Source organism: Paenibacillus sp. JJ-223, from assembly GCF_927798175.1.
Lineage (GTDB): Bacteria > Bacillota > Bacilli > Paenibacillales > Paenibacillaceae > Paenibacillus > Paenibacillus hubeiensis.
In genome coordinates this window covers 1-57,671 of the sequence record NZ_CAKMMP010000020.1, presented here as the reverse complement: position 1 = coordinate 57,671, position 57,671 = coordinate 1, and the positions used below count along the sequence as shown (strand labels likewise).

General features: G+C 49.5%; 40 protein-coding genes (1 of these 40 running past the window's edge). 34 read left to right on the top strand and 6 right to left on the bottom strand.

Translation table 11 applies throughout. From position 1 onward, the window contains the following. The 3 genes from L6H98_RS27475 to L6H98_RS27465 form a co-directional block, all read left to right on the top strand. A protein-coding gene (locus L6H98_RS27475; protein WP_236420889.1) for a M23 family metallopeptidase crosses the window boundary here: on the top strand, positions 1 to 389 show its 3' portion. Its footprint begins 895 nt before the window's first position; the window shows 389 of its 1,284 coding nt (coding positions 896-1,284); its start codon lies off the left edge, out of view; the stop codon is at positions 387 to 389. A 141-nt stretch (positions 390 to 530) separates the two neighbouring features. Then, positions 531 to 2,009, top strand: coding sequence for a S41 family peptidase (locus L6H98_RS27470; protein ID WP_236420888.1), 1,479 nt, complete (start codon positions 531 to 533; stop codon positions 2,007 to 2,009). A 180-nt stretch (positions 2,010 to 2,189) separates the two neighbouring features. Next, positions 2,190 to 3,524, top strand: coding sequence for a PDZ domain-containing protein (locus L6H98_RS27465; RefSeq protein WP_236420887.1), 1,335 nt, complete (start codon positions 2,190 to 2,192; stop codon positions 3,522 to 3,524). Positions 3,525 to 3,656: 132 nt separating this feature from the next. Here L6H98_RS27465 and L6H98_RS27460 read toward each other — a convergent pair whose 3' ends face one another. Continuing rightward, complete coding sequence (locus L6H98_RS27460; protein ID WP_236420886.1) at positions 3,657 to 4,319, bottom strand: response regulator transcription factor; 663 nt, start codon at positions 4,317 to 4,319, stop codon at positions 3,657 to 3,659. A gap of 16 nt (positions 4,320 to 4,335) precedes the next feature. Continuing rightward, positions 4,336 to 5,625 (bottom strand): sensor histidine kinase, encoded by a 1,290-nt coding sequence (locus L6H98_RS27455; protein WP_236420885.1) that lies wholly within the window; start codon positions 5,623 to 5,625, stop codon positions 4,336 to 4,338. 222 nt (positions 5,626 to 5,847) lie between these two features. Between L6H98_RS27455 and L6H98_RS27450 the strand changes: the two genes are divergently transcribed. Genes L6H98_RS27450 through L6H98_RS27440 form a run of 3 tightly spaced genes read left to right on the top strand, consistent with a single transcriptional unit; the run spans position 5,848 to position 9,174 of the window. Then, complete coding sequence (locus L6H98_RS27450) at positions 5,848 to 6,783, top strand: ABC transporter ATP-binding protein (protein WP_290371498.1); 936 nt, start codon at positions 5,848 to 5,850, stop codon at positions 6,781 to 6,783. An 11-nt stretch (positions 6,784 to 6,794) separates the two neighbouring features. Next, positions 6,795 to 7,985, top strand: a complete 1,191-nt coding sequence (locus tag L6H98_RS27445) for an ABC transporter permease (protein WP_236420884.1) — start codon at positions 6,795 to 6,797, stop codon at positions 7,983 to 7,985. Continuing rightward, entirely contained in the window at positions 7,978 to 9,174 is a 1,197-nt protein-coding gene (locus L6H98_RS27440; RefSeq protein ID WP_236420883.1) for an ABC transporter permease, read from the top strand. Before L6H98_RS27445 ends, L6H98_RS27440 begins: the two co-directional genes overlap by 8 nt. Before the next feature lie 149 nt (positions 9,175 to 9,323). Here L6H98_RS27440 and L6H98_RS27435 read toward each other — a convergent pair whose 3' ends face one another. Together L6H98_RS27435 and L6H98_RS27430 are read right to left on the bottom strand one after the other, a co-directional pair. Then, positions 9,324 to 10,145 carry a flagellar motor protein MotB gene (locus tag L6H98_RS27435; protein ID WP_236420882.1) on the bottom strand — a complete coding sequence of 274 codons (822 nt, stop codon included), beginning with the start codon at positions 10,143 to 10,145 and terminating at the stop codon, positions 9,324 to 9,326. Beyond that, the gene (locus L6H98_RS27430) at positions 10,129 to 10,926 is read right to left on the bottom strand and encodes a flagellar motor protein (protein WP_236420881.1); all 798 of its coding nucleotides are present in this window, start codon (positions 10,924 to 10,926) and stop codon (positions 10,129 to 10,131) included. Before L6H98_RS27430 ends, L6H98_RS27435 begins: the two co-directional genes overlap by 17 nt. Positions 10,927 to 11,095: 169 nt before the next feature. Between L6H98_RS27430 and uvrB the strand changes: the two genes are divergently transcribed. From uvrB to galU, 8 genes are all read left to right on the top strand, one after another. Further along, positions 11,096 to 13,087, top strand: a complete 1,992-nt coding sequence (gene uvrB / locus L6H98_RS27425; protein ID WP_236420880.1) for an excinuclease ABC subunit UvrB — start codon at positions 11,096 to 11,098, stop codon at positions 13,085 to 13,087. 253 nt (positions 13,088 to 13,340) lie between these two features. After that, positions 13,341 to 16,199 carry an excinuclease ABC subunit UvrA gene (gene uvrA, locus L6H98_RS27420; RefSeq protein WP_236420879.1) on the top strand — a complete coding sequence of 953 codons (2,859 nt, stop codon included), beginning with the start codon at positions 13,341 to 13,343 and terminating at the stop codon, positions 16,197 to 16,199. Positions 16,200 to 16,532: 333 nt separating this feature from the next. Beyond that, entirely contained in the window at positions 16,533 to 16,745 is a 213-nt protein-coding gene (locus L6H98_RS27415; protein ID WP_236420878.1) for a hypothetical protein, read from the top strand. A gap of 273 nt (positions 16,746 to 17,018) precedes the next feature. Then, positions 17,019 to 18,188 (top strand): trypsin-like peptidase domain-containing protein, encoded by a 1,170-nt coding sequence (locus tag L6H98_RS27410; RefSeq protein WP_236420877.1) that lies wholly within the window; start codon positions 17,019 to 17,021, stop codon positions 18,186 to 18,188. Positions 18,189 to 18,242: 54 nt separating this feature from the next. Next, complete coding sequence (locus L6H98_RS27405) at positions 18,243 to 20,150, top strand: stalk domain-containing protein (RefSeq protein WP_236420876.1); 1,908 nt, start codon at positions 18,243 to 18,245, stop codon at positions 20,148 to 20,150. Between the two features lie 353 nt (positions 20,151 to 20,503). After that, on the top strand, positions 20,504 to 23,017 hold the full coding sequence (locus tag L6H98_RS27400; RefSeq protein WP_236420875.1) for a U32 family peptidase: 2,514 nt from the start codon (positions 20,504 to 20,506) through the stop codon (positions 23,015 to 23,017). A gap of 238 nt (positions 23,018 to 23,255) precedes the next feature. Next, positions 23,256 to 26,726, top strand: coding sequence for a DEAD/DEAH box helicase (locus tag L6H98_RS27395; RefSeq protein ID WP_236420874.1), 3,471 nt, complete (start codon positions 23,256 to 23,258; stop codon positions 26,724 to 26,726). Between the two features lie 227 nt (positions 26,727 to 26,953). Beyond that, the gene (gene galU / locus L6H98_RS27390; protein ID WP_236420873.1) at positions 26,954 to 27,835 is read left to right on the top strand and encodes a UTP--glucose-1-phosphate uridylyltransferase GalU; all 882 of its coding nucleotides are present in this window, start codon (positions 26,954 to 26,956) and stop codon (positions 27,833 to 27,835) included. Between the two features lie 52 nt (positions 27,836 to 27,887). Here the strand turns inward: galU and L6H98_RS27385 are convergent, their stop codons facing one another. Further along, positions 27,888 to 30,353 (bottom strand): O-antigen ligase family protein, encoded by a 2,466-nt coding sequence (locus L6H98_RS27385; RefSeq protein WP_236420872.1) that lies wholly within the window; start codon positions 30,351 to 30,353, stop codon positions 27,888 to 27,890. A gap of 97 nt (positions 30,354 to 30,450) precedes the next feature. On the opposite strand from L6H98_RS27385, the gene L6H98_RS27380 reads away from it, so the two are divergent. The 20 genes from L6H98_RS27380 (at position 30,451) to ligA (ending at position 55,758) form a co-directional block, all read left to right on the top strand. After that, positions 30,451 to 31,233, top strand: coding sequence for an ABC transporter permease (locus L6H98_RS27380; RefSeq protein WP_236420871.1), 783 nt, complete (start codon positions 30,451 to 30,453; stop codon positions 31,231 to 31,233). 13 nt (positions 31,234 to 31,246) lie between these two features. Then, positions 31,247 to 32,530 (top strand): ABC transporter ATP-binding protein, encoded by a 1,284-nt coding sequence (locus tag L6H98_RS27375; protein WP_236420870.1) that lies wholly within the window; start codon positions 31,247 to 31,249, stop codon positions 32,528 to 32,530. Between the two features lie 15 nt (positions 32,531 to 32,545). Further along, on the top strand, positions 32,546 to 35,857 hold the full coding sequence (locus L6H98_RS27370) for a glycosyltransferase (RefSeq protein WP_236420869.1): 3,312 nt from the start codon (positions 32,546 to 32,548) through the stop codon (positions 35,855 to 35,857). Positions 35,858 to 35,871: 14 nt separating this feature from the next. Continuing rightward, entirely contained in the window at positions 35,872 to 37,230 is a 1,359-nt protein-coding gene (locus L6H98_RS27365; RefSeq protein WP_236420868.1) for a mannose-1-phosphate guanylyltransferase/mannose-6-phosphate isomerase, read from the top strand. Continuing rightward, entirely contained in the window at positions 37,231 to 39,459 is a 2,229-nt protein-coding gene (locus L6H98_RS27360) for an OB-fold nucleic acid binding domain-containing protein (RefSeq protein ID WP_236420867.1), read from the top strand. A gap of 388 nt (positions 39,460 to 39,847) precedes the next feature. After that, entirely contained in the window at positions 39,848 to 40,267 is a 420-nt protein-coding gene (locus L6H98_RS27355) for an FdtA/QdtA family cupin domain-containing protein (protein WP_236420866.1), read from the top strand. Beyond that, positions 40,264 to 40,818 (top strand): acyltransferase, encoded by a 555-nt coding sequence (locus tag L6H98_RS27350; RefSeq protein WP_236420865.1) that lies wholly within the window; start codon positions 40,264 to 40,266, stop codon positions 40,816 to 40,818. Before L6H98_RS27355 ends, L6H98_RS27350 begins: the two co-directional genes overlap by 4 nt. 21 nt (positions 40,819 to 40,839) lie before the next feature. Further along, the gene (locus tag L6H98_RS27345; protein WP_356724566.1) at positions 40,840 to 41,940 is read left to right on the top strand and encodes a DegT/DnrJ/EryC1/StrS family aminotransferase; all 1,101 of its coding nucleotides are present in this window, start codon (positions 40,840 to 40,842) and stop codon (positions 41,938 to 41,940) included. Then, positions 41,921 to 42,856: a glycosyltransferase family 2 protein gene (locus L6H98_RS27340; RefSeq protein WP_236420863.1), complete on the top strand. Its 936-nt coding sequence runs from the start codon at positions 41,921 to 41,923 to the stop codon at positions 42,854 to 42,856. Before L6H98_RS27345 ends, L6H98_RS27340 begins: the two co-directional genes overlap by 20 nt. Next, the gene (locus L6H98_RS27335) at positions 42,807 to 43,211 is read left to right on the top strand and encodes a GtrA family protein (RefSeq protein WP_290371497.1); all 405 of its coding nucleotides are present in this window, start codon (positions 42,807 to 42,809) and stop codon (positions 43,209 to 43,211) included. The genes L6H98_RS27340 and L6H98_RS27335 overlap by 50 nt, the downstream gene beginning before the upstream one ends. Before the next feature lie 17 nt (positions 43,212 to 43,228). Beyond that, positions 43,229 to 43,972 (top strand): sugar phosphate nucleotidyltransferase, encoded by a 744-nt coding sequence (locus L6H98_RS27330; protein ID WP_236420862.1) that lies wholly within the window; start codon positions 43,229 to 43,231, stop codon positions 43,970 to 43,972. Positions 43,973 to 43,989: 17 nt separating this feature from the next. Beyond that, complete coding sequence (rfbC, locus tag L6H98_RS27325) at positions 43,990 to 44,541, top strand: dTDP-4-dehydrorhamnose 3,5-epimerase (RefSeq protein ID WP_236420861.1); 552 nt, start codon at positions 43,990 to 43,992, stop codon at positions 44,539 to 44,541. 34 nt (positions 44,542 to 44,575) lie between these two features. Next, positions 44,576 to 45,601 (top strand): dTDP-glucose 4,6-dehydratase, encoded by a 1,026-nt coding sequence (rfbB, locus tag L6H98_RS27320; protein ID WP_236420860.1) that lies wholly within the window; start codon positions 44,576 to 44,578, stop codon positions 45,599 to 45,601. Next, positions 45,598 to 46,461, top strand: coding sequence for a dTDP-4-dehydrorhamnose reductase (rfbD, locus tag L6H98_RS27315; RefSeq protein WP_236420859.1), 864 nt, complete (start codon positions 45,598 to 45,600; stop codon positions 46,459 to 46,461). Before rfbB ends, rfbD begins: the two co-directional genes overlap by 4 nt. Before the next feature lie 388 nt (positions 46,462 to 46,849). After that, the gene (locus L6H98_RS27310) at positions 46,850 to 47,839 is read left to right on the top strand and encodes a glycosyltransferase family 2 protein (RefSeq protein WP_236420858.1); all 990 of its coding nucleotides are present in this window, start codon (positions 46,850 to 46,852) and stop codon (positions 47,837 to 47,839) included. Next, positions 47,836 to 49,236, top strand: coding sequence for an undecaprenyl-phosphate glucose phosphotransferase (locus tag L6H98_RS27305; protein WP_236420857.1), 1,401 nt, complete (start codon positions 47,836 to 47,838; stop codon positions 49,234 to 49,236). Before L6H98_RS27310 ends, L6H98_RS27305 begins: the two co-directional genes overlap by 4 nt. Positions 49,237 to 49,421: 185 nt before the next feature. Continuing rightward, a complete protein-coding gene (locus tag L6H98_RS27300; RefSeq protein WP_236420856.1) occupies positions 49,422 to 50,297 on the top strand; it encodes a phosphatidylinositol-specific phospholipase C/glycerophosphodiester phosphodiesterase family protein in 876 nt (291 codons plus the stop codon). 116 nt (positions 50,298 to 50,413) lie between these two features. Continuing rightward, a complete protein-coding gene (locus tag L6H98_RS27295; RefSeq protein ID WP_236420855.1) occupies positions 50,414 to 51,109 on the top strand; it encodes a heptaprenylglyceryl phosphate synthase in 696 nt (231 codons plus the stop codon). 174 nt (positions 51,110 to 51,283) lie between these two features. After that, complete coding sequence (gene pcrA, locus L6H98_RS27290; protein ID WP_236420854.1) at positions 51,284 to 53,632, top strand: DNA helicase PcrA; 2,349 nt, start codon at positions 51,284 to 51,286, stop codon at positions 53,630 to 53,632. A gap of 110 nt (positions 53,633 to 53,742) precedes the next feature. Further along, on the top strand, positions 53,743 to 55,758 hold the full coding sequence (ligA, locus tag L6H98_RS27285) for an NAD-dependent DNA ligase LigA (protein ID WP_236420853.1): 2,016 nt from the start codon (positions 53,743 to 53,745) through the stop codon (positions 55,756 to 55,758). Positions 55,759 to 55,862: 104 nt separating this feature from the next. Here ligA and L6H98_RS27280 read toward each other — a convergent pair whose 3' ends face one another. Then, positions 55,863 to 57,185, bottom strand: a complete 1,323-nt coding sequence (locus L6H98_RS27280; RefSeq protein WP_236420852.1) for a molybdopterin-dependent oxidoreductase — start codon at positions 57,183 to 57,185, stop codon at positions 55,863 to 55,865. Positions 57,186 to 57,671 lie beyond the last annotated feature (486 nt).

The following is a 57,671-nucleotide window of genomic DNA, read 5'->3' as shown; positions in this document are numbered from 1 at the left end:
GCGGCATCTTCTCCAAACCCGTCTCCGGAGGATATGTCTCCTCGCCGTTTGGACGCCGCACGCATCCGATTACGGGCGAAGTGGGCAAGATGCACAACGGCGTTGACTTCGCCGTGCCGATCGGTACGAGCGTACATGCCGCATCCGACGGCATCGTCATCGTGGCCGAATGGATGAACGGATACGGAAACACGGTCATCGTGGACCATGGCGGCGGCTTGTGGACGCTGTACGGCCACTTGAACAGCATCAGCGTGAGCAAAGGTGACAACGTATCCCGCGGAGACAAAATCGCGGAATCGGGCAATACCGGCAACTCGACCGGTCCTCACCTTCATTTTGAGGTACGGGACAACGATAACCCTGTCAATCCGATGAACTACTTGTAGAGACGGCATCTGCCCGGGAATGGAAAGATCATAATCCGTACAAGCTAGACATATACTAAGCTGGCATGTTCAGGGAAGCAATATGCCGAAGGAGCCGGCTGTGAGAGAGACTCCTTCGAAAACAAAGGCGGTGGCAAACGGATGATGAAGAAAAGATCGGCGCTGCTGCTGGTTATTCTGGGCCTCCTCGGGGGAAGCCTGTTAACCATGGTGTTGATGACGTATCCCGGCATTGCGGCCAGAACCACCCCAGGTGAAGGCTTGCTGGCGAGCGTAACGGGCAGCACGCAGCAGAAGAACGATTTGAAGAAGATTCAAACCGCGATGGATTTGATCTCGAACAACTATTATAAAGACGTGGATCGAACCAAACTGATCGACGGGGCGATCAACGGCATGATGGAATCCCTCGGCGACCCGTACTCCAACTACATGGCCCAGGAAACGGCGGCCCAGTTCGAAGAGTCCATCGAAGGCTCGTTCACGGGCATCGGGGCCGAAGTATCTTCGCAAGACGGCAACGTTGTCGTCGTGTCCCCGATCAAAGGTTCGCCGGCCGAAAAAGCGGGCATTCGCGCCAAAGACATTATCCTCTCCGTTAACGGTGAATCCCTGCAAGGGTTGGAACTGAACAAAGCCGTTAACAAAATCAGGGGGCCAAAAGGCAGCGAAGCCAAGATCCAGGTGAAACGCGCCGGTTCGACGGAGGCCATCGAATTCACGATCGTGCGCGATGACATCGACATGGAGACCGTTTATGCCCACATGGAGGACAACGGCGTCGGGGTTATCTCGATTACGCAATTCTCGATGAATACGGGCGAACGCTTCAAGGAAGAGCTCGCGAAGCTGGAGAAGCAGAACATGAAAGGCTTGATCATCGACGTGCGCAATGACCCGGGCGGCGTCCTGCAAGTCGTGATCGACATTGCCGAGCAGTTTGTGCCAAAAGGCAAGGTCATCGTGCAGGTCGAGGACAAAAACGGCAAGCGCGAACAAAGCAAGTCTAACGGTCCATCCAAAGTAAAGCCGTATCCGATTACGGTTCTCATGAACAAAGGAAGCGCGAGCGCGTCGGAAATTTTGGCCGGTGCATTGAAACAATCCGCAGGCGCAACGCTCGTCGGCGAAAATTCCTTCGGTAAAGGTACGGTTCAGACGAGTTATGACAAACAGATGGGCGATGGAAGCCTGCTGAAAATCACCATTGCGAAATGGCTGACGCCGAACGGCGACTGGATTCACGAGAAAGGCATCGAGCCGGATATTGCGGTTAACCAGCCGGACTACTTCTCGGTGGCGCCGATCAACAAAGAAAAATTGCCTTTGAAATTCGACAGCAACAGCACGGATGTGAAGAGTGCACAGACGATGTTGAGAGGACTTGACTTCAAACCGGATCGCGTGGACGGTTACTACGACCAGAAGACCGAGGAAGCGGTCAAGGCGTTCCAGAAGCAGAAAGGCATTCAGGCAACCGGACAGATTGATCAGGCGACTGCTGAATCGCTCGAGGCAGCTTTGATTGAGCGCATTGCGAATCCTCAATATGATGCACAGCTGAAACGCGCGCTTGAAAATATCTCGAAGGAGATTTCGACTGCCGTGTCGAAGCCATAAAGAAGGCTGATTTCAGCCTTCTTTTTTTCTGGGATGTCTCCGCCTCCATTATACGGCCCTTGCGAAAACGAAGGTTTCGATGAACGCCGCTAAACATCTGCCAGAGCGTGTTGCCTGTCTTTCTTTGAATGCGCAGGGCTGTTTTTCCAACGGGATGCAAGAGAGGAGTGATCATTCATCATGGAATGGGCTTGGCCATGGCTGGCTGCGATCGGAGAAGCAATGCTAAAAATGATCGTTCAGCCGTTTTATTACATAGGAATCATTTTGGTTGCGCTCATGTATCAACGCCAATTGCTGCAGGAACGCAAATTGTTTCACGTCCGCTTGCAAAGTTCAATGATCCAGACGATCCGATCCGTATTGGGTGGATTCATGATTGGTATCATCGTGTCCTTATTGTCTTTGTTCATCGGTTCGCATTTCACATGGGGCAGTCTCGTTTGGCTCTGGGGGGCAGCGTTATTTCTGGCGTTGTTCCGGGTACGGTATTTATGCATCGCGTACGCGGCAGGTTTGCTGGGCGTGCTGCAATTCGGGTTGAATCTGGCGCCGGGCTGGCAGCCTTCAGGCTGGCTGGGCAGTGCCATGGATACGCTGCGGGCATTGGACATGCCTGCCCTGCTGGTGCTTGCCGCCCTGCTGCATTTGGGCGAGGCGATGCTCGTGCGCATGCAAGGCGTGGCGTTGTCTTCCCCGCTGCTGTTCGAAGGAAAACGAGGGAAATTGGTGGGAGGTTATCAGCTTCACCATCTGTGGCCGATCCCCCTTCTTATTTTGGTTCCGGTTGGGGGAAGCGGCGCTGAGCTTGCATGGTCGCCATTGCTGCACGGGGGAGGCGCTTATGCGCTGATGGCGCTGCCGGTGCTGATCGGCTTTAGCGAAGTCACGCAGAGCATGCTCCCTGAACAGAAGGCCCGGCTTTCTTCCAAACGTTTGATGTATTACGGGGCAGGATTGCTGGTTCTGGCTGTCCTGGCGGCATGGTGGTCGCCGCTTGTCTTGGTAGCCGCCCTTGCGGCCTTTGCTGGACATGAATTTCTGGTCTGGTACAGCGGGTATGAGGAAAACATGAGCAGTCCTGCATTCGTTCATCCCGAACACGGTTTGAAGGTGCTGGGCGTCATTCCGGACAGCCCTGCAGAAGAGCTGGGTATTGAAGTCGGCGAGACGGTTTACAAGGCCAATGGCGTTTTGGTGCATTCCCCGGAGGAGCTGCATCGCTCGCTGCGCATGAACCCGGCTTTTTGCAAACTGGAGGTACGCAATCGGCAGGGAGAGAGCAAGTTTCTGCAGCGGGCCATTTATGAAGGGGAGCATCATCAGCTCGGCGTGATCTTCGCACCCAACAATGAAGAGACGTGGGCCATTCGAATGCGTCCGGCCAATCTCGTTCATTTGGCGAGCCTTAAGCTGTTTGCCCGGCGGAAGGACCTGCGCGAGGCCCGTGCGCCGCTGGCGCTTGAGGCACCGCCTGCAGTCCCTGCAGGGGAGCAAAAGTCGGCCGAAATGTGATGCGTGCGCTGCGATTCAAGAAGCGCTGCGTTGGTGTTTGAACGGGATAGGCGTTGAAAGAAAAAAGGGTATTCCGCTCCTGAGGGTCAGGTGTGGAATACCTTTTTTAATTGGAGCCGGAACGATACCTTCTCATGTTTTGAGCATAAAGATGGCGATTTGCGTACGGTCTCGCAAGTTCAACTTGCCGAGAATGTCGGTAACGTAATTTTTGACCGTACCCTCGCTCAGGAACAGCTTGGCCGCGATCTCCTTGTTGGAAAGTCCCTCGGAAATGGCTTCCGCCACGGCCTGTTCCATGCGCGTGAGGCCGAAGGATTCGACCTTCTCATGCGCCGGAGGGGAAGCCGCTGGACGCAGGAGTCCCGCCAGTTTGCGGGCGATATCCGGGTGAATGAGCATGTCGCCGCGATGCACGGTTTTGATGCCTTCGATAATACGGTCAGGCGGCACGTTTTTGAGCAAATATCCGCTGGCCCCATGCTGCAATGCTTTGATGATGTATTCGTCATCGTCGAATGTGGTTAGCATCAATACTTTCACTGAGGGGGAGGCCTGTTTGATTAGCCGCGTACCTTCAACGCCGTCACATTCCGGCATTCGAATGTCCATCAGCACGACGTCAGCCTCGTTTCCCGCTTGAAGCAGCGCCATGGCTTCCTTACCATTGGAGGCGGTTCCGATCACGTTAATGGCAGGGTCCAGGCCGATCAATACGTTGAGGCTTTCGCGAATGAATGCATCGTCATCAACGAGGATAAGGCGGATGGGCGGGTTCTGGGTGTTTTCTTGCACGGGGTCACTTCCTTCTTCAGATCATGTCAGCTTTGCGGGCGATAGGCAGGCGGGTGATTACGGTATACGGATATGCCGGCTGGATTTCCAGTTCGCCGCCTACAAGCTCTGTGCGAACGCGCATCCCTTCTACGCCAAGTCCGGTGCTGGCAAGCGTTGTTTTGCCATTCGGGCCGGAGGGGGATGGCGGCGCCTTTTCGAGCGATGAATCCTCGCGCTGCAGGTTGTCGGATTGCGGACATATGCCTGCGTGGCCGTCATTGCTGACAACCATGCATATCTCATGCGCCGAATAGTGCAGTTCAATATCGATACTGCCGGCCTTCCCATGCCTCAGCGCATTGGTCAGGGCCTCTTTGGCGTTTTTGTACAATACGATCTGCAAGCTTGGATAGAGCGGCACCACTTCACCCGTGACGCGGTAAACGGTTTTTACGCCGGTTTCACGCCCAACATCTTCAAGCAGCCGATCCAGTGCATAAGCCTCGGTCAAATGGGTGGCAGGACGAAGTTTATGAAGCGTGGAACGCATATCGTCCATCGTGGCAGACAACTGGTCGCGGATCTGTTTCACCATCTCCAAACCTTGCTCGGGCTTGGCCGGCAACGTGACGATGGCTGCTTCGGACATCATTTTGGCTCGAATCAGACGATGGCCGATATCGTCGTGCAGTTGTCTGGAAATGCGGGTCCGTTCCTCTGCCTGGGCGGCATCCTCCAATTGTTTTGCGAACGCAAGCAGTTGTGCCCGCGCATCCTGCAGTTCGTAATGCTTTTTGCGGAGGGCGTCATATACCTGTTCCAGCTGTTCGCGGCTGCTCGCGGTTTTTGAACCTTGCCAGGAAAGGGTTGCCGTAATAAGCAGCATCAAGTTGCAGATGATTCGTCCCGCCGCTTCGTCCAGAAAGGCATCGCTCGTCCCGGTGTGGATGGCATGCAGCCAGGGCGACAACGCACCGGGAGCGTAGTGAAAGTACAGGGCAGCATTGGTGGCCAGAAGTTGCAGTCCCAGCATCAACCAGCGTTGGTTTTTCTCCAGAGTATACATATATACGTACAGCACCGATAGTGAAATAAGGATCATCCAGGGGCCGTATAGGGCGATGAGCCAGCAGGTCCAGAGCATTTCCGCGAAAAGAAGCAGAGGTCTCCAGGTACGCATGCCCGTGAAATCTCTCCATACTGCAATGCCAAGCCCGATAAGAATATTCAGCGTATAGGCTCCTTCATCGTGGAGGGGGAGCTTCAGCATGTACAGCAGCGCGGGGATCATGATCAAACCGTATTGCAGGGCACGTATCGGCATAAGGCAGCGTCATCCTTTTATACAAAAATGGGTTAAACCACAGGCAGGCTTTGCCGAATTCGTTTCTCTGCCATTATACCATAGGACGTTTTGGGTTCAGGAGATGACTTAAGTCACCTTCGTTTCATGACCTTTCGTACCTCCAATCCAGCCTATTGTTCGTTATGATACTACTATAAGGACCGGACGCGACAAGCCGGAGACAAGAGGAGCGTGTGATGCATGGGCATACTCGAAATCGAAAACGTAGTTAAACGGTATGGCAGCAAGCTGTCCGTAGACCATCTGAATCTGAGCATCGGAAAGGGCGAAATCTTCGGATTGCTCGGTCCGAACGGGGCAGGGAAAAGCACAACCATCAGCATGATTGCCGGGCTGCTCAAAATAGACCAGGGGGATATCCGGCTGGACGGCATATCTGTCAAAGAAAAGCCGCTAGAAGTCAAACGCAGACTTGGGCTCGTGCCGCAGGACCTGGCGTTGTACGAATCGATGAGCGCGGCTGAAAACGTCACTTTTTTTGCTCGCCTGTACGGCTTGCGGGGCCATCTGCTCAAGGAACGGGTGCAGGAGTCGCTGGAATTCGTCGGCCTGCAGGACAAAGCAAAAGATGCTCCGTCCACGTTTTCCGGTGGAATGAAGCGCAGGCTTAACATTGCTTGTGCCATTATGCACCGACCGGATGTCATTATTATGGACGAACCTACGGTAGGAATCGATCCGCAATCGCGGAACCACATACTGGAGTCGGTACGAACGTTGAACGATATGGGATCGACCGTTATATATACCAGTCACTACATGGAGGAAGTGGCGGCGATCAGCGACAGGGTGGCCATTATGGACCAGGGGCATGTCATTGCGTGCGGGACCGAGGCTGAGCTGAGGGAACGGGTGGCTTCCGAGGAAAAAATCGTGCTGGCCACGTCCGGCATCACGGACGCTGCCGTGGAAGAGATCAGGCTTCATCCCCGCGTGCACGCGGTGGAATGCGCAGGCCATGAACTCGTCATCACGCTGCCTTCGGCACAGCAGGATTTGCAGGATATGCTGTTCATTTGCAGCAAACACGATATTTCCATTCAGTCGCTGAAGGTGGAAGAGCCGAGCTTAGAAACGCTGTTCCTCCATCTCACCGGACGCACGCTGCGGGACTAGGAGGGGAACAGATGGTAAAAGTATGGCATATTTGCATCTTTGAACTGCAGCGCATTTTACGCATGCGCTCGGTGCTCATCAATCTGTTCATCTTGCCGTTGCTGCTGATTTTCATTTTGGGCGCGGCTCTCTCGGGTACGATGGGCTCGGAAGAAGTCGATCATATCGATCCGGTGCGCGTAGGCTTGGTCCTGCACGAACCGGACGGCACGATCAGCCAGGCGCTGAATGCTTTTGTGGCCACTCCGGCAGTGGCTGGCATGGTCAAACCACAGTCCATGGCCACCCAAGAGGCAGCCGTTCGTGCACTTCGGGACGGGGAACTCGATTTTGCGATAGTCGTTCCTGCCGGTTTGGAAAAGCTCGCCACGCAGGGGGAACAGGCCACAATGACTTGGATTCCGGGAAAAGATAGCGTGAAGAACGCCCTGGGGGAAACCGTATTTTCCCGATTTGCGGACGAATTGAACCGGCAGGCGGCCGTCGCCAAAGTGCTTGGACCGGATGCGGCGGCTGCATCAGTCAACCGGCAGCAAGCCGGGGATCATTCGGGACAGACCCCCTCTGTAGAGGTCAGCCATCCGGGAAATGGCGGCGGCACATACAGCGCCTCCCAATATTATGCGGCATCCATGCTGGCGATGTTTATGCTGTATTCGGGCATGACGGCCATTAACAGCATTTCCGGAGAGAAGAGCCGGAACACCTTGCTTCGTTTGCAGGCAGCTCCCCTCCGCAGCTCTGAAATCTTTGCGGGCAAAATCGCCGGAAGCAGCCTGCTTGCGTTCATGCAGGGCATGGTCATCGTGCTGATGACGTATTGGCTGTATGACGTGAATTGGGGAATGCACCCTATGCTGGTCGTCCTCGTGTGTTTGCTGATTACGGTGGCATCGATGGTGCTCGGCGTCATTTTATCCGCATTGTTCAAAAGCGCCCCCGCAGCCAATGCCGCCCTGCAGACCGTCATTATTGCGATGACGTTTGTGAGCGGAGGATTTACCCCGATTCCCGTGGAGTTCGTACAGCGAATAAGCGAATTTACCGTCAATCATTGGGCCCTTCAAAGCTTTCTGGCCATGATGCTGAACGCTCCCATACAGGAAATCCTGCACAATATCACGATGCTTGGCACGGTGTGCGCGGTGCTGTTGGCAGCCGCAGTATTGATCTATGGAAAGGCGGGTGGCCGTCATGAATAGTCTGAATATCGCCTGGTTAATGATTCGGCGCACGTTGGGACGCAAGAGAGGCATACTCTCGTATCTTCTGCTTCCTTGTGTCGTGGTAACGGCAGCCGTTGCCCTTTTGGGGAACGACGACAACATGCGGGAAGTGATTCCTTATGTCAACGAGGATCAAGGTGCTGCAGGCGCTGCGATGATTCAAGAGCTTTCGCTGAAGTCGGAGTATGTGCTCCAGCCGATGGACAGCGAGGCAGAGGTACAGGAAAAGATCCAGTCGCAGAAAGGAAGCATAGGGCTGGTTATTCCGTCCCGATACACCGAGCGTTTGCTGGCCGGGGAACCGACTTCGGTTCGGTTGACCGAACTGAAAGTAACGGAAGGTTCATACGCGTTCAAAGCCGCCGTCGAAGGATTGGATGAGGGATTTCGCCAGTCCGCTGCTGCGGTAAGGCAGGCTGCGTTAAACGATGCGAACGGAGCTGCCGGTTCGAGCGTAACTCTTTCTTCTTCCGAGATGGATGGGAAATTCGAACAACTGCTTGCGGAAACGGGGAAACACCGCATTTCCGGGGAGACGACAGAACTTCGCATTTATCCAAAGCCGGGATTGAACAACGTCACGGGATTTACGATCATGTTCATGATGGGATTGGTCAGCAGTGCGGTGACCGTCATTATGGAGGACCGGAGACAGCGGACGATGGCGCGTGTATACACGGCTCCCGTGCGCGCACACGAGATTGCCGTCGGTAATTTTTTGGGCAGCATGGCGATCGGATTGGTACAGATCGTGCTCGTTCTTGCGATCAGCCGCTGGGTATTACATTATGATGCGGGAATTCCGTTCGGCACCCATGTGCTTATTCTTGGGGCATTTATGCTGGTAGCCATGGGGATCGCCAGTACGGTTGCCGGATTGGTTCGCAAATCGCAAAACGTGGGCATGCTGAATTCCTTGATTATTACGCCGACATGCATGCTTGGCGGATGTTTCTGGCCGTTGTCCATCATGCCGGACTATATGCAGAAGATCGCGAATGTTGTGCCCCAGAAATGGACGATCCAGGCCGTGGAAACGATCTCGGCAGGGGGAACGTTGTCCGACATCCGAATGCCGCTTCTGATTTTGGGAATCATGGCTCTCATTTTGCTGACCGTCGGTTCTGCCATTCTTCGTCCTACCCAAACGGGGGAAGATGCGTAAAGAGGTTTGGAGCCAAGGGCGCACTATGTGGGTCATGTGTGGTGTATTTTCTAAAAAAAGCACGGTCCGCTCGTCTGTCGAACGGATCGTGCTTAATATTTTTTTGGCAGATATGCGGGGGATTGGGTTGGATGAGAGGCATGGCTGGATCAAGGCTGAAGCTGGCGCAATACGGTAATTTCCACGCGCCGGTTTTTTTGCCGTCCCGCGGCGGTGGCGTTGTCGGCGGCAGGACGCGTATCCGCGTAACCCGCATATTGGAAGTGATCGGGATCCAGTTTTTTTTCATCCAGGAAAAACCTCAGTACCGACAAAGCGCGTTCCCCCGAAAGCTGCCAATTGTCTTTATACGGCGATTTGACTCCGATCGGCACATTGTCCGTGTGCCCTTCGATGCTGATCGTCATGCTCAGGTCTTGGAACAGGCTGGCAAGCTTGCCCAGCGTTGGCGCGGCTCCGCTTTTGAGCGCGGCCTGGCCTTGATCGAAGAGAAAGCGGTCGCTTAACGTGATGGAAATGCCTTGTGGCTTATCCGCGACGAAAATTTGTTCGCCAAGATTGTTTTCGTTGATGTATTGGGTAATGACGTCGTACAGGTTCTGCAATTCCTGCTCCTGAGCCCTGAATTGTTCTTCCCGCTCGGTAAGCGGTGTTTCCTCGGAATCGGCTGGCGACTGCTGCCCTTCCCCGTTTCCTTCGCCCTCCGTCGACGGCGGTGGATTCTTCGTAATGGCTTGTCCCGCGGTTCCGCCCAGGCCTTCTCCTTGTTCAAGCAGGGAATGGGATTCACTGAACGTGCTCTGCAGCGATTGGGTTACGACCGTATACTTGCTCGTGTCCAGATTGCTCATGGCGTACATGATGACGAAGAATATCAGCAAAAGGGTAATCAGGTCGGCATAGGTAATCATCCACCGATCCCGATGATCGGCAGACATGCGTTTTCCCCGCCGCCTACTGCGCCGGCTCATCCAACCCCTCCTTCAATGTAGTGCGGGTGACCTGGCGATGGGCAAGGGTGAAAGATTCCAGCCGTTTGCGTACCAGCATCGGGTTCTCTCCGGCCTGAATGGCAAGCACGCCTTCAAGCAGGACCTCCATGGTCTGGATCTCTTCCGCGCTGCGGGACCTGATTTTGGAGGCGATAGGCAAAAAGATCAAGTTTGCGCTGGCTACACCATACAAGGTTGCGGTGAAAGCAACGGCAATGGCCGGACCCAGTCCGGTTGGATCCGTAAGGCTGCCCAGGACCTGGATCAGACCCATAACGGTGCCGATGATACCCATGGTAGGGGCATATCCTCCGGCAGATTCGAATATTTTGGCATAGCCTTCATGCTTCTGCTCGACGGCATCGATCTCCAGTTCCATGATCTGGCGAACGACGTCCCGGTCGGTGCCGTCCACAACCATCTGAATGCCGTCTTTCAGAAATTGGTTCGGATGTTCCATGACTTTGCGCTCCAGTGCGAGCACCCCTGATCGACGGGCGAGCGTAGACATGTCCACGAGTTCGTCGACCCATTGCTTCGATTCGTCGCCGCCTCGCCCGAAAGCCATGCGCAGCGCGGCAGGAATCGTTCGCAGCCGATGTACAGGGAAGCTGGCGGCCACGGCGGCGATCGTACCGCCGAAAACGATCAATGCAGCCGTTTTTTGCAAAAGTCCGGATAGCTGGCCCCCTTCCCACAGAAATCCGCTGATAACTGCGGCAATCCCGGCAATGATACCGATAAGTGTCGCAATATCCATAAAATAACCCACTCCTGTCTTCACTTCGTGTTTGCATCGCTTGCATCAACAGGGTATAATTGAACGGGAACAAATATTCCTATTGATATAAGTTTTCCCATATCAAAATTCGGGGAACTTCGACAATATATAGTGACTATTATTTTAGACGATAGGGTGAGATACGGCAATGAGCGATATTATCATGAGCGACAAAACGTTCGAAATCGAGTCAGAGTTTTCTCCCCAAGGTGATCAGCCTGCAGCCATCGAACAGTTGGTGAAGGGCGTTCAGGAAGGGAAGAGGTATCAGACGCTCCTGGGGGCGACCGGAACGGGCAAGACGTTCACCATTGCACAAACCATTGCCAAACTGCAGCGCCCGACGCTGGTCATTGCCCACAACAAAACGCTGGCTGCCCAGCTTGCGAGCGAATTCAAGGAATTTTTTCCGAACAACATGGTGGAGTATTTCGTAAGTTATTACGACTATTACCAGCCGGAAGCCTACATTCCTTCCTCCGATACCTACATCGAGAAAGATTCGAGCATCAACGAGGAAATCGACAAGCTCCGGCATGCGGCGACCAGTTCGCTGTTCGAACGCCGGGATGTCATTATCGTAGCGAGCGTGTCCTGCATCTACGGTCTTGGATCGCCGCACGAATATTCCAACATGCTGCTGTCCCTCAGGGTGGGCATGGAGAAACCGCGAAACCAGATTCTGTCCCGTCTGGTGGAAATACAGTACCAGCGGAACGACATCAACTTCGTGCGCGGCACCTTTCGAGTGCGCGGCGACGTCATCGAGATTTTCCCGGCATCGAAAGGCGAGCATGCTGTCCGGGTCGAGCTGTTCGGCGACGAGATCGAACGCATTACCGAAATCGACGTGCTGACGGGGGAACTGATCGGCGAGCGCGAGCATATCGCGATCTTCCCGGCGTCTCACTTCGTTACCCAGGAAGAGACGATGCGCGCCGCATTGGTCAATATCGAACGGGAGCTTGAGGAGCAGCTTGAGAAGTTCCGGGAGCAAGGCAAGCTGCTTGAGGCCCAACGCTTGGAGCAACGCACGCGGTACGATATCGAAATGATGAAGGAAGTCGGTTTCTGTTCGGGTATCGAGAACTACTCGGGGCCGCTGACGTTCCGCGAACGTGGCGACACGCCTTATACGCTGCTGGATTATTTTCCGGACGACATGCTGATTGTGGTTGATGAGTCGCACGTGACGCTGCCGCAGATCCGGGCCATGTACAACGGTGACCAGGCACGCAAAACCGTGCTGGTCGAACACGGCTTCCGTCTGCCGTCGGCACTGGATAACCGTCCGCTCAAGTTCGAGGAATTCGAGGAAAAGATGAACCAGATCATCTACGTATCGGCAACGCCGGGACCATATGAAATCGAACATACCGATAAAATGGTGGAACAAATCATTCGACCTACCGGCCTGCTTGACCCTGTCATTGACCTGCGTCCTACAAAAGGCCAGATCGATGATCTCATCGGGGAAATTCGCGACCGGATCGAGAAGGATGAGCGCGTGCTGATCACCACGCTGACGAAGAAAATGGCCGAGGACCTGACCGACTACCTGAAGGAAATCGGGATCAAGGTGCGATATCTGCATTCGGATATCAAAACGCTGGAACGGATGGCCATCCTTCGTGATCTGAGGCTGGGGACGTTCCACGTGCTGATCGGCATCAACCTGCTGAGGGAAGGACTGGATTTGCCTGAGGTATCGCTGGTGGCGATTCTGGATGCCGACAAGGAAGGATTCCTTCGTTCCGAGCGTTCGCTGATCCAGACGATCGGCCGGGCCGCGAGGAACAGCGAGGGCAGGGTTATATTGTATGGCGACAAGGTGACCGATTCGATGGACATGGCGATCAAGGAAACGGAACGTCGCCGCTCCATCCAGATCGCGTACAACGAGAAGCACGGCATTACGCCGCAGACAATCCGCAAAAAAGTGCGTGACGTGATCGAGGCGACCAAGGTGGCCGAATCGAAGAACGAATACTTGTCCGGCGCGGCCGGCAAAATGTCGAAGAAGGAGCGCCAGTCGCTGATTCAACGCCTGGAGGCAGAGATGAAGGATGCTGCCAAGAACCTGCAATTCGAACGTGCCGCCGAGCTTCGCGACGCGCTGCTTGAACTTCGAGCCGAATAAGTCGGAGCAGTTCCTTGGCATTCGGGGAATGGTGAAGAATGATTGCAACAAGAGAACGGCCGGACGGCCGTTCTCTTGTTGAGTAAGGCTTGGTAGATTTGGCTTTATACAATTAGAACCGATCATGACCGATCATATTGCCATGTTGAAATTTCGGAAACGAGTCTATACTGGTACTAACAAACAAATGGGTTAAAAGGTTAATAGGATGGAAGGTTGGCAAGATTTTGACTGTTGAAAGGGTGGATAACCATTGGCGAGCGAGAATATTGTCATTAAAGGCGCGCGAGCGCACAATTTGAAAAACATCGACATAACCATCCCGCGTGACCGATTTGTCGTTTTGACGGGGCTGAGTGGTTCGGGCAAGTCCTCGCTGGCCTTTGATACGATATATGCCGAAGGACAGCGGCGCTACGTGGAATCGTTATCGGCGTATGCCAGACAGTTTCTGGGCCAGATGGAGAAACCGGACGTGGACTCGATTGAAGGGCTGTCACCGGCCATTTCCATCGATCAGAAAACGACGAGCCGCAACCCGCGTTCTACGGTGGGAACCGTAACGGAAATCTATGACTACTTGCGTTTGCTGTTTGCGCGCATCGGGCATCCGCATTGTCCGGACCATGGGGTCGAGATCACTTCCCAGACCGTTGAGCAAATGGTGGATCGCATCATGCAATATCCGGAGCGGACGCGGTTGCAGATTTTGGCGCCGATCGTTTCAGGGCGCAAGGGCGAACACAAAAGCGTGTTCTCGGACGTGGCCAAACAGGGTTTTGTGCGCGTACGCGTAGATGGCGAGCTGCGTGACTTGTCCGAAGACATCCAGCTGGAGAAAAACAAAAAGCATACGATCGAAGTCGTCGTGGACCGGATCGTCATTAAGGAAGAAGTACAAGCACGGCTGGCCGATTCGATCGAAACCGCATTGAATCTGTCGGGAGGACAGCTGCTGGTAGATATCATCGATCAGGAGGAGCTGCGCTTCAGTTCGACCTTTGCTTGTCCGATCTGCGGCTTCAGCATGGACGAGCTGGCACCGCGAATGTTTTCTTTCAACAGCCCGTTCGGTGCTTGTCCGGATTGCGACGGTTTGGGCGTCAAAATGATCGTGGACCCCGATCTGCTCGTTCCCGATCGGAGCAAAACGATCGAAGAGGGCGCTTTTGATGCTTGGACGGGAGGTACTTCGACGTACTATCCCCAATTCCTCAGATCGGTGTGTGAGCACTTTAACATTCCGCAGGACGTTCCTGTCGAAGAGCTGCCTGCGGAGCAAATGAACAAATTGCTGCACGGAACAGGTTCGGAAAAAGTTCGTTTCCGGTACGAAAATGATTTTGGCCAACGCAAGGAAGCGATGGTGACGTTCGAGGGCATCGTGAACAATCTCGAGCGGCGTTACCGCGAAACGGCATCCGACGGCATTCGCGAATTCATTGAAGGGTACATGAGCGCGAAACCATGCGGTACTTGCAAAGGACAACGCCTCAAGCGCGAGAGTCTGGCAGTGACCATTAACGACCACAATATGGCTTACGTCACAGGATTGTCCATCGGCGAGGCCGGCCGGTTCTTTGAGTCGCTGCAGCTGAGCGAAAAAGAAGAATCCATTGCGCGGCTGATCTTGAAGGAAATCAACAGCCGTCTCGGCTTCCTGGTGAACGTTGGTTTGGACTATCTGACCATGAGCCGTGCCGCGGGAACGTTGTCGGGCGGCGAGGCCCAGCGGATCCGTTTGGCTACACAGATCGGTTCAAGTCTCATGGGCGTGCTGTACATTTTGGACGAGCCGAGCATCGGGCTGCATCAGCGGGATAACGACCGCCTGATTGCGACGCTTGCGCATATGCGGGACATCGGTAATACCCTTATCGTTGTCGAGCACGACGAGGACACCATGATGGCAGCCGACTATATTATCGATATCGGACCTGGAGCCGGTATTCATGGCGGAACCATTATGGCGCAGGGAACGCCGGAAGAGATCATGAACAATGAAAACTCGTTGACAGGCCAGTATTTGAGCGGCCGCAAGTTCATTCCGATCCGCAACGAGCGCCGCAGCGTGGGAGATCGCTGGCTGGAAATACGCGGGGCGAAGGAGAATAACCTCAAAAACCTGAACGTCAAAATTCCGGTGGGTGTGTTTACTGCGGTGACGGGGGTATCCGGATCGGGAAAATCCACGCTGGTGAACGAAATTTTGTATAAAACGCTGGCGCGTGACCTGAATCGGGCACGTGTTCGTCCCGGACAATATAAAGAGATTCGCGGCCTTGAGCATGTGGACAAGGTCATCGATATCGACCAATCGCCGATCGGCCGTACGCCGCGTTCCAATCCGGCAACGTATACCGGCGTCTTCGACGACATTCGCGACCTGTTCTCGCAAACCAATGAAGCGAAGGTACGCGGATACAAGAAAGGCCGCTTCAGTTTCAACATCAAGGGCGGGCGCTGCGAAGCTTGCCGCGGGGACGGCATCATCAAGATCGAGATGCACTTCCTGCCGGACGTTTACGTTCCGTGCGAAGTCTGCAAGGGCAAACGCTACAATCGGGAAACCCTTGAAGTCAAATACAAAAACAAAAGCATTGCCGATGTGCTCGACATGACGGTGGAGGATGCGACCCGGTTCTTCGAGAACATTCCGAAGATTCATCGCAAGTTGCAAACGCTGCTTGACGTAGGTCTTGGCTATGTCAACCTGGGCCAGCCGGCAACGACGCTTTCCGGGGGCGAAGCGCAGCGCGTGAAGCTGGCTTCCGAACTGTATCGCCGGAGCACGGGCAAAACGATTTACATCCTGGACGAGCCGACAACCGGGCTGCATGTCGACGATATCGACCGGTTGCTTAACGTCTTGCACCGTCTGGTCGATTCGGGAGAATCGGTGCTTGTCATCGAGCATAACCTGGACGTCATCAAGACCGCCGATTACATTATCGACCTCGGGCCGGAAGGCGGCAGCGGCGGCGGAACGATCGTGGCGACCGGAACGCCGGAGGATATCGTGAAAGTAGAGGAATCCTATACAGGCAAGTACCTGAAACCGATTCTGGAGCGCGATACGGAACGAAGCAAAGCGCTGCAGCTCACCCAATAATCCGAATGGATCGCTCGAAGCCCAAGCCCATCATCATTGGTGCAAGGGCGGTCCAAAGGGTTCAGGACCTTGGATGACAATTAGCTGGATTGCGATTTACGGCCCCCTATGAAAGGGAACTGCTCTTTATCGATTGTGGAATGAGGTTTATTATTCACGTTCTTCAGTAGAGAGTGGAGTTCTTTCCTTTCCCGGTTTGGGGCCGTTTTCGTTATCCTGTTTTTCGTATTTTTGGATGAAAGTGCTTGCATTGCAAGCGGGGGACGGATAACATAGAGAAAGAACTCAGGGATGTGTTGGATGTTCAACTATGGTGAGGAGGTCTGTCTATCCATGCTGCTTGCAGAAGCCGCCACGGCGAGTACATCGAATTTCAATGCGTTTGACATCTTTGTTCTATTGTTTACCGTCATCATCTTGATCGGGTTGATTCGGTTGCTACGGGCTCCAAAGAAAAACGTGTTTGCCATCGGATTTGCCGTCGTCAGTCTGTTGGTGTTTCTGATGACCGATTATGCCATGATTACCGGCTGGTTCGGTTCCTGATGAATGATGCGACCGACAAGTACATAACAGCATGAGAACCCGAATCATCAAACACTTTCCAACTTCCATGGAGGGTGTTTTTTTATTTTTAATAGATTCTGGACGGCCTTGAGATGTTGCTGCGAGAAATCAGGTCCATAGTCAATTGTGCAGGAATATTTTGTATGTTACATTGGAACTTACCCATATGAAACTTCCGTTTGAATCGTAGGATCCACCAGGATGACATGTGTGCGTGCAGATTGTTTTATTAAAAGAGGGTAGGTTGAGAGAATGAAAGCATTGGGGAAAAAAAGCATGGCCGTGTTCATGGCTGCAGTGTTGTCCATCGGGGTTGCGTTGACACCCGGACCGGCACAGGCAGCGGCGAACATGAAGGCAAAAGTGATTGACGGACAGGTATATGTCAGCACGGCTGATCTGGTCAAGGCATTGGGAGGCAGCGGGCAATACGATGCACAGACAGGATTGTACCAGTATAAAGGGAATGAAGCCATCCCCAAGGTCATCGAAAAAGTTTCACCTTCTGTAGTAGGCATTATCGGCAAATCCACCGAAGGAACCACAGGAACAGCGGACCGTTACAATCTTGCCCATGGCACAGGCGTCATAATTCGCCCGAATGGCTGGATTGTCACGAACGCTCACGTCATTGACGGGTTGGACAACCCGGTCGTCGTTACGACAGATGGCAATACATATAAGATCACCGAGAGCTACAGCGATCCGTTAAGCGATATTGCATTGATCAAAATCAATGGCAAGTCGCTTCAGCCTGCGACCTTTGCCAAAGCTTCGCAAGCCGTCGTTGGGGAAACGGTCATCGCGATCGGCACGCCGATTTCGTTTTCCCTGCGAAATTCGGCGAGCGTCGGCGTAATCAGCGGTCTGAACCGCGGCGTACAGGAAACGTATCGTCTGATCCAGACGGACACGGCCATCAACCCGGGCAATAGCGGAGGGCCTTTGGTCAATCTGAAAGGCGAGGTGGTTGGCATCAACTCCATGAAGTTCGCCGAGGTGGGCATTGAAAACATGGGGTTCTCCATCCCTGTGGATACGGTCCAATATGTGATCCAGCATTTTTTCAAATACGGAGAAGTGAAGCGGGCAAGTCTGGGACTTGAGCTCGAAGAGAGCTGGTCCGCCATTGTGGGGCTTCCGACAGACGACCCGTTGACCGTGACGGGTGTGCTGTCGCCCGAAGCGAGCAAAGCCAAAATCAAGGAAGGCGATCTGTTATACAGCGTCGCGGGAACACGCATAACGTCGATGGTGGACATCAACGAACTGTTGAAAGGCTATTTGCCGGGGCAAAAAGTGAAGCTGTTGATGCAGTCGGACGGAGATATCGTTACGCGTACGCTGGCATTGGCTGATTTCGCCGACGTGGGGCTTGATCCGGATTCCGATTCCGATGAGGCGTATGCCGAAGAACAATAGGATTAGTGTGTTCACCCATGATACAGAGCGAATCCCGAAAGGAAGAAAAACGAAATGAAAAAGCATGTTATGCATGTGCTTGGCACAGCGATATTGACCGGCATATTAACCGCAGGCGTGTCCATGCCCCAGTGGGCATCCGCGGCGGAAATGATAACCAGTGAACTGCGGATCAAAACCGGCAGCACAGGGGCTTATATCAATGGGAACAAACAAACGATAATCAAGCCATATCAAACGAATGGGGTCACCATGGTTCCCGTGGGGATTTTCAAAAAAGCGTTCGGCAGCGAAATCCGGCTGGAAAAGGACGACGTGATCAAAATCAAGGAAGGCGCGCATACCGTCACACTGACGATGGGCAGCACCATTGCCTGGGTAGACGGCGTAAAAAAAGAGATGGGCGCCGCTCCCCAAATGGTCAACGGGGTGTTAATGGTGCCCTTGCGGCCCGTAGCTGCAGGCATTGGAGCCACGCTTGCACCGAACGCTTCGGGAGAACTGGTCATCCGACTGCCTCAATGGAGCGAAGCGGCAGATCCGGATGACGAGGATGACATTGCCCTGGACGATAACAAAACGAAGGTGGGGAACAGCTATTACGGCTGGTCCATCAACTACCCGGCAGACCTGATGTTCCTGCAGAGCGGGGACCAGGAACGATTGATGTCGTTCCGATCAACGGATGGCAGTTATTACTTCGAGGTATACGTCAGCGATCAGGAGGTTGCCCTTGATCCGGATGACATGCTGCAACAGCTCGTGCAAGAGGCGAAAATAAACGGTGGCACGGTGCTCGACAGGCAGACTGTATCCAAGGGGGAAACGCCGTACGCTCGAATCGTTGGCAAGGATCCGGACGGAACCTTTTGGGAGATGCGGCAATATGTCAGCGAAGGCCGCCAATACGATGTGTACCTGGCCGACTCCGAGGCCCTGAACTATAAAGATTTGGGCAAACGCGCATCGCTGTTGAATTCCTTCCAGCTTTCTTTTCCGGCATCGGACAAAAGCATCAAGGATTTGTCTACCGTTGAAGATGGCATGCGTTTCGCGGCGAATGAAGATTATGGCATTGAGCTCCAGGTACCGGCAGGCTGGTCGGTGGACAACAATCAGATGACGTACCAGGACAAAAACGGGGCATTTCTGCAGCTGCGCGTGACCTCCGCTCCCCCAAGAACAACCGTAAAGGAATGGAGCGGCCAGCTGGATCAATGGATGCGCGAAACGTTCGTGGGCGAAAGCTATGAACCTGTCCGTTCCTATACGATGAACATTGCCGGCGAGACGGCTGAGGTCAGCGAGTTCCGGTACAATTTCGGAGATGGTTGGCAGACGGAGTTCGATGTGTTCCTGCAGAAGAACGGTTACCGTTATTATGCAGAGTTCTCGTTCCCCGAGGCTCAGGAAGCCAATCGGAAATGGTTTGAACGGGTGATGGACAGCATGCAGATCGATTTCGATACGGTGGCTGACAATTTCGGGCAGCTGGATGAAGATCCATACCTGATCGATAAAAGCAAAACGGTGAAGCGCACGTCCAAACGATACCAGTACAGCGTGAACATCCCGCGCTATTGGACGCCATACAGTGACCAGTTCGAGTATTCGCCGGTCATGTACACGTTCACGGGAGGCGAATTTTCCATCGCCGCAAACGCGAACAGCTCGGTGGAGATGACGGTCAGCCAGCTGCGGGAAGCCTACGCGGAAGCGGCCAAATCACGCAAAAATTTCAAGCTGCTCGGCAGCGAGGAACTGACGTTTGCGGGTATTCCGGCGTTTTCCTTCCGATACCATGAGGTGGAGAACGGCATCCCGTACAGCGGCCGGCAGATCGTGATTGAACAGGGCGGCATGACGTACACGATCACAACAGCTCTGAACGATGCCAACAGCACGGAGGCGCAGGTGGCGGCGCTGGAAAAAGCGGTGAACTCATTTACTTTTACTAAATAATAAAAAGAAACAATATGGAGATCGTGAGATCAAAATACGCAGGCGGAGGGTCCATTGGACCTTCCGTTTTTTCATATACGAGGACATGTGATGACTACCAATTTGCAGTTGAAATGATATGGAAAAGTTTGCAGTAACAATATACGGATTTTTCAGGAAAACGTAGATGTGGCAAGACAGAAGTGATACACTATACTAGTTCAGGAGTTATGACTGCTGATCGACCGGAAATGGATGACTGCGCACCCGAATATCGGGCAATACAGTCATAATGTATAGATATATATAAGAGTCGCCAAGACGGAAGGTTGGGCAAGAAATCCGATCCAAGGATCGGTGACGGGGAGGAAACAATGACAACAACAGCAATTCGAAGAGAGGACGTTGAGCTTCTGGCACCTGCGGGGGACTGGGATTGCATGCGTTCGGCGGTAGCCAACGGAGCGGATGCGATTTTTTTCGGCGTCGAAAAATTCAATGCGCGTGCGCGCGCGAACAATTTCCGCATGGACGAGCTGCCGGAAATTATGGCGTTTTTGCACAGCTATGGCGTGAAGGGTTTTTTGACCTTTAACATATTGATTTTTGAAAATGAGCTGGAGGACGCGAAGGAACTGATCGACGCTTGCGTGGATGCAGGCGTGGATGCGGTCATCGTGCAGGATTTGGGATTGGTGAAGCTGATCCGCGAAATTTCGCCGGACTTCCCGATTCACGGTTCCACTCAAATGACGATTACGTCGCCGGAAGCGGTAGAGTTCACAAAGCCGTTTGACATGGAGCGAGTTGTGCTTGGCCGGGAAAATAACTTGAAGCAGATCCAAAAGATCGGTGAGCAGGCGAAACTGCCGATGGAAGTATTTGTCCATGGCGCGTTGTGCGTCTCCTATTCGGGACAGTGCCTGACCTCGGAAATGTGGGGCGGACGTTCGGCGAACCGCGGAGAATGCGCTCAGGCTTGCCGTTTGCCGTATGACTTAATGGTGGATGGCGAACACAAACCGATGGGCGATGTGGCGTATCTTCTGTCGCCGAAGGATTTGGCCGCGATTGACCTGATGCCGGAATTGATCGAAGCGGGCGTGACGTCTTTCAAAATCGAAGGCCGCCTCAAAACGCCGGAATACGTGGCGAACGTGGTCAGCAAATACCGCAAGGCGATCGATCGTTATTTCGACGGCGACGATACCCGTCCAAGCAAGGAAGAGGTTCGCGAACTGCAGCAAAGCTTCTCGCGCGGTTTCACGCACGGTTTCCTGGAAGGCACGAACAACAAAAAACTGGTGGACGGCACGTTCCCGAAAAGCCGCGGCGTCTATCTGGGGCGTGTGGATCAAGTGCTGCGCGACGGCGTCGTCGTCAAATTGGATGCACCAGTTAAGCGCGGGGACGGCATTGTGTTCGATGCCGGTGACCCGACGAAAAAAGAAGAGGGTGGACGCGTCTACGACGTTCGCCGCAAAGGCGTCAAACTCGAAGGCGAAGGCCAAGAGGGCTGGATCGTGGACATCGTGCCCGGTCGCAGCGACGTCGACCTGCGTCGCGTGAAAGTGGGCGACAAGGTATGGAAAACGAATGACCCTGCGCTGGACAAACGTCTGCGCCAGACCTTCGAGACCGACAAACCTTACCGCGTCTTCCCGGTACACGTCAAAGTCATCGGCAGCCCGGGGCAGCCACTCAGCACATGGTGGACCGACGTGCAGAAAGGCACGACGGTGCGCGTCGATTCGGAGATGGAGCTGGACATCGCGCAGAAGCGCCCGATGACGCATGAGCTGCTCGAAGAGCAGTTTGGCCGTCTCGGCGGTACCGTGTTCCAGCTGGAAGAGCTGGACGTCAACCTGCACGGTGACGTCATCATCCCGATGCGCGAGCTGAACAACATTCGCCGTCAGGCGGTAGAACAGCTCGCGGGCGAGCGCCCGAAACCGCCCGTCTACGTGAAACGGGCGGTGGACGTGTACGGCGATGCGGCCGTGCCCGCAACGCCGGTGGCGCGCGGTCAAGCCGAGCTGACCGCGCTGTGCCGCAGCCTGCCGCAAGTGGAGGCAGCGCTCGAGGCCGGCGTCGGCATGATCTACGCCGACTTCGAGTTCATCAAGCAGTTCCCGGCAGCGGTGGAGGCCGTGCGTGCCGCAGGCCGCAAAATCGCGCTGGCGACGCCGCGCATCCATATGCCTGGCGAGAACGGCTACCATGCCAACATTTTGCGTTTGCAGCCGGATGCCGTGCTGGTGCGCAACACCGGAGCGCTCTACTACTATCTGCGCCACCGGATGGAGAACCCGGATGCGAAGCATCCGCAGCTGATCGGCGACTTCTCCCTGAACATCGCCAACCATAAAGCGGTTGAATTGTTCCTGGAAGCGGGCTGCGACTGGGTGACGCCATCTTACGACCTGAACATTCAACAAATGGTGGACCTGCTCCGACGCGCACGTACGGACCGCACCGAAGTGGTCATTCACCAGCATTTGCCGATGTTCCACACAGAGCACTGCGTGTACTGCACATTTATGAGTGAAGGCACGGACTACACGAACTGCGGCCGTCCTTGCGAAGAGCATCGCGCTTCCTTGCAGGACCGGATCGGCATGTCCCACCCGGTACGCGTGGACGAAGGCTGCCGCAACACGGTGTACAATGCGGTAGAGCAGTCCGGCGCAGAATACTTGACGAACTTCATGGATCTTGGCGTGTCCCGTTACCGCGTGGAGTTCCTGGAAGAAACGCCGGAGCAGGTGCGGGAGGTTATCGATCTGTACAACCGTGCATTGCGCGGCGAAATTAGCGGCACGCAAGTATGGAAAACGCTGAAAGCGACCAACCAGCTTGGCGTTACCCGCGGTCAGCTGGTGAAATAACCAAACAGCGCCATGCATGAATGAAGAACGAGGAACGAAGAACGAAGAACGGACCCCAATCTCTGCTTGAAGGAGCTCTTGGGGTCTTTTTCATAACCGGATCGGGTAAAGGACCCGCCAATAGAAACTTTCAAGAAACGCGACGCCATAACGAACGGACGGATGAACGAACGAATCTGTTGATTCAAGATGTTGTTGGTGGAACGTGACGATTGATTTGCAAGGAGGAGGGGGATACGTGGCGCCATTCTCAATGATGGACATCAAATTGCTGTGCGGTGTCACGGCATTTAAACGAGGGGATGACTACCATAAGTCAGGACGTGTGACCAATCTAGTTGTTAGCGAGGATGAGCAGCATTATGACGCGATCGTGCGAGGAACCAAGCGATACAAGGTGAAGATCGATCTGGACGAGGCGGGAGAGATCGAGGCGTTTTGCGATTGTCCTGCCTACGGGACGTATTACGACTATTGCAAGCACGTGGCCGCCGTCCTCTTGACCATTCACGAGCGCTGGGAACAGGCAAAACCTGCCGCCCAGAAGACCCGGGGGGAAAGCGATGCGCACAGTGAGCGGCCGGCGACTTCGGTTGGCGTTTCTGCAGGAACTTCATCTTCGAAGGCAGGAGGAGAAGGCGCATCCCGCGTGGGGACTTTGGTAGAGGAAAACGCATGGGAGCGCCCCGATGCATCTCTTCCTTCTTCATTGGCGCAGGCGGGTCGTCCAAGCTCGGCGCTCGGCTGGGGGAGGTCCGCAGACAAACCTTCCTATCGCACGGCGGACGAAATTTTGTCGCTCTTTGCGAGGGAGCGAAATCCCATGCACGCATTGGAACGAAGCATGGCAGCTCCGGAACTGCGCTCCCCGTTTCAGGAAGAACTGCAGGTCCAATTCATTTGCAAGTTGGCACAGGTTCGCAAAGGAGAGGCCAAACTGGCGCTGGAACTCAAGGTAGGCGAAAAACGCCTGTACGTCGTTCCAAAGGTCAAGCAGTTTCTGAACAGCGTCGAAAAGGGTGTATCGATGCTGTTTACCAAACATTTTGCCTATGATCCGTCCCGCCATTATTTCAGCCCGCGCAACCAAGAGATTCTATCCATGCTGATTCGTATGCGCCATAGCGAAGAAGCTTACCGGGAATCGATATCGGGTTACCTTGGTGCTTCGGATAGCCGGGACATCCTGATTGCGCCGCTGGTATGGAAACCGCTGCTCGATCTGTTGCTTCAGGCGGACAGCCGGATGGAAGGGACCGGGTTCGTGAACGGTCCGCTTGCGCTGGGACAGGGGGCGCTGCCTTTGTACTATCGGATCGCCGAAGGCAAGCAGGAAGGGTATCAGCTTGAAGTGTCGGGATTGCGCGAGGTATTGCTTCTTCCGGCATACGGTGCCGCAGTCGTAGAAGGCGAGCTGCACATGCTGGGTCCGACACAGATGCGAAGTCTGGAAGATTTGGTGGGTGCACTTACGTCCTACGGCATCAAGGAGAGCATTGATATCTCGGAACATCAGGTGAACGAGTTCGTGCAGCATGTGGTGCCTGAATTACGGATGCTCGGCCATCTTTCCATCGATGCCAAAGTTCGGGAACAGATCGTGGAGCCGACGCTCACGCCGAAGCTGTATCTTGATTTCTATCGGGCACGGATTACGGCCCGCCTCGAATTCGATTACGAAGTGATGGTCATCAATCCACTCGCGGAATATTTGATCGAAGAAGAGGAAGAACGAGTGATTCTGATCCGTGACCGCCGACGAGAACAGCATTTAATCGACAAGTTGGATGCGTCCTTGCTTGAGCGGGAGGGCAGCGTCTGGGTGAGCGAGAAGGAGGATGCCATTTATAACGTCCTGTATTTCTTGGTGCCTGAACTCGAAAAATACGCCGATGTTTATGTGCCGAACGCAGTCAAAGCGATGATGCCCGCCTCACAGATTCCTCCGAAAGTTCGCGTCGATCTCGGCAAAGGGTTGGACTGGCTCGAAATTTCGTTCGAGATGGACGGATTGGATGAGCAGGAGATTGAGGAGCTGATGCGCAGTATTGTTGAAAAGAAAGCCTATATGCGCTTGCGTGACGGTACGTTTATCTCGCTTGAAAATGAAGGCATGCACAGCTTCGCCCGCGTGGCGGACTCGCTCGGGTTGGAGCCTGGCGATATTCGCGGCAGCCACATTCAGCTGCCGGCTGTCCGGGCCTTGCAGCTTCCGGGCCGGGACGAGGTATCCGGCCATGTGAAGTGGGGCGGCGCCATCCGGCGCTTCCTCGCCGATCTGCGCGACCCGGACCGGATGGACTTCGTGCTGCCAGACACGCTGTCCTCCGTGCTGCGCGATTATCAGGCCAGCGGGTACCAGTGGCTGCGTACGCTCGCGTTTTACCGCTTTGGCGGCATTTTGGCCGATGACATGGGGCTTGGCAAAACGCTGCAAAGCATCGCGTACATTACGGCCGAGTTGGCGGAGGCGCCGGATTCGTCTGCGAACACAGGTCATCCTCCAGTGCTCGTCGTTGCGCCAGCATCGTTAACGTATAACTGGGCCCATGAATTTGCGCGTTTTGCGCCCCATCTGAACGTGCTTGTCGCGGCCGGGCAGAAGGAGGAACGCGCCTCGATGCTGGCGGATATGGGGCATGCCGACGTCGTCATTACGTCGTATCCGCTGCTTCGCCGCGATCTGGATACGTATTTGGGCAGGGCGTTCCATACGCTCATCCTGGATGAGGCGCAGGCGATCAAAAACTCCTCTTCCCAGACGGCTCGGGCCGTGAAGCAAATCCAGGCTCCGCGCCGATTTGCCCTGACGGGAACGCCGGTCGAAAATTCGCTGGACGAGTTGTGGTCCATTTTCGAGGCCATATTCCCGGGACTGTTCCCCAGCTATCGCCGCTTCCGCGATCTTCAGGCAGAGCGCATCGCCCGCATGGTTCGTCCATTTATCATGCGCCGCCTGAAGAAGGACGTGCTCGAAGAGCTGCCGGACCGCATCGAAACGGTGCATCGTTCGGAGTTGAACCAGGAGCAGAAGAAGCTGTACGCGGCTTATCTGTCCCAACTGCAGGACGAAACGTCCCGCGATTTGCAAGAAGGCGGTTTCCAGCAGCATCGCATCAAAATTTTGGCAGGCATTACCCGCTTGCGCCAGTTGTGCTGCCACCCGGCTCTGTTTGTGGAAGACTACCGGGGCGAGTCGGGCAAAATGGAACAACTGCTGGACATCGTGGAGGACGCCATGGCTTCAGGCAGGCGCATGCTGATTTTCTCCCAGTTTGCGAGCATGCTCGCCATGATTCGCCAGACGCTGCTTGCACAGGGGCGCGGCTTGTTCTATCTCGATGGGCAAACGCCGGCTAAAGATCGGGTAGACATGTGCCGACGGTTCAACGAGGGAGAGGGCGACTTGTTTTTGATTTCCTTGAAGGCAGGCGGAACTGGTCTCAACCTCACGGGGGCGGATACAGTTGTTTTATACGATCTATGGTGGAACCCCGCCGTGGAGGAGCAGGCGATCGGACGCGCCCATCGGATGGGGCAAAAGCAGGTTGTGCAGGTTATCCGCCTTGTGTCGGAAGGAACGATCGAAGAGAAGATTCTGGAGCTGCAGCAGCGCAAAAAAGATCTGATCGCCGAAGTGATCGAGCCGGGAGACGGAGGGGCCACCGCCCTTTCCGAGCATGATATCCGGGAGCTGTTGATGGTGTAACAAGACATGAGGGTGATGCAGTGGAGCAATTCCGGCATCGCCCTTTTCGTGGTACCATGAGAAGCAATATAATTTGTGTATCGTTGTTACAGTGCCTAAAAAACCATGGTATACTTGGGTTCACTTAGCCATTTTGTGTTAATGAAGTGTACAGTATTGACTGGATTACTCTTCGAATTCATCGTATATTTCGACTGTTTGAACTTTGAAAAGGGGCCATGATTTTCATGAAAATCCGTAAAGCGATTATTCCTGCGGCTGGGCTGGGGACACGTTTTCTGCCTGCCACCAAAGCGATGCCAAAGGAAATGCTGCCGATCGTTGACAAGCCGACGATTCAGTACATCATCGAGGAGGCCGTCGCCTCTGGAATAGAAGACATTATCATCGTGACTGGCAAGGGGAAACGTGCGATCGAAGACCACTTCGATTACTCCTTCGAGCTGGAACAGAATTTAGCTGACAAACAAAAGTGGGACCTGCTCAGCGAAGTTCGCAAACCATCCGAGATGGCGGACATTCATTATATCCGGCAAAAGGAACCCAAGGGACTGGGACATGCCATCTGGTGTGCACGGAAATTTATTGGAGACGAACCGTTTGCCGTACTTCTCGGGGACGATATTGTTGAAGCCAATACGCCGTGTCTGCAGCAGATGATGGAGGTGTATGACGAGTTGCAATCACCCATTGTCGGCGTGCAGCCCGTCGATTGGAGCGAAGTGTCCAGATACGGAATCGTGGACGGCGAAGTCGTCTCCCATACCGATGAACGCGTGTTCCGAGCGCGCCGCCTGATTGAGAAGCCGAGCACGGAACAGTCGCCATCCAACCTGGCCATTATGGGACGTTATATTTTGACACCTGATATCTTTGAGATTCTTGGACAGCAGTCTGCTGGTGTCGGAGGGGAAATTCAGCTAACCGATGCATTGTCCCGATTGAATGAGCGGAGAGAGATACTGGCATATCATTTTGAGGGGCTTCGCCATGACGTCGGCGAGAAACTTGGCTTTATCGAAACGACGATTCATTATGCGCTTCAGCATGACGATCTGCGAGAGGATTTGTTGAAATATTTGAGGGAAGTGGTGGAGTCGGAGCGCTAGATCAAACAGCCCATGAGTGGACGTATATATCCATTCATGGGCTGTTTGTCATTTAGAAGTTCATTTCGGCAATGCGCTTGATCTGTTCAGCTTCGTCAGGAGAATCCGCAACGAATTTGTCGTATAATGCCTGATCCTGCTGCCCTGTTTTACTCAAGGCGCCGAGGTACCATCTCACAATCTCGCGGTTGGTTGCATCGGATAAATCCTCTGCAATTCCACTTTTCAGGATGGCAGCCGCACCTGCTGCATCATTGGTCATATACTTTATTTTTCCTGCATTCAGGATCATCGTTGGAGTCAGCTCAAACGGCTCACCCTGCTGCTGTCCTTCAGGCAGCGTCTTCAGGTGTTCCACACCATCCACCACATGCTGATAAGCATTCAGGCCTGCGGTGAAATAGGCTTCTTTGCTGGCAGCGTCCCCTTGTCCCAAAGCCTGGTACCCGAGATCAAACGAACGGTTGATCAGTTTCTCGTACCATGCCATGTCCCAGACATAGTTGGCTGCGTATTCCTTTTGCAGGGCAAAGGCTTGCTCATTCTCGCCCTTCAGTTCGTACAGCTCGATCAGCCTGGTTACCATGCTTTTGTTGTACGGTTCGGACTGAAGCCCTTTTTGAAGAAGGCCTACGGCTGCGGTGTAGAACTGATCATCCTGAGTTTGCTGGAACCCTTGCTGATAGAGGGAAGACAGTAATAACACCGAGTCGGAATGCGTACCGCGAATCGACAGGTCTTTATCCAGCGGTGCTTTAATTTCCCCAAAGTCTTGACTGGTTTGGGCTACTTCTTTTGCTTCATAAGCATAGTGATTGGCCTGCAGGAAACGCACGGACACAATCAATAATACAACAACGGTTATTCCGGCAATGACGCTATAGCTTCCCCGTGCAGAGGAATCGCTGAGCTTGAATCGTGCAAGCGAACGAGGTTCCATTGCAGCGGCCATCCCGCCAAGACCAAGGAAGACGAGCATGCCGATCAAGACATAACTCATATTGAAATCGAGAACGCTCAGCACCAGAATCGACATGGTCAAAATGAAGTAGACAAAATGCGATTCCCGTTCTTCCTCGCTTCTTCGGTTATAACTTCGTACGAACTGATAGAAGATGTACAGTATGAACGACATAAAAACAAGGAAGCCTATCAATCCGACTTCTACCAGATACTGCATGAAGAAGTTATGTGCCTGCGCACTGACGTAAGGGTTGTTCTGGTATTTTACATACAAGGAGCCCCAGGCTCCGCCACCGGCACCAATAATCGGGTAATCGGCAAACAGTTTGGAGGCATCTTTGTAAAAAGTAATCCGCTCCAGCACGCTGTGCTGTTGGAAATTGATGTTCTCCAGCCGGGTGCTGATGCTGTCCGGCAGGATGTTGCGTACGCTGGTGCCCAGAAGCAGCCCCGCTAGGATCGCAGCGAGCACAATGGAGCCCAGCGGGATCCAGAGGCTGGAACCTTTGCGTTCTGCCCAGGAATGAAGCTTGCCTTCCAGTCGCGGCGCAATCCAGCGTTGAACAGCCCAGCATAACGCGGCAACGACAATCGAGGCCGCGATCAGGTAACCCCAGCCTTTGGCTGCGAGAGCGCTTGTGAATGTCTGCTGAAGCTCAAGCCCGGCCGTATTGACCGGATTCAGAATGGCGATCGTGCCAATCCCCGCGATGGCCAGGTGAATGAACCAAAGAATCTGCTTTGCAGGTCTGAGCAGCAGAAGAAGAATGACAAAGACGATCGGCATCATGACGAGCCCTGTCCGCGAAAGGGTAAGCAGCAGCGACAGAATCACCGGCACCAGCATGAAACCGTGCAGAAGCTGGACATATGCTTTTTTGGAACGAATCATGCTGAATATGCCTATGAACAGAAAGGCCATCAGGAATGCTGCATATGTATTCGGATACTGGAATACGGAAGCAAGCCGCGGACCATTGGAATCGTTCCAGATGGCCTGGTTGTATACTCCATTGACTACGCCTGCAGAGAACCAACCAACCAACTTACCTGCGAAGCTGAATGCACCAAGCCAGTTCAACAAACCAAAGCCGACAATTATATATGCAATTCCTATTAAGGAAGATTGTATGATATGATTGATTTGTTTGTTCTGAAACAGATACATGGTCATGACGAACAGCATGGCGTAGATGCATTGGATCAAGATCATGTTGACTGCCAAATATTGCGATGCGGCACTAATCAGTGACAGTACATAGGTAAGCGGCAGCAGAATGACGGCGATCTTGAGCCAATCCCGCTGGGTCTCCAGCTTTATGCTTTTGTAGTAGACTACAGCCCAGATGATGAAAAGGAGGGTTGTAATCGCTAATGCCCAATAAATGGGGCTTTCGTATTGCAGAGTTTGACCATTAAATAGCGCAACTTGAAACGATGACCAGAGTAAAAATAAGATAAGCCCTATGGTCAATGTCCATAGAAGCGGTGAAGCCGAACTCGTAGAGAGTTTGCTCGACGTCTTCTTGGGTTTCCCGTATACTGGATTCGACAAGGTTTGAGTCTCCTTTGCTTGTAGATACGACATTATTTTAACACAGGGCTATTATCCTATCCACTCGATTAATTAAAAGTAAGCGAGGAAGTATCATATGTATTTAGAATTTCTAAAAATGAAGAGACTAATTGTTGATCTTGCAAAAAGTGATTTCAAAAAAAGATATTTGGGATCTTATTTCGGCGCAGTATGGGCATTTGTTCAGCCATTAGTTACCATCCTTTTGTTTTGGTTTGTTTTTCAAGTGGGCTTTAGATCAACCCCTGTGGATGATGCACCTTTTATATTATGGTTGATATGTGCAATGATTCCATGGAATTTTTTTGCGGAAGCATTTCAGACAGCAACCACATCCGTGACTGATAACAACTTTTTGGTCAAAAAAGTTGTTTTTAAATTAGAAATCCTGCCGATTATTCGGATATGTTCTTCGTTGTTTGTACACTTGTTTTTTCTTGTATTCCTGATAGTCATGTTTGCAATATATAAATATGAAATTACCGTGTACTATATACAAATATTCTATTACCTGATTGCTACCGTTTTGCTTGTTGTAGGGTTATCTTGGATTACAAGCTCAGTAGTGCTTTTTTTTAAGGATACTGCACAAATTGTATCTTTGCTGGTTCAATTTGGTTTTTGGTTAACCCCAATCATGTACCCCTTAAAAATGATTCCTGATAAATACGTTTTTTTCTTTAAAGCCAATCCTATGTACTATATAACAGATGGTTACCGTAGAATTTTTATTTATCGGCAATGGTTTTGGCAAGATATGAAACTTACGATTTATTTTTGGTCGTTTACTCTGGTGACTCTCGTAGTGGGGTATTTTCTATATCGTAAACTTAAACCGCATTTTGCAGATGTACTCTAAGGGTGGAATATTAATGAACACTAATGTAATTGAGGCTAAGGGATTGACCAAACAATATAAGTTATATGATAAACCAGTGGATCGATTGAAAGAGGCGCTGCATTTTGCAAACAAAAAATATCATAAAAAATTTACTGCATTAGATCATCTTGATTTTCAGGTTCAAAGGGGAGAATGCCTCGGTATTATCGGTAAGAATGGATCGGGAAAATCTACGCTGCTAAAAATGATTACAGGCGTCCTTACTCCTACATCTGGTTCTCTTCATGTGGAAGGCAGTATTTCGGCATTGCTGGAGCTGGGAGCTGGCTTTAACCCTGAGCTTACAGGATTGGAAAATGTCTTTCTGAACGGAACAATAATGGGCTTTTCTAGGGATGAGATGCAGGCAAAGCTTGACGAGATTCTGGAGTTTGCTGATATTGGTGAATTCATACACCAACCAGTTAAGACTTACTCCAGTGGTATGTTTGTAAGACTAGCGTTTGCAGTGGCTATAAACGTAGACCCGGATATATTAATTGTTGACGAAGCGCTTAGTGTAGGCGATCTACGTTTCCAACAGAAATGTTACAGGAAAATTGACGAGTTGAAGCAAACAAAGACCATTTTATTTGTAACTCACGATATGTCAGTGATTAATAAGTATTGTGATCGAGTCGTATGGATCAACGAGGGTAAGCTTATTGAGGAAGGTCAACCAAAGGAAATATCCAAAAAATATCAAGCCTTTATGATTGGAGCCAATTTTGGAAAGTTGGGCCTCAGTGAGCTGCCGCAAGCGGGAAAACAACTTGCTGGGTCTTCAAAGGCTCATTTGGTAGATCCACTGCAGGATGGTTTGGATATGATGGGTGATGAAAAAGCAGTTATTACTGGGATTTCAATGTATGAATCTGGCGGCCAAGATAAAGTCACACTCGTGGAGGCCGAACAAGAAGTAGAAGTTTTGATCCGACTGAATGTTATGGAGGCCATTGATAATCCAATCGTTGGTTTTTCAATGAAGGATCGACTCGGAAATGTTATCTTTCAAACCAATAGTTACATTCTTGGAAGCGAACTCCAATCACTCCAACCTGGTGAAGGATACGTTTTTAGCTTTTCTTTTCAATTTCCTAGCCTTAATCATGGAGCTTATACAATATCACCTGCCATTGCTTCCGGTACACAACAAGAACATAAGCAGCATAGCTGGGTTCATGATGCCCTTGTTGTAGAGGTGCTGCCTCTTGGATATGAATCTGTTAGTGGCATTTTATGTTTAAAAGACGTTTCTTTTTCAGCGATCGTATAGAAAGTAGGGGTAAATTTGGATTTTACGGGGGAGCGCTTTATACCTCACGAGACTGATGAGGAATTACAGATTGAGCATACCCAAAGGTACAACATGCTCAATCGTTTAGTAGAGAATAAGGTAGTCCTGGATGCCGCATGTGGCGAAGGTTATGGTTCATTTTTATTGTCTAACTCTGCGTCTAAGGTAACAGGGATAGATATTGACCCGCAAACCATCGGTCATGCAAGAAAAAAGTATGTGAAAGAAAACCTGGATTATTTCGTAACGAGCATAGAACATATGCCGTTTCCCGATCAATCATTTGATATTGTCGTTTCATTCGAAACATTGGAACACGTAGATGAGAAGATGCAACTGGCTTTTTTGAAAGAAGTTCAAAGATTGTTGAAAGAAAATGGGACTCTCATTATTTCGACACCTAACAAGAAATATTATTCTGACCAAAGAGGATATAGTAATGCTTTTCATGTTAAAGAACTATATAGGGAAGAATTTTTTGAACTATTAAAAGAACACTTCGCTTATGTAAATATAGTCTCTCAGCGTTTTGAAGTGGTATCCCTGATCGATAATCCTTCAAGCGAAAGAGAGACTGAATTTTTTGTACAAGAACAGCAGAAAGGCGAAGCCTTTGAGAAGTATATGATTGCGTTCTGTTCTAATGATTCCCGGAATGCAAAACCAACACATTCTATTACTGTACAATCACAAAAATACCAAAATTTTGTTGAAAGGGTTATGACTCTTCAGGATGAAGTGGAGGAACGTAATCAGCATATCGCCTTACAAAATAAGGAGATCGATTTTTTAAGAGAAAAGTTTGCTCAACTTGATTCTCTTAGGAAAAAGTTCACGCAACTGGAGAGCGTGAAAGAAGACTTGAATCTTCAATTGGAACACTATAAAAACGAACAGAGGGCTGCTCAAAAAGAACTTGCAGATCTTGAAAATGTAAAGCAGAGAACTGAGATGGAACTTCAAACAGCAAAAAAAGAACTCGGATATCTTTCACACCAGTTGAGTGAACAATTAGTTCAGATCGAAAATCAGAAGGGCCACATTGAATTATTGCTTCAGGAAGAGCGGATTCTTCAAAATATTTACAACTCTGGTGGTTGGAGATTTTTGAACCGTTATTATCGTTTGCGTGACAGATTGATTCCTATGGATAGTAAACGCCGCATGTTATTGAAGCTCGCCAAAATGACGGTTCAAAAGCCTAAAATTATGTTAACGGCTTTGAACAAGTCCAATTTACGCAAACTTAAATACTATTTGAAATCGGAAGAAACTACTCGAGTAAACGGTAGAATTGACAACTATATAGCGAAATATGATGATAAGCCTCTTCCTGTTCTTCAAGTTGCTGAGCCTGATACGATCAATTTTGAACATCTAAGTTTTCCAATAGAGGAGAAGCCAAAGGTATCCATTATTATTCCTGTATACAATCAATGGAAGTACACGTATTCATGTTTGGCTTCCATTCTTGGAAACACGTCAAATGTACCCTATGAAATTATCATTGCGGATGATATGTCCAATGATGACACTGTAAACATAGGAGAATATGTTTCTAACGTTACTGTAGTAAGAGATGGCGTTAACCGAGGGTTCCTGCTCAATTGCAATAATGCGGCAACTTACGCAAAAGGAGAATATCTGTTTTTCCTTAATAATGATACAAATGTACAACCAAACTGGTTAAGTTCTCTAGTAGAATTGATGGAGTCCGATTCTAAAATCGGAATGACGGGATCTAAACTGGTCTATCCTGATGGAAGGCAACAGGAAGCTGGTGGAATCATTTGGAATGATGCAAGCGGTTGGAATTATGGTCGTTTGGATGATCCGGAGAAGCCGGAATACAACTATGTGAAAGAAGCAGACTATATTTCCGGTGCTGCTATTTTGATTAGACACACGATCTGGCAGGAACTCGGGGGATTCGATGAAAGGTATGTACCAGCTTATTTTGAGGATACAGATCTAGCATTTGAGGTTAGACGTTTAGGCTATAAGGTTTTATTGCAACCAAAATCCGTTATCGTGCATTTTGAAGGTATTTCACACGGAACAGATACAAATAGTGGAATTAAAAGCTATCAGGTCAAAAATAAAGAGAAGTTTTTGCAAAAGTGGAGTGTGACATTACAGAAAGATCATTTTCCTAATGCAGAACACGTTTTCTGGGCCAGAGATCGAAGCAGAAACAGAAAAACTATTGTCGTCGTGGATCATTATGTTCCTCACTATGACAAAGATGCAGGTGGCCGGGCCACTTATTTCTATTTGAAGTTATTTGTTTCAATGGGTTTCCATGTAATTTTTATTGGTGATAACTTCTTCAGACATGAGCCTTATACCTCAAATCTACAAGAACTTGGAATAGAGGTCCTATATGGAGACTATTATGCGAAAAATATAAACAAATGGATTAAACACAATGGTTCTTATATTGATTACGTTTATCTTAATCGTCCACATATCTCTATAAAGTACATGGAAACATTTAAGAAGTTTACCTCGGCAAAAATTATCTACTTCGGTCATGATCTTCACTTCCTTAGAGAAATGAGGAATTTTGAATTAACGGGAAATACACATCTTATCAAATCTTCGGAAGAGTGGAAGAAAACGGAGTTCTCGCTGTTTAACGATGCAGATGTTATTCATGTTGTAGGTTCATATGAACAATCCTTGCTTCAAAATGAATTTCCGGATAAACCGGTAAGAAATATCCCATTGTTTCCTTATGACCAACCATATGCTAACGCTAGTCATGTTGAGGGATTTGATGCGAGGAAAGATATATTATTCGTTGGCGGATTTAACCATACTCCCAACTATGACGGAATCGTATGGTTTTTGGATGAGATCTTTGGTAGGATCAAGAAACAGATTCCAAATGTGAAGCTTTATATTGTGGGTTCGAATCCCCCTGATGATTTAAAAGCAAAATCCGCAGACGATGTGATCGTCACGGGGTTTGTATCCGACGAAGAACTGGAGAGATATTATAATCGTTCTAGACTGGTTATTGTGCCTCTACGTTATGGGGCGGGCGTTAAAGGGAAAGTAGTCGAAGCGCTATATTACCAAGTCCCTATTGTTACTACATCGATCGGTTCTGAAGGGTTGGAAGAGGCTGAGATGGTTATGACAATAGCAGAAGATGCGCATCAGTTTGCTGATTCTGTCATTCAATTATATCAAGATGAGACCGTATGGAATTCCTATTTCGAGGAATCTGTCCAATATATCGAAAAATACTTTACCCGAGAAGCTGCTAGAAGCATCCTTGCTCTCGATTTTAAAGACTAGGAGATACAAGTATTATGATAAATGTTGTATTATGCGGGGGGAATGGTACCCGGTTATGGCCGCTATCTCGAACTTTGTATCCTAAACAATTTAACAAGATGATCGGAGATCGCTCTTTATTTCAACTGACCGTGGAGAGAAATGCCCTCCTTTGTGATAAAAAATTTATTGTATCTAATGAGGAACAGTATTTCCTGGCATTGGATCACCTTAATGAGTTGGAGATGAAAGCTGATAAATTTATCCTGGAGCCAGTCGGCCGGAATACCGCGCCGGCTATAGCTTTGGCTTGTTTGGCTGTGGGAGATGATGAGTTGGTGTTGGTTACGCCGTCTGATCATGTTGTTCAAAATCAGCATGAATATACTCGTTGCATAGAAACAGCTAAGGAACTGGCCCTCGAAGGATACATGGTAACCTTCGGGGTCCACCCGAATTATCCTGAAACAGGATACGGGTACATAGAGGCTGACGGCCACAATGTGATTTCGTTTAAAGAAAAACCGGACTTATTAACTGCTGAAAGGTATTTGAAATCGGGAAACTTTTATTGGAATAGTGGAATGTTTCTGTTCAAAGCCGGGGTATTCCTCAAGGAGTTGGAGTCGGCAGCTAAAGAAATCTATGATAGGACACTCTCTGCTTTCAACAATGCGAGAGTGCATTATGACACCATTCGTATATCCAAGGAAGAGATGGAGGCCATTCCTGCTAACAGCGTCGATTATGCGGTTATGGAATACAGCACAAACGTAAAAGTCGTCTCTTCCGATATTGGATGGTCAGATCTTGGCAGCTTCGAAGCTTTGTATGAGCAGTTGCCCAAAGATGAGGCGGGCAATTCTTTGGCTAACAATTATATTAGTGTCAATTCTTCACGAAATCTTGTCCTGTCAAATGACAGAATGATCGCTACAATCGATGTCGAAGGCCTTATGATTGTAGATACGCCTGATGCATTACTGATCTCCAGGCAAGGATCTTCTCAAAAAGTAAAAGAAATCGTTCATGAACTGAAGCAGAGAAAGTCTAATCTTTGCGATAATCATGTTACTGCCTACAGACCGTGGGGAAATCATACTGAGCTAGACATTTCACCCAATTATAAGATTAGAAAAGTTGTGGTGAAACCAGGACAGAGTCTAAGTTATCAGAAGCACTTCCACCGCAATGAACATTGGATTGTTGTAAGTGGGACGGCAATGATTACGGTGAACGGAAAACAGTCTCTTCTTCGAATGAATGAATCTACTTTCATTCGCATGGGTGACGAGCATTCTGTCCATAATCCGGGAAGAATTGATCTTCACATTGTTGAGGTGCAGGTAGGAGAATATGTTGAAGAAGATGATGTGATCAGGAGGAGCAATTAAGTGGAACGGTTTTATAGTCTTTTGATGCGGAAGAGTCTACGTTTTCCTCTGGAGTATGTGAGTTGTTTGGTAATTACCATTATTTCGATGTATTATGTGTTGCAAATAAATGATTTCGACATGAGCTTACCATATATTTATAGTGGTGATGGTCTATCAACTAGTCTTTTTATTAAAGGTATGATCGAAAATGGATGGTATAATACAAATCCCTCGGTCGGTGCACCTTTTGGCCTGGAAATGTATGATTACCCATTAGGAGGAGATAATTTTCAATATTTAGTAATGAAGGTATTGTCTTTATTTAACTCCGACTACATTTGGGTCATGAACATGTATTATTTTTTAACCTTTCCTTTATGTATGTTGGCTTCATTTGCAGTCTTTAGACAATTGAATGTAAATTATTTTTTTTCAATGAGTTTTAGTTTGCTTTATACGTTTCTGCCATACCATATTATTAGGGTAGGACATTTGTTTTTATTGGGATATTATGCCGTCCCACTAATTATTATGGTTATGATTTGGATTGTTAAACATCCTGATTTTTTGTTCGTAAAAGGAGAGCACACACAGAAAAGATTTAACTATCATCTCAATTTGAATCTGAAATTCATAGCAGCTCTGGTCATATGTATATTAATTGGTTCTACGGGTGCTTATTATGCCTTTTTCTCTTGTTTTTTTCTATTGATTATAGGGCTGATACAAGTATTTACAGAGAAAAAATCGATCAACTTACTTAAATCTATGTTGTTAATATTTTTAATAGCCGGAACTTTGCTTTGTAATGTCTCTCCAAGCATAGTATATAAATTGAGTCATTCACAAGATGGTTCGATTAGTTCTGCTAGAAATTTCGAGGCGGCAGAAGTATATGGTCTTAAAGTAGTGCAATTGTTACTACCTACGACTAACCACAACGTTGAATGGATAAAAGAGAAGAAAGACGAGTATAATTCTAAAGCTCCTTTGGTCAATGAAAATGATACGGCAAGCTTAGGTCTTATTGGGTCTGTAGGTTTTATATTTCTTTTGTTCATATTGCTTTTTAAAAAGAGAAGCAATAATGAACTCGAAAAAATAAATCGTTCGCTATCTATCATGAATATCAGTGCGATTTTACTTGGAACGATTGGTGGATTCGGTGTTCTATTTGCTGCTTTGGTGTCTGCTCAAATTCGAAGTTATAATCGATTAAGTATATATATTGCTTTCTTCTCTTTACTCGCATTAGCATTGAATATGGATATCTGGACTAAAAAGAAGCTAAAGAAATCGAGAATTGCCTGGATAGTGGCTGTTTCTCTATTAATATCATTGGTAGGTATCTATGATCAATCGACACACCCCTTACAATCAAAAGAGGTAATTGCGAGTGGTTATAATAATGACGCAGCGTTTGTTGAACGTATCAGTGATATTATGCCTAAAGAATCGATGATTTTCCAAATACCATATGTCTCCTTCCCGGAAGGTGAAAGCCTCAATAATATGGGCAATTATGATCTCCTTAAAGGTTATATACACTCATCTGACTTGAAGTGGAGTTTCGGTAGCATGAAGAATAGCTACGCTGATCGTTGGATGAAAGAATTGGTTCAGCAGCCTGTTAAGGAAGCACTAAATATTTTGGTCCATACAGGTTATACAGGAATCTATATAGATAGAACCGGTTATTCAAGTGATTACGATAAAAAGTTGGAATCAGAAATATTGAACATATTACAGATAACCCCTATCGAAAGTGACAATAAAATGTTAGCCTTTTATGACCTTAGAGACTATTCAGATAAACTTAAGGGAACCGTTAATGAACAAGAATGGAACAAGAAAAAAGAAGAATTCACTTCCAAAATACCTTATGGGACAGAAGTTAAGATCACTGGCGAAGAAAACTGGGAACTAGTTCAGAGCAAGGAAGGATACAGAATTGTTCAGACTAGTGATTTAACGAATTTACCACAAGATCAACTTTCTCTGTCTCTTAAAGGTCCAGACGGTGCCTTTTTGACTTTTGAAGACGAATTTTCTGGCCCAAACAAGTATTCCTTTAGACATTGGGAGGTTCCGGAACATTTTGTGATTTCGATCAGTAACTCTTCAACAGGGTGGAGCGATAATTATTCACCTACCAGCGAGGATATTTCTCAATTTTTCAAAACCAACAACTACGTTCTTTATTACAATACAACATCTGAAGACCAAATTAGCTTTAAAGAACAATAACACGGGATATAAACGGTGCAGATATTCCAGATTTATGTTTAATCTCTTTAGCTATGGTTATTACGATTTTAAATTGTTTTATATTGGTATAAAGATACATTGTAGTTTTTATTCTTAGTTTCTCAGCATATGACGACAAATTATATGAATATCAAAGCAGATAGCTACAACGTATCTAAAGTATATAACCGTAGTGAGTCCGGATGATACTCCCTAATTAGTTATGCAACACTTTTCAATATAGATTGGGCTTACAGCGCAATTAATTATTAAGGAAAATAAATATTCTAAGAAACAATAAACATTTCTCAGTTATCATTTACGTCCTAATAATATGTTTAGGATTGATTGAGTCTTTTCTGAATGAATATGAATAAGGAGGATAGGTATGCGTAGCCAACCCATAAATGAAGTCAGCAAAGTTATAGAAATTAAAGAATTGGGTGACGAAAGAGGTCTTTTAACAGTTATTGAAGGGAATGGAACCATTCCTTTTGAAATGAAAAGAGTCTTTTATATCTATGGTACAGCTGCAGGAGTACGTAGAGGACTTCATGCTCACCGTAAAACGAGACAAGCATTAGTTTGCGTTTCAGGAACTTGCAAAGTCTTTTTAGATAATATTAAACGCAAAACAGACGTTGTATTGGATTCGCCCGCCAAAGTGCTTATTCTTGAACCGAATGACTGGCATGAAATGTATGATTTTTCTCCCGATTGCGTGTTACTGGTTCTCGCTTCACATCTATATGATCCTGAAGATTATATTAGAGACTACGATCAATTCTTGGAGGTTTATGGCGGATGAGCAGTTATTTCAAACATCCTCAAGCTATTGTGGAAACAAATGATATAGGTGATAACACGCGAATTTGGGCTTTTGCTCATATTTTACCTAACGCGAAAATTGGCTCTAATTGTAATATCAACGACCACACCTTTATCGAAAATGATGTTATCATTGGGAATAACGTTACTGTTAAATCGGGAGTCTACATTTGGGATGGAGTCACCATACAAGACAATGTTTTTATAGGCCCGAATGTAACCTTTACCAATGACCTTAGGCCAAGATCTAAACAGTATCCTGCTGAATTTCTGAAAACCATTCTTGAAGACTGGGCTTCCATAGGAGCTAATGCAACTATAATCGCTGGAAATACGATTGGTAGACATGCAATGGTCGGTGCAGGCTCCGTCGTGACCAAGAATATTCCCAACAATACGCTATGGTATGGTAATCCGGCGGTATTTCAAGGCTATATCTGCAATTGCGGGGAAAAGCTAAATCATCAGTTGCAGTGTCCTGAGTGTAATAAGCAGTATGGCTTAGAAAATGGCATCATTGAAGAGAAATGACTTTATGGAAAATAGGTGAGAGTGTTGATTCCATTTTTGGACCTCAAAAAAATTAATTTGCGGCATGAGCAGGCCATCATAGACGGAGTAAATCAGGTTCTTCATTCAGGTTGGTATATCTTGGGCAATAGTGTTAAAGCTTTTGAGAATGAGTTTGCCGAGTTTTGCGGCACTAATTATTGTCTTGGCGTGGCTAATGGATTGGATGCACTTGAACTCATCATACATGCTTACGGTATTGGTCCAGGAGATGAAGTGATTGTTCCTTCCAACACTTATATTGCTTCGATCTTATCCATTTCGGCTAATGGTGCAATTCCAGTATTAGTCGAACCTGATTTATTGACCTATAATTTGGACCCTTCGAAGATTGAGGAATCTATAACAACAAGAACAAAAGCCATATTGGTGGTTCACTTGTATGGACAATCTTGTGATATGAACCCTATTCGAGAAATTGCAAACCGTCATAATTTGAAAATTGTTGAGGATTGTGCGCAGGCTCATGGGGCAGAATATGGCGATAAGAGAGTAGGCAATCTTGGAGATGCTGCTGCTTTTAGCTTTTACCCCGGGAAAAACCTAGGGGCGCTTGGGGATGGTGGTGCAATCACGACAAATGATGAGGTTTTGTACAAACAAATAATGGCTCTCAGAAATTATGGTTCTCATAGAAAATACGAGAATTTATATAAAGGATACAACAGTAGGCTGGACGAACTTCAAGCCCCAATTCTGAGTGAAAAACTAAAATGGCTTGAACAGGATAATGAGAGAAGAAGAGAAGTTGCATCGTACTACTCAAAAAACATTATAAATCCAGAAGTGATTCTACCGACTGTGCAGCACTCCCCCAAGTCACATGTGTGGCATTTGTTTGTCGTGCGGGTGAATGACCGGGAGCATTTCATGGATTATATGAATAGGAATGGAATACAGACTATGATTCATTACCCGATTCCTCCTCATAAACAAGAAGCTTACGAAGAATGGAATGATCTTACTTACCCTATATCCGAGCAAATTCATGCCGAAGTAGTGAGCCTCCCTATAAGTCCAGTAATAGAAATAGAAGAGGTTGAGCGAGTCGTGGAGGTCGTAAATGAGTACAGATCGTATTAAATTTTCTATTGTGGTGCCCATTTACTATAACGAGCTAAATATTCCGCACACCGTTCCGCGATTGCAAAGTTTACAAGACTTGTTGCCTGATTGTGACTTGGAGTTTGTATTTGTAGACGATGGCTCAAAAGATCGCTCTCTTGAACTGTTGCTGGAGGCAAGGGCGCAAGATCCCCGGATCAAAGTCATTAAGCTTAGCCGAAATTTCGGTTCCATGTCTGCCATCCAGGCCGGGTTGAAATATACAACCGGGGATTGTGTCGGTATTATTGCAGCTGATCTGCAGGATCCACCGGAGTTGTTCGGCGAGATGATAGATCATTGGAAATCTGGGAAAAAGATTGTCCTTGGAACAAGAGCAGATCGTGAGGAGTCATTTTCCCAAAAACTATTTTCCAATACGTATTATTATTTGCTGGAAAAACTAGCGTTGAAGGGCTATCCGAAGGGTGGATTTGATTTTTTATTAATTGACCGACAAGTTGTTAAGGAAGTTCTTCAAATTCAAGAAAAGAATACAAATGTAATGAGTCTGATCTACTGGCTTGGACACGACCAGGTTCATATTCCATACGTCAGACAAGAGCGGAAACTAGGGAAATCTAGATGGACATTAGCTAAAAAAATCAAATTGTTTGTGGACTCATTTGTCAGCTTTTCCTATGCTCCGATCCGCTTTATGTCTTTCATAGGTTTCCTTACTGCTGCACTAAGTATACTATATGGGTTATTCGTCGTGATAAGCACGATATTCGGAATTATTGAACTGCAGGGATGGACTACAATTATTGCATTGATCACTTTTTTGCTAGGTATCATAATGATTATGTTGGGTATTATCGGGGAGTACCTATGGAGGATTTTGGATGAGAGCAGAGAACGGCCATCCTACGTTGTTGACCAAACTTTTGAATAAGGAATTTTTGAAATTCGTGATCAGTGGGGGACTTAACACACTGGCCACATATTTGATGTATCTATTTCTGCTGATGTTCCTAAATTATTCTCTAGCCTATTCAATTTCTTATGTTGCGGGAATATTTTTATCATATTATCTTAATACCGTTTTTGTTTTCAAAGAAAAAGTATCATTTAAGAAATTTCTTAAATATCCAATTGTTTATTTGGTACAGTATGCTGTCAATATGTTGCTGCTTTACGTTCTGGTTGAATACGTTCAGCTTTATGTTGAAATTGTACCATTGATTTCCATGGTGGTCACCATTCCGGTCACCTTTCTCTTATCAAAAATGATCATTAAAAGCCACTAATCTGGAGGGTATGCATAATGAAAGGTATAATTCTAGCAGGGGGAACCGGTTCACGTTTATATCCCCTCACCAAAGTTACCAATAAACATCTTCTGCCAGTGGGCAAGTACCCTATGATTTTCCATGCCGTGTTTAAGCTGAGAAAGGCGGGGATTGAGGACATTCTTATTGTAACTGGTAAAGAACATATGGGGGACGTAGTGAATTTGCTCGGTAGTGGAAGTGAGATGGGGGTCACTTTTACATATAAGGTTCAAGACGAAGCGGGAGGCATTGCCCAAGCTTTAGGTCTTGCCGAGCATTTTGTAGGAACTGATCAAATGGTCGTTATTTTGGGGGATAATGTATTTGAGGATGATATCGCTCCATATGTAGATAATTTTAAAGTTCAAAAAGACGGGGCGAAAATTCTAATTCAACAAGTATCTGATCCTCATCGATTTGGCGTGCCGGAGATTGAAGGTTCACGGATCGTATCCATCGAGGAAAAACCTCAGCAACCTAAAAGCAATTATGCGGTTACCGGCATATATATGTTTGATAATAGGGTGTTTGAAATTATCAAAACACTTAGACCTTCTGCACGAGGCGAATTAGAGATTACGGATGTGAACAATGCATATATCCAGAATAATCAGTTGACCTTTGATATCCTACAAGGATGGTGGACTGATGCGGGAACGCATGCCTCACTCGCAAGAGCAAATGAATTGTCCCAAAGTATACTCTTTGATGAGGCGTTCGGTAAATTAAAATTATAATTAAAGGGGAGTTTAGAATGAATTTGACTTCCTCAAAACTGAATGGAGCTACTCTGCTTGAACCTGTAGTTCATGGTGATCACCGGGGTTTTTTTATGGAGAGTTACAATGATCAGCTCATGAAGCAGCACGGACTCAACTACTATTTCATACAAGATAATCAGTCCTTTTCGGTAAACCCAGGCGTTCTCCGCGGTTTGCATTATCAACTTAGCCCAAAGGCTCAAACGAAGCTGATTCGGGTCATATCCGGAGCAATCTATGATGTCATTGTGGATATCCGTAAGGGCTCGCCGACGTTTGGACAGTGGGAAGGATTTATTTTGAGTGAGCATAACTATCGGCAGCTCCTTGTTCCGAAAGGGTTTGCCCATGGTTTTTGCACGCTCGTGCCTAATACCCAAGTCTTGTATAAAGTGGACGAATACTATTCCCCAGAGCATGATCGCGGCATATTGTGGAGTGATCCTGCACTTGGAATAGACTGGCCCACATCCACCCCGGTTTTATCAGAGAAGGATCAGAAACACCCACTGCTTAAGGACGCGGAGATCAATTTCGATTTTTAGATAGATAGCGAAGGATACAGGAGGTTTCGAACTTATGAAACTGCTTATCACCGGCGGTGCCGGTTTTATTGGAAGCAACTTTGTGATGTATATGTTACAGCAGCATCCTGACTACGAAGTAATCAACGTGGACGCCCTGACGTATGCGGGGAATCTGGAGAATCTGAAATCCCTCGAAGGCAACAAGCAGCATACCTTCGTAAAAGCAGACATTACGGATGCTGCGGAGATGGACCGCCTGATCGGCCAAGGTGTCGATGTAGTCGTTAACTTTGCCGCCGAGTCCCACGTGGACCGGAGTATTCTGGAGCCCGATGTGTTCGTTCGAACGAATGTGAACGGCACTCAGGTGCTGCTTGATGCTGCCAAAAAACATGGTGTCACCAAGTTTGTCCAGGTTTCAACGGATGAGGTGTATGGGTCACTTGGTCCAACCGGTCTGTTCACTGAAGAAACACCACTGCAGCCAAACAGCCCATACTCCGCTTCCAAGGCGGGAGGAGATCTGCTGGTACGTGCATATCACGAGACCTTTGGGCTGCCCGTGAACATTACGCGCTGTTCCAACAACTATGGTCCGTACCAGTTTCCTGAAAAGTTGATTCCACTGATGATATCCCGTGCCTTGGCGGACGAGGCCTTGCCTGTATATGGAGATGGCTTGAATATTCGGGATTGGCTCTATGTTGAGGATCACTGTAGTGCAATCGATCTGGTTATACACCGGGGACGGAACGGTGAGGTATACAATATTGGCGGCAATAACGAGCGAACCAATGTGCATATTGTAAAAACGATTCTGGAGCAGCTTAACAAACCAGAGTCTCTGATTAAATATGTACAGGATCGTCCAGGACATGACCGCAGATACGGGATTGACCCAAACAAAACGATGTCCGAGCTTGGCTGGAAGCCGAAGCACACGTTTGAGACCGGGATTAAGGAAACCATTCAATGGTACCTGGACAACAAGGAATGGTGGACACGGATCCAGTCGGGCGTTTACCAGCAGTATTACGCCAAACAATATGGCTCCCGTTTGGGAGATACGAAGCAATGAAGGTGTTAGTTACCGGGGCTAGCGGACAACTGGGACGGGATGTCGTGCTCCTTTTGGAAAAGAAGGGACACTTCGTCCTCGCTTGCAGCCGCGATCAAATGGATATTACAGATGAGTTAAAGGTAAATGAAGTTATCGCTTCCTTCGGACCAGAGCTCGTTATCCATTGTGCTGCATACACAGCAGTTGATGCTGCAGAAACGGATACGGATGGGGCGTATAAAGTAAATGCGATGGGAACCCGCAATGTTGCTGTAGCCTCAGAAAAAGCAGGAGCCAAACTGATTTATATCAGTACGGACTACGTCTTTGATGGCACTTCGGTTACGCCTTATCAGGAATATGATAATACTAACCCACAAAGCGTATACGGGAAGTCCAAGCGAGCAGGGGAATTACTGGTGCAGACGCTGTCTTCAAGATGGTTTATTGTACGGACATCATGGGTATACGGCCATTACGGCAATAATTTCGTAAAAACGATGCTGAAGCTTGGCCAAGAAAAGCCGAAGCTCCAGGTGGTACATGACCAAAAAGGGTCACCGACGTACACCGTGGATTTGGTGGAATTCCTGATTGAGCTCATGGCAACGGAGAAGTATGGCATATATCATGCATCGAACAGCGGATCCTGCACTTGGTATGAGTTCACCCAGACCATCTTCAATGAGGCGCGTGTTATTGCAGGTTTGCCCATTAAAGCGGAGCTTGAGCCTTGTACGACGGAGCAATTCCCCCGACCAGCTCCACGTCCACGCAATTCGGTGATGGACCATTTGGCTATTCGGACCAACGGTTTTTCAGATTTGTGTTCATGGCATGAAGGCTTAAAGAATTTTTTAAGAGAAATGTCTAATTAAACGAAAAAACAAGTTATAGATTGTGTAATTAAATTCATGTACGTCTAACAAATCTCGGGTCAATTCTATTAATAGAATAATAAATAATAGGAAATTGCTTTAATAAAACGTCTCGTATTAAGCGAGACGTTTTATCGTATTTGGGCGACTATGTTGGACAAATTCTAAACTTGGTTTTTAAACCTGAGGACCTTAAAGCAAATATACGGGGGTTGGAGAAGTATTCAAACTTTTCGTTGAAGGTGCCGATTTATCAAAGTTAGCCTTTCACTTATTCACCCATAATATGCTATACTTTCGGTAGATGGCACCAGATTTCAATGATCGGTGCAGCATGCTCGCAAATGTCGAACGCTGTCACAGCAATATGAAGTCAGGAGTTTATGCAATGACCGAAACGATCGATGCTCCCTCGTGGAGCAGATTAAAAAACAACCAAACGAAACATGTAGACGTCAGCATCATCATCGTCAACTACAATACGCGGCAGCTGACGCTGGATTGCCTGGAATCTGTATACGCTTCTCGGACAGCCTACCATTATGAGATCATCGTAATCGACAATGCTTCTCATGATGGCTCGGTGGAGGCAATCCGGACGGCATACCCGGAGGTTCTTATGATCGCCAATGGTGACAATACGGGATTCGCCGTTGCGAATAACCAAGGTATGAAGGTGGCCAGAGGGCGTTACATTTTGCTGCTCAACTCCGATACGGTCGTTCAGCCGGATACGCTGGAGGTTATGATTGGATTCATGGATCGCCGTCCAGAGATGGGGGCATCCGGCTGCAAGGTGATTCTTCCGGATGGTTCGTTGGATAAAGCATGCAAACGTGGGTTTCCTACGCCATCGGCTTCGTTCTATTATGCCTTTGGTCTATCCCGCCTATTCCCTGACCGCCCGAAGTTTAACCAATATCAGCTGGGGCATCTTAGTCCGGATGATGAATATCCGATCGACTGCCTTGTTGGTGCATTTATGTTGGTTCGCCGGGAGGTCGTGGAACAGGTTGGTGGGTTGGACGAAACCTTTTTCATGTATGGAGAAGATGTTGATTGGTGTTACCGAATCAAAGAGGCAGGTTGGGGCATTTATTATTACCCGCGTACATATATTGTGCATTACAAGGGTGCGAGTGCCCGGCGCAAACCTATGAAAATTGTCTATGAGTTTCATAGGGCGATGTGGGTTTTTCATCGTAAACATTATGCCAAGCGGTATAGCCTTTTTACGAACACGGTCGTATGGCTCGGCATTTCACTAAAATTTTCAATGTCTCTTATCCGCAATAAGCTCATCAGGTCGGCTCCACGGAAGAGTTCGTCATTAGGCCATGGGGCAGATCGAGAGACATCATCCGAGGTGAACACATGATTCGTCGTAATCAGCGATTTTTAACCCAATTGTATATTGCGGCAGATTTCATGGTGATCCAGGTCTCGTTTTTGCTGGCCTGGTGGATCAAGTTCGAAAGTGATCTGCTGACACATCAGGATCCACTGCCCATTGAAAAATACTTCGCTTGGAGTTTGGTATACGGGGGGCTTGCAATCATCACGGGCCTGATGTCTTCCCTTTACGTGCCGAAACGCAAGAAACGTTTTGTGGATGAATTCATGAAATTGATCCAAGTCCATGGCATCGCCTTCTTTATGTTGATGAGCTTGATGTTCTTTTTCAAAGAAGTGAACATCTCCCGCGCATATCTGGCCATGTACATGATCGGCAATGTTGCCTTCACCCTGATTTACCGGTATATCGTCAAGCTGCAGCTCCGAAGACTTCGTAAAAAGGGCTTCAATCGTCAGTTCGTGCTGATCTTGGGCGCAGGTACTCTTGGTAAAAGGTTCTACAATAACCTTCGCAGTTATCCGGAGTTGGGCTATGAAGTTCATGGTTTCCTTGACGATTATCGTTCTTGGGATCGAGAGGAGCAGCAGCGCTACAAACCGATCCTGGGACGCATCGATCAATTGGAGGAAATCCTGTCGACACACCTGATCGATGAGGTCATCCTTGCTCTTCCGCTCGATGCGCATGACAAGTATCCGCATATTATTGACGTCTGTGAGAAGGCGGGAGTGCGAACGTTGATTATTCCCGACTTTTTTGACTATTTGCCGGCACGTCCCCACTTTGACAACTTTGCGGGCATGCCCATGATCAACGTGCGCGATATTCCGCTTGACATCGCCGTGAACCGCCTGTTGAAACGTGCATTCGATATCCTTTTCTCGTTGGTGGCTATCGTGCTCACCGCTCCAGTGATGCTTGTTGTCGCCTTAGGCGTACGGTTGACGTCGCCTGGTCCGATCATTTTCAAGCAGGAACGGGTCGGGCTGAACCGGCGTACATTTTTCATGTACAAATTCCGCTCGATGAAGGTGATGCCTGAAGGAACGGTAGATACGGGATGGTCCACCCAGAACGACCCGCGCCGCACCTCATTCGGCAGCTTCATCCGACGTACCAGCCTGGACGAACTCCCGCAGTTCTTCAACGTGCTGTTGGGGCATATGAGCGTCGTTGGACCACGTCCCGAGCGGCCGTACTATGTGAACCAGTTCCGTGAGGAGATTCCCAAATACATGATCAAACATCACGTCCGGCCGGGAATTACGGGGTTAGCCCAGAGCAAGGGATTAAGGGGAGATACCTCTATTGAGGACCGCATTGAACAGGATATATTCTATATTGAGAACTGGTCGCTATTATTCGATATCAAAATCATTTGGGAAACGATCCGCAACGGCATGAAAAATGCTTATTGAATGAAACGGGCAATACCTTCCTCAAAAGTAGACGGCCACATCGTGTCATCATCCAAAAGTCGCCAATAGGCGACTTTTTTGTTTCTATTCCCCTAAAACCGGGTAGTTAGCAATAAACGCTGAACCCTGAATAATGAGTTGATTTCCAGACTGAGATTGAAGCCGGGCTCAAGGATGTGAACGATATGAAACGATGGATTGCTCCCATAACGTTGTTGATCGTGACCGTGGGCATGCTGTTTTTTGCCTATGACAGCCAGAGCGAGGAGCAGCATGACGGTTTTACCGCTTACCGGTTGATTGCCCATGCGATGGGCAGCATCCGCGACCAGCATTACACGAATGCCTACGAAGCGATGATCGCCAACTACGAAAAGGGCACGCGCGTGTTCGAGATCGACTTCATGCTGACGTCTGACCGCAAGGTAGTGGCGAGGCATGAGTGGACGGCGAATATGAGCAAACTGCTGGGTCAAGATGAAGAGCTTCCCGAAGAAAAACAAGCCGGCCCGCTGACGCATGAGGAATTTATGAACACCCCCATTCTGGGCATGTACCAACCGATGGATGCAGACGGCATCATGGACGTGCTGGCCGAGTATCCCGACATGTACATCGTGACCGATACGAAGGAGCAGCAGGACGAGGACATCCGGCAGGTGCTCACGGCACTGGTGGATGCTGCGCAGGAGCGTGATCCGGCATTGCTCGATCGGGTCGTTGTCCAGATTTATAATGAAGCGATGCTGGAGTCGGTGAAGCAAATTCATGATTTTTCGTCCATCATCTATACGTTGTATGCTACGCAGGATACCGAGGCTCAGGTGGTGGATTTTGTGCAAGATCATGACATTGCAGCGGTGACCATGCCCGAATACAAGGTGAACCGGGATTTCGTTGCCAGGCTGAAGCGGGCAGGGGCGGTTACGTACGTGCATACGATCAATGAAACGGAGCAGGTGGCCAATTATGAAAAATGGGGCGTGTACGGCGTATATTCCGACGTGCTGACCGAAGAGGAAATCGAGCGGATGAACACCCGCGTTGCGTGGAAGCCGTAGTTGGCTTCCTTTTTTTGTTCCCCTTTTTATGCGAACATTGACACTCACTCCCTGCTGGCATAGACTTAGTTTACAAGTGTTTTGAAGATGTAGAAGAACCTCTGGAGGAATGTTCGTTGATCGATATGATAAAGCAGTGGAGACATGTTTTTAAGCTCGACCCGGATCGGGAAATTACCGATGAAGCGTTGGATCGCGTTTGCATGTCCGGAACCGACGCCATCATGGTGGGAGGTTCGTCGGGAGTAACTTATGACAATACGGTAGACCTCATGTCCAGAGTGCGGCGTTATGAGCTGCCGTGTGTGCTCGAAGTTTCCGATTTGGAGGCGGTGGTGCCTGGTTTCGATGGATACCTCATTCCAATGGTGCTTAATACGACGGACAGCCAGTGGCTGATCGGACAGCACCAGCGTGCCATCGAGCAATACGGTTACCTGATTCCCTGGGACGAGCTCATTGCGGAAGGGTATATCGTGCTTAATGCCGATTCGACCGTGGCCAGAATGACGGGGGCAGACACCCATCTGAGCACAGAGGCGGTGGTGGCGTATGCCCAGACTGCGGAACGGTTGATGGGACTGTCCGTCGTGTACCTGGAGTACAGCGGCACGTTTGGGGATATGGAGCTGGTTGCGCAAACGCGCCGAAAGCTGGAGCTGTCGCATTTGATCTACGGTGGGGGCATCGATGGAGCCGAGAAAGCGGCCCAGGCTGCCCAGGCGGCAGATACCGTTGTCGTTGGCAATATCGTATACAGCGATTTGGCGAAGGCACTGGAGACGGTGCAGGCCGTTAAAGCCTCGGTGTAGCGTCCTAATCGGCTAACGGAGATCCGTTTGGCGTTTTCCAATCTCTCCTGAAACAAGTATGGCGGGCAATGCTTCCCATTCTCCCATTTCTCCCGCATAATCTGTTAAAATAAAGCTTTGCCTCGCAACTGTTCACGTGCAAGACCGAATTCATCACGAAAGGAGCATGCATGCATGCAACCTGTAAATATACATGACGCCATAGCCCGGCTGAATACGCCTCAGCGTCAGGCCGTCGAAGCAACCGACGGTCCCCTGCTGATTATGGCGGGAGCGGGCAGCGGCAAAACCCGGGTGCTGACGCACCGGATCGCATACTTGATCGCTACACGGAAGACCCCGCCGTGGGGCATTTTGGCGATCACGTTTACGAACAAGGCCGCCCGCGAGATGCAGGATCGGGTAGCCCAGCTGGTCGGCCGCGACGGCCGCGACATCTGGGTATCCACCTTCCACTCCATGTGCGTTCGCATTTTGCGCCGCGACATCGAACGGATCGGATTTACGTCCAATTTCAGCATTCTGGACTCTTCGGACCAACTGTCCGTGATTCGCAGCTGCATGAAGGACCAGAACATCGATACGAAAAAGTTCGAGCCGAAGGCCGTTCAAGCGATGATCAGCACGGCCAAGAACGAACTGATCGGACCCGAACAATACGAACGCAAGGTCGGGGATTATTTCGAAGGCATCGTGGCCAAGATCTACACCATGTACCAGAAGCGGCTGAAGGCGAACAACTCGCTCGACTTTGACGATCTCATCATGGCTACGATCCAATTGTTCAAGGAAGTGCCGGAAGTGCTCGATTTCTATCAAAAGAAATTCCAGTACATCCATGTGGACGAGTATCAGGATACGAACCGTGCCCAGTACATGCTGTGCCGCATGCTGGCAGACAGCCACCACCGCATCTGCGTCGTGGGCGATAGCGACCAGTCGATCTACCGCTGGCGCGGTGCCGACATCAGCAACATTTTGAACTTTGAGCAGGACTATCCCGAAGCGCGCACCATTATGCTGGAGCAGAACTATCGTTCCACGTCCAACATCCTGAACGCGGCGAATGGAGTCATTGCCCTGAACTCGGGCCGCAAACCGAAGAAATTGTGGACGGACAAGGAAGGCGGAGCGAAGATCAAGGTGTACCGTGCCGATTCCGAGCATGATGAAGGGTATTTCGTTACCTCCGAAATTAGTAAAAACGCAAAGAACGGAAAATCCTATCAGGACCATGCCATCTTGTACCGGACCAATGCCCAGTCCCGGGTGATCGAGGAAATTTTGATCAAATCGGATATCCCGTACCAGATCGTCGGCGGCATCAAGTTCTATGACCGGAAAGAGATCAAGGACATTCTGGCATACCTGCGCCTGCTCTCCAACCCGGACGACGATATCAGCTTGACCCGGATCATTAACGTGCCGAAGCGCAGCATCGGCGACACGACGGTGGCCAAGCTGGCTGCGGCCGCGGCTGAACGCGGCGTATCCATCTATCGCGTGCTGCAAGTGGTGGATGACCTCGGCTTTGCAGGACGTACGCGTAATGCACTCGTTGAATTTTATGACATGATTGCTGCACTGCACCAAATGGTCGAGTATTTGTCGGTGACCGAGCTGACAGAGAAAATATTGGAGATGAGCCAGTACCGCACGGAAATGCAGGCCGAGAATACGCTCGAGTCGAAAGCAAGGTTGGAAAATATCGAAGAGTTCCTGTCGGTTACGATGGAATTCGAGAAAAACAATGAAGACAAGACGCTTGTATCCTTCCTGACGGATTTGGCGCTGATTGCCGACATCGATACGATGAATGACGATGAGGAAGACCGCAGCGACGCGGTAACCCTCATGACGATGCACAGTGCGAAGGGGCTGGAATTCCCGGTCGTGTTCATCATCGGCATGGAGGAAGGCGTATTCCCGCACAGCCGTGCGTTCATGGATAACGAAGAGTTGGAGGAGGAGCGCCGCCTGGCCTATGTGGGCATTACGCGGGCGGAGGAACAATTGTTCCTTTCCTGTGCACAGATGAGGACGCTGTTCGGCCGGACTACGGCGAATCCGCCTTCGCGTTTCTTGGACGAGATTCCCGACGAGCTGAAAGAAGACACGCAAATGGCGCGTGACCGATATCGCCGCGGCAGCAGTACGGGTGGCGGTTCTTACGGCGGACGCGGGTTGGGCAGCACCGGTGGCAGCAATTTCGGCAGCGGCGGAAGCAAGCTGTTCGACCGTCAGAGCCGCGGCGGTTCTTCGGCGACGTCCTCGGTTACTTCGGCTGCGTCTTCTCGCGTGACCATGAGCACACCGTCGGTTTCGTCGAAGCCTGCTTCTGCAGCGGACGGATCAGGTGCGTTCAAAGCCGGCGACAAAGTACAGCATGGCAAATGGGGGACAGGAACCATCGTTGCCGTCAAAGGCACGGGGAACGATACGGAGCTGCAGATTGCATTTCCGGCCCCGGTTGGCGTCAAACGTTTGCTTGCCGGTTTTGCCCCGATCACCAAAGTGGAATAATAAATCTTGCAACGGAACGAACGCCAGACCTGCTCTGACGTTCGTTCTACATAATGACGTGCTTTTAAACAACACATATAAACCATTTAAATACGGAGGGATGGCCCCATATGGATCCGATGCACCGGATGGAGCAACTCGTAACCGAGCTCAATCAGCATAACTACCAGTATTACACGTTGGACCAGCCGCAGATCAGTGACAAGGAGTATGATCTTCTGTACGACGAACTGGTTACGCTGGAACGGGAAAGCGGCATCGTTTTGCCGGATTCGCCTACGCAGCGCGTGGGTGGTGAACTGCTTAAGGGATTTGAACCGCATCGTCATCTATCCCCGCTGTGGAGTTTGGACAAAGCCCAGAACATGGAGCAGCTGAGAAGTTGGAATGCCCGTGTGATCAAGCTGGTGAACGACTACAACAGCAAAAATCCGGATCATCCTCTGCCGGACCCCGGTTATGTCATTGAGCTGAAATTCGATGGTCTTACCCTGAACCTGACGTATACGAACGGTGAACTCGTTCAGGCATCCACGCGCGGCAACGGCACGGTGGGCGAAGGCATTTTGGCGCAAGTCAAAACGATCAAATCGGTTCCGCTCAAGATCCCATATACGGCGGGAACGATTGAAGTGCAGGGCGAGGGCATCATGAACCTGTCCGTATTGAGCAGATATAACGAGACGGCCGCCGAACCGCTCAAAAATGCGCGCAATGCCGCCGCGGGGGCGCTGCGCAACCTCAATCCGAAGGTCACTGCGGAACGCAGGCTGAATGCTTATTTTTACAATGTCGGGTACTCGGACAATCTTCGGTTCGCCACCCATCAGGAGATGATGGACTTTCTGCGCGAAAACCGTTTCAAAGTAAACCCGTCGATCACATACTTTCATGAGTTCGAGGATGTGGTGGAGCAGCTGGACGCCATTCAGGAAAACAGGGATCAGCTTGATTATCTCATCGATGGGGCGGTCATCAAGATTACGGACATGCGCACCCGCGAAGTGTTGGGATATACGGACAAGTTCCCTCGCTGGGCCGTTGCGTTCAAGTTCGAGGCGGAAGAGACGACGACGGTCCTGAAGTCGGTGGATTGGAACGTAGGACGTACCGGAAAGGTCACGCCGCTCGCACGTGTCGAGCCGGTCGAGCTGGCAGGGGTTACGGTTCAGAACTGCACGTTGAACAACGTGGGGGACATCGAGCGCAAAAACCTGAAATTCGCATTGGGCACGAGCGTGTTCATCCGCCGTTCCAATGACGTCATTCCGGAAATTCTCGGAAAAGTAACCGAAGAAAATGACGGAGAGGAGATCGTCTATCCGGAAAGTTGCCCTGCCTGCGGTTTCCCGCTCGAGCAGCGCGGAGCGCACCTGTTCTGCAACAACCGATTGGCATGCAAACCGCAGACCGTGGCACGCATTGCCCATTTTGCATCCCGTGATGCCATGGATATCGAAACGTTCAGCGAGAAGACAGCCATCCAGCTGTATGATGAATTGAGCGTTCGCGAACCGGCAGAGCTCTATACCCTTCAATTCGAGGATTTGGTGAAGCTGGAGCGGTTCGGCGAGAAAAAGGCGAATAACCTTTTGGCGGCACTGGAGAAAAGCAAGGATCGCGACCTCGCTTCGTTCCTGTATGCCCTGGGCATTCCGAACACCGGTAAAACGACGACAAAAATGCTGGCCGATCATTACCGCGACCTCCATGCGATCATGAACGCTACCGTGGAAGAGCTCATTGAGCTTCCGGACGTGGGCGGCATCGTCGCCGAGAGCATTGCAGCTTTCTTTGCGGACCCGTTCATGCAAGCAGCCATCGAGAAAATGTTGAGCCTTGGCGTCAAGGCTCAGGCTCCGGAAGCTCCGGCGGCCGTTGTGCAGGATTCATTCTTCAGCGGCAAAACGGTGGTGCTTACCGGCACCCTGCATCAACTGACCCGGGACGAGGCTACGCAGCGTCTGGAGGCACTTGGTGCCAAAGTGACCGGCAGCGTATCCAAGAAGACCGATCTGGTCATCGCCGGCGAGAAAGCAGGCAGCAAGCTGGCGAAAGCGCATGATTTGGGCATTCCTACGATCGAGGATGAGGATGAGCTTGTAAGGCTGCTGAATCAAGGATAATGAAACACGGACGAACTGAAACGAAATAACGCAAAGAATCCCCGGTAGCTGCATTGACGCGGCTAGCGGGGATTTTTATTTTTGAGTGAATTTGGGGAAGAATATCAACGGATGTTTGGAAGGCGGGCGACCGCTCCTGTAAGCCAGGCATCTTTATCATATCCGCGTTCCTCCCAATATCCGATATGTTCGCCGGAAATCAGCTCAATCCGGTTTAGCCATTTTACCGACTTATAAGCATACATTTGCGGGATGATCAGGCGTACCGGACCGCCCAGATCGGCAGGGATCGGCTTGCCGTCATGCATGACGGCGATCATGATGTCATCCATTTGCGCCTGGTCAAGGGTAATCGCATCGGTGTAGACGCCATCGGCGGAATAAAACTTGACGCTGTGGGCTTCGGGTTGGACTTTGGCCTGTGCGAGAAAATGCCTGAGCGGAATGCCCTCCCACGTATTTTTGTACACCGACCATCCGGTAACGCAGTGAAAATCGCTAACCTGTACGGTCCGCTGAAGCTTGACGAATTGCTCCCAGTTCCATGCCTGCGCATGCTCAACCAGACCGTCGACGCGGAAAGACCAGTTTTCATTGGAGAACGAAGGGATCGGGGTTACCGTATACACGCGGAAACGGCCTTCTGCCCCGCCGCCAATCGGAGGATTGGAGGAAGAGTGCGGTTGAGGAACGGGCACCATCCGATTGGGATCGTTGGCCAGCAATTCTTCCATGCTGGTGCTGGTATTCAGGTTTTTTCCTACCCATGAAACAAACGTGGGCCCGAGCGTAACGGCAAGTCCTGCTCCGACTGCAGCTTTGAGAAAAGCACGCCGGGTGTAAACAGGCTGTGGCGTTTTTTGGCGGATCGCACTCTCTGGATATTGGCTTTTGGATGCTGGAGGTACTTGGCTGCTTGAAACAGGAAGGGGAGCGGTGCTGTCGGCAATGGGACGGATGGTTCTTCGAGAGGGCTCCTTAAGCCACTTTGATCGCGTAATCGAATGGTAGATCATATAAGGAAGGCCCACCCAGGTCAACGCATCGTGAATCAACAGTGCGGCATTGGACCACCGGGGACCGGAAAGCTTGAACTGCCACAGAACAATTCCCGACAAAATCCATCCCGTAAGCAGCGTAAGTACAACGATGGTATTGGTTCGCTGCCAAGGTTTGTTCCGGAGCTGCTTCCAATGCTTGCCCGCGAGCAGTAAGTAGTAACCGACCGGGGCCAACATAGCCAGACCGGCGACAATGTGCAGCCATTTCAGCCATACCCGCCCGATGCCGAGCAGTTCCCGCCAGAATGCCCCGACAAGCATCAGTCCGGTAATCGAAAGGATAAGCACCAACCATGCATTCCAGGCATGAATGGAGACCAGTTTTTTGCCATACCCTTTGCGGGCGGAATTCAACCACTTCTTCAAAAACGATCACCTCGCTATAAAGTGGGTTGCTGTAAACTAAAGAAGCGTCTTTAATTTCATATACTTCATTATAAAGGTTTATGGATGGGAGACCAAACTCGATAGGGTAGTGAGAAAAAGGTTGGAATACAGGTATATAGCGGTGGCAATCAGTAAATATATAAAAATTTAAATAATATGCTTGCATTAAAAATTCATTCGTGATATATTATTTTTTGTCGCTTCGGACGGATGATTGTTGAAACGCTCCGAAAGCTGTCGAAAAAAGTGTTGACAAGAAAATGGTCGACATGATATGATAAGATTCCTGTCCGGGACAAACGTCTTGTGGACAATCAAGTTCCTTGAAAACTGAACAAATGATAAGCAATTGTGCAATACAATGAATCGTCAGATTCAAATGAGCTAATCGCTCTTTTCAATACCTCAGATGATTTTCATCACGATTAACCTCGTGACCGAAATTCATCTTTATTGGAGAGTTTG

What these genes read in the sequence shown, in the direction of transcription:
- L6H98_RS27400 (WP_236420875.1), top strand. Translation starts at nt 20,504, where the DNA reads ATGACAACAACAGCAATTCGAAGAGAGGACGTTGAGCTTCTGGCACCT.
- L6H98_RS27465 (WP_236420887.1), top strand. Translation starts at nt 2,190, where the DNA reads ATGGAATGGGCTTGGCCATGGCTGGCTGCGATCGGAGAAGCAATGCTA.
- L6H98_RS27455 (WP_236420885.1), bottom strand. Translation starts at nt 5,625, where the DNA reads ATGCCGATACGTGCCCTGCAATACGGTTTGATCATGATCCCCGCGCTG.
- pcrA (WP_236420854.1), top strand. Translation starts at nt 51,284, where the DNA reads ATGCAACCTGTAAATATACATGACGCCATAGCCCGGCTGAATACGCCT.
- L6H98_RS27305 (WP_236420857.1), top strand. Translation starts at nt 47,836, where the DNA reads ATGATTCGTCGTAATCAGCGATTTTTAACCCAATTGTATATTGCGGCA.
- L6H98_RS27350 (WP_236420865.1), top strand. Translation starts at nt 40,264, where the DNA reads ATGAGCAGTTATTTCAAACATCCTCAAGCTATTGTGGAAACAAATGAT.
- L6H98_RS27340 (WP_236420863.1), top strand. Translation starts at nt 41,921, where the DNA reads ATGAGTACAGATCGTATTAAATTTTCTATTGTGGTGCCCATTTACTAT.
- L6H98_RS27445 (WP_236420884.1), top strand. Translation starts at nt 6,795, where the DNA reads ATGGTAAAAGTATGGCATATTTGCATCTTTGAACTGCAGCGCATTTTA.
- L6H98_RS27405 (WP_236420876.1), top strand. Translation starts at nt 18,243, where the DNA reads ATGAAAAAGCATGTTATGCATGTGCTTGGCACAGCGATATTGACCGGC.
- L6H98_RS27300 (WP_236420856.1), top strand. Translation starts at nt 49,422, where the DNA reads ATGAAACGATGGATTGCTCCCATAACGTTGTTGATCGTGACCGTGGGC.
- L6H98_RS27355 (WP_236420866.1), top strand. Translation starts at nt 39,848, where the DNA reads ATGCGTAGCCAACCCATAAATGAAGTCAGCAAAGTTATAGAAATTAAA.
- L6H98_RS27335 (WP_290371497.1), top strand. Translation starts at nt 42,807, where the DNA reads ATGAGAGCAGAGAACGGCCATCCTACGTTGTTGACCAAACTTTTGAAT.
- L6H98_RS27310 (WP_236420858.1), top strand. Translation starts at nt 46,850, where the DNA reads ATGACCGAAACGATCGATGCTCCCTCGTGGAGCAGATTAAAAAACAAC.
- rfbC (WP_236420861.1), top strand. Translation starts at nt 43,990, where the DNA reads ATGAATTTGACTTCCTCAAAACTGAATGGAGCTACTCTGCTTGAACCT.
- rfbD (WP_236420859.1), top strand. Translation starts at nt 45,598, where the DNA reads ATGAAGGTGTTAGTTACCGGGGCTAGCGGACAACTGGGACGGGATGTC.
- L6H98_RS27330 (WP_236420862.1), top strand. Translation starts at nt 43,229, where the DNA reads ATGAAAGGTATAATTCTAGCAGGGGGAACCGGTTCACGTTTATATCCC.
- L6H98_RS27450 (WP_290371498.1), top strand. Translation starts at nt 5,848, where the DNA reads ATGGGCATACTCGAAATCGAAAACGTAGTTAAACGGTATGGCAGCAAG.
- L6H98_RS27415 (WP_236420878.1), top strand. Translation starts at nt 16,533, where the DNA reads ATGCTGCTTGCAGAAGCCGCCACGGCGAGTACATCGAATTTCAATGCG.
- L6H98_RS27440 (WP_236420883.1), top strand. Translation starts at nt 7,978, where the DNA reads ATGAATAGTCTGAATATCGCCTGGTTAATGATTCGGCGCACGTTGGGA.
- L6H98_RS27375 (WP_236420870.1), top strand. Translation starts at nt 31,247, where the DNA reads ATGAACACTAATGTAATTGAGGCTAAGGGATTGACCAAACAATATAAG.
- L6H98_RS27410 (WP_236420877.1), top strand. Translation starts at nt 17,019, where the DNA reads ATGAAAGCATTGGGGAAAAAAAGCATGGCCGTGTTCATGGCTGCAGTG.
- L6H98_RS27365 (WP_236420868.1), top strand. Translation starts at nt 35,872, where the DNA reads ATGATAAATGTTGTATTATGCGGGGGGAATGGTACCCGGTTATGGCCG.
- galU (WP_236420873.1), top strand. Translation starts at nt 26,954, where the DNA reads ATGAAAATCCGTAAAGCGATTATTCCTGCGGCTGGGCTGGGGACACGT.
- L6H98_RS27430 (WP_236420881.1), bottom strand. Translation starts at nt 10,926, where the DNA reads ATGGATATTGCGACACTTATCGGTATCATTGCCGGGATTGCCGCAGTT.
- L6H98_RS27470 (WP_236420888.1), top strand. Translation starts at nt 531, where the DNA reads ATGATGAAGAAAAGATCGGCGCTGCTGCTGGTTATTCTGGGCCTCCTC.
- L6H98_RS27380 (WP_236420871.1), top strand. Translation starts at nt 30,451, where the DNA reads ATGTATTTAGAATTTCTAAAAATGAAGAGACTAATTGTTGATCTTGCA.
- uvrB (WP_236420880.1), top strand. Translation starts at nt 11,096, where the DNA reads ATGAGCGATATTATCATGAGCGACAAAACGTTCGAAATCGAGTCAGAG.
- rfbB (WP_236420860.1), top strand. Translation starts at nt 44,576, where the DNA reads ATGAAACTGCTTATCACCGGCGGTGCCGGTTTTATTGGAAGCAACTTT.
- ligA (WP_236420853.1), top strand. Translation starts at nt 53,743, where the DNA reads ATGGATCCGATGCACCGGATGGAGCAACTCGTAACCGAGCTCAATCAG.
- L6H98_RS27435 (WP_236420882.1), bottom strand. Translation starts at nt 10,145, where the DNA reads ATGAGCCGGCGCAGTAGGCGGCGGGGAAAACGCATGTCTGCCGATCAT.